The sequence below is a fragment of the Mesorhizobium sp. M1428 genome, assembly GCF_040317515.1.
GTDB lineage: Bacteria > Pseudomonadota > Alphaproteobacteria > Rhizobiales > Rhizobiaceae > Mesorhizobium.
The window spans coordinates 1-54,660 of the sequence record NZ_JAMYKT010000031.1; the positions used below are offsets into that span (position 1 = coordinate 1).

Sequence of the window (54,660 nt, forward strand, 5' to 3'; positions counted from 1 at the left end):
CTCGGCAGTCGACTGCCGAGCGACCGATGCCCAGTTCATATAACGGCTGGAGGCTGGGCCTAGGCCGGAATGCCCTCCCCCGGCGGCTAAGTAGACACCGCGAAGTAGCCGGCGTAACGCTCTGGGTCGGAACGATGACGTCTTGCACCGCAACATCGGTTTCTTCAAGGTAGGGCAACAACGGACATCGATGTCGTTGCTCGCCGATCTGACCGGAAGGTTAACAGCACGATGCTACGCATCACTCGACGATTGGGAGCCAGGGCCCTGGCGCGCCCGGCACGGCGTCTCGGAGACCTGACCGCGATGTTTGCCCTGATTGCCAGACCGCTCGTCTTTGGGATCGCCCTTTTGTTGGCTGCTCAGGCGCAGGCGCCAGCGACCGTCCCGCCTGAAAGGGTCAAACAGCTGTTCGAGCTTCTCGACGATCCGTCAGTGAAGGCCTGGGTGGCCGAACAGCGAAATCAGGATGCCGGGTCAACGGGAGCGCCCGCCAAGGAAGGAGCTTCGCCGACCAACGCATCGTCCGGCGCCGTGGCCGCACCCGGCCAGATGAATACGATGGCATCCTCGACGCTCGATGGGATCAGGCATCATATCGAAAGAATCATGCGAACTTTGCCCTTGCTGCCAGGCCAGTTCGCGCGCGTTCGGGCAGAGACGATGGAGGATATGTCCAGCAAGGGGTCTGCCGCCGTATTTGTGCTGATTGCGATGTTCATCGCCGCCGGCCTGGCGCTCACTTGGGCAACGTACAAGTTCACCCGTCCATTTCGTCTTTGGATTATCGCGCAACCGAAGGATACGCCCGTTGGGCGAGCCAAGAAGATTGGTGGTCGCATGCTTTATTCCAGCATGCTGATCGTCTCTTTCGCACTGGGCAGCGCCGGCGCGTTCATGTTGTTCGACTGGCCAATGCTTATCCGCGAGATTGTGCTGACATTTCTGATGGCGGCAGTCGTTACATGGGGTGTGCGCATGTACGTCATGGCCACGCTCGTCCCTTCCTTCATGAACGTCGAGAACGCCGTCGAGGTTCGTGCTCTGCCGATCACCAACGAAGCGGCTGACCATTGGTCCTATTGGCTACCCCGGATCGTCGGCGTCTTCGCCTTCTTCGGCGCCGCGTTTATCCTCTTGCCAGGTCTCGGCATCGATCAGGACGGAATGATGGTCCTGTCACTGGGCGCCGACTTCGTGCTGTTGGTGCTCCTGCTGCTCGCGATTTGGCGTCGGCCAAGAACGCAGCGAGACGGTGCGCGCCACATCGGTCACACGGAAGCGTCATGGCTATTGACTGCTTATTTTGTCGTCCTGTTCCTGCAGCGTATCGCCGGCCTTTATACATACTTCTGGTTCACCTTCGCCGCATTCTTCCTGCCTTTGGCAATCGTGATGACGCAGCGCGGGGTTAATTTCGTTCTGCGGCCAGGTTCGGAAGATGTCGGCCGGCCCACGATCCCGGCGGTGACGATCGCTGTCATCGATCGCGGAATCCGAATGATTTTCATCCTGGCGGCGGCTTACCTTCTCGCACGTATCTGGGGTCTGGACATGCAATCCATGCGGGACAGCGATACGACGACGACGTTCATATTGCGCGGCTTGATCAATGTCGTGGTCATTGCCCTCGCAGCCGATTTCGGCTGGTCGATCATCAAAGCTTTGATCGAACGAAAGCTGGGCATCGAAACGCCGCACCCTGTGATCAGCGACGAGGACGTCCCGATCCTCGATCCGCAGCAGGCGCGGCTGCACACGCTCTTGCCGATCCTTCAGAATATTCTACTCGCATCGATCATCGTGATGGCGGTGCTTATGATGCTCGCCTCGCTGGGTATCCAGATCGGCCCATTGATCGCCGGCGCTGGCGTCGTCGGCGTCGCCGTGGGCTTTGGGGCACAAACCATTGTCAAGGACGTCATTTCAGGCGTGTTTTTTCTGCTCGATGATGCGTTCCGTGTTGGCGAATACATTTCATCGGGCAATTACAAGGGTACTGTTGAAAGCTTTTCGCTGCGCTCGGTGAAGCTGCGCCACCATCGTGGTCCGCTGTTCACGATACCTTTCGGTGAACTCGGGGCAGTCCAGAACCAGAGCCGTGACTGGGTTATCGATAAATTCAACATCACCGTTGGTTATGACACCGATATCGACTTCGCTCGCAAGCTGATCAAGCGGATCGGGCTCGAACTGGCGGAAGATCCCGAGTTCAAACACTGGGTGCTCGACCCGATCAAGATGCAGGGCGTACAGGAGTTCGGCGAATACGGCATCGTATTGAGGGTCAAGGCCACAACCAAGCCGGGAGGCGCCTTCGGTATGAAACGCAAATTCTATGTACGCCTCCGCCAGGTCTTCAAGGAGCAGGGCATCGAACTGCCATTTCCGACCGTCCAGGTTCAGGGGCTGCAGAACCCACATGGGGCAGAGAATGCACCGTTGGAGATCACGCCCGAATTGAAAATGGCCGTCGCGCAGTCGCACACTATTCGGCGCAGAAAAAAAGCGAGCACAACGGAGTAGGAAAGCTGCGACACCTGCCGGTCACAACCCGGCTTTCCGCGCATCGCCCATGGGAGGGATACTCTTCTGTCTTCGACCGTTAAGACGAAAAAATATCGTCACGAGCCTCACCGACCCTGATGGGCCACAGCCCCGCGAGAAGCGGAGCGTACGCGGCGAGCCTGCGGGATACGAACTCCGTGAAGAGCCGCACGCGCTTCGTCTTGCGTGTCTCCCCCTGTGTGAGAAGCCAGAGCGTTCCGTACATGTGCAGGTCGGTGCCCGGCACCCTCACCAGTAGGGGGTCGGCATCTCCGACAAAGCACGGCAGTGTCGTGATCCCGAGCCCTTGCCGTACAGCAACGATCTGCGCCTCGGCGTCCGTGGTCCTGAATGGAACCCCCGTGGTGCGAACCTCACCCTCGCTGGCCCATTCCGGAATCCCATGAATGCTTATGACGATCCACCGGATGGGATCAGGCGCGCCCGCACGCCACGCGGCAAGTCGATCGCAGGACATGTAGACGCCGCCGAACAGCTCCGGTCCCTTCAGGCCGTGAAGATTGAGCGGCAGGGTTTTTCGGTCGTAGACGACGCGGATCGCGACGTCGGCCTCTCGGTTGGTCAGATTTGCCAGCTCGCCGGACGACAAGATGTCCATCTCGATGTCGGGATGCAGACGCGCGAAATCGGCGAAGTCCGGCATGAGCAGGTGTGTCGCCAGGGTCGGAGCCAGCGTCACCCGCAGAAGCCCGCGCACGCCCTGGTCGCGCCCGAAGACGCGCGTCTCCAGCTGGTGCGACGACGCTTCCATCTGGTTCGCGAGTTCGAGGACCTCCTCGCCCGCAGCCGTCAGGCGGTAGCCCGAAGGCAGCTTTTCGAACATCTGCGCCCCGAGGCGTTCCTCGAGCTGGGCGATGCGTCGCAGCGCGGTCGAGTGATTCACCCCGAGGCGCTCGGCGGCGGCCCGCACGGAGCCTCCGCGCGCGACGGCAAGAAAGTAGCGAACGTCATCCCAGTCGATCATGGTGCAATCCCGCACCGCGCGGTGCGCCTTCCAAAGCCGGTATCTAACACATCGAACGGCAGTACGGGCGGTCATCGTCGCCTATGTCGACGGCGCGGCGTCCCAGAACGGCGGACACCGATCGTCGCGGCTGGCGTCCAGCCGGAGCGATTTTGCACCACCGATGTGCGCGCTTCCGCACTCAACAACTGACGCCGGCGGACCCATTTCGAGGTTCTCGGACGCAGATACCGTCCCGACAACACTAAAGGAGAAGTCATGGGAAAGCTTGAGGGTAAGATTGCAGTTATCACGGGTGGATCGAGCGGCATGGCGCTGGCGAGCGCCAGGCGGTTCGTTGAAGAAGGCGCCTATGTTTTCATCACGGGCCGGAGACAGGAAGTGCTGGACGAGGCCGTCAAGCTGATCGGCCGGAACGTGACCGGCGTGCGTGGCGACGCGGCCAATCTAGACGACCTCGACCGCCTGTTCGATACAGTCAAGCGGGAAAAGGGCAGGATCGACATCCTGTACGCGAGCGCCGGCACAGGCGAGGCCGCCCCACTGGGCGAGATTACCGAGCAGCACTTCGATGTGGCCTTCAACCTGAATGCGCGCGGCACGCTGTTTACGGTCCAGAAGGCGTTGCCGCTGTTCAACGATGGCGGATCGATCTTCATGACCGGGTCAGTTGCTTCGATCAAAGGTTTTCCGGGTTACAGCGTGTATGCGGCGAGCAAGGCGACGTTGCACGCATTCGCACGCGGCTGGCTCAACGAACTCAAGGGCCGGAATATCCGGGTGAACGTGCTGCACCCGGGGCCGATCGCCACACCGATGCAGGACCAAGTCCTCACCGAGGAGGCGAAGCAGATGTTCGAATCCCTGATCCCGCGGGGAAAGATGGGTCGCCCTGAGGAAATTGCGGCGGCCGCGCTGTTTCTTGCTTCAGACGATTCGAGCTTCGTGAATGGGGTGGAGTTGTCTGTCGACGGCGGCTTCTCGGCCATCTGAATTCACGCCGGATCGCCGGAAGCGGCTGACCGTCCGGCCGCGCCGAAGTCGTTCACGACGGGACGTCTACGCAAAGGACGCCGCACAGCAGAACGGATAACCCAGCGCCGTTGAGGGCCGGGCAATCAATATCAACACGGATCGGAGAAGTGTTATGAGCTACGCGATTGTAGGATTCGGTAAGATAGGCCAGGCCCTCGCCCGGGCCTTCGCCCGTAAAAACGTCGACGTGACCGTCGCGAGCCGCCGGCCGCCCGAGGCGTTGGCGCCGCAGGCTCGGGCGATTGGACCCACGGTCGTCGCCAAGTCGCTGCGGGATGCACTCGAGGCCGACACAATCATCTTGGCGGTCCCGTTCGGGGAGCATCGCGAGGTTGCGAAGGTCCTGCCGAGCTGGAAAGGCAAGACGGTCATCGACGCGATGAACGCGTTTCCAGTCCCTGAAGAGCTGGACGGTCTCCCGTCCTCCGCCTTCGTCGCGAAGGCGTTCACCGGCGCCAAGCTCGTGAAAGGGTTCAATCACCTGATTGCGGCCACCCTGGCTGCCGATCCGATCGTCGAGGGCGGGCACCGGGTCGTCTTTCTGTCGAGCGACGACGAGGACGCGATCGCTCCCGTGGCGGCCTTGGCCAAACAACTCGGGTTCGCACCCGTCAAGCTGGGAAAGCTCAACGAGGGTGGCGCGCTGGTGCACGCACGCGGCCGCACTTGGGGCCAGCTCATCTTCCAGGACCTGTTCAAGAAGGAGCAGTAATCGATGTATGACCATGTGATTTGGCCCGGGCGATATGATCCGAAAACGTCGGCCATCTACGCACTCAACGACATTGACGTGAAGGCGCCGCCTGAAGTGGTCTGGAAGCTGCTCGTCGATGCCGAGAATTGGTCGAGCTACTTTCCCGCCGAAGATCAGGTCAAGATCCTGACCGGCAAGCCGGAACTGGCGCTTGAAACCAGATACAGCCGGGTGACGGTTGGCTTTCCGATGAGTCTGGTCGTGACGGAGTGTGAACCCTTCCGCAGGCTCGCGTGGGCGACGACCGTCGATGGCGACGAGACCGGCTCGAGCGCGTACCACGGCTGGGTCATCACTCCTACGGTCGATGGCTGCCATGTGCTGACCGAAGAAACGCAGCAGGGCCCTTGGTTCCTTGAGGAACTCGGGCGTAAGCATCCCGGTGCACTCTACCGCTATCACCAGGAATGGGTCGAAAGCCTCGCCCGCGCTGCGGAGGCGGAAGTGGTAAGCAAGGCAAGTTGATGCGCCTTCGTCCGAATATTGTCGGTACTCAACAGACGACGGGCGCTTCCAGCCTGGATCGGCAGATGATCACCCACCTACCATTGGAGATAAATGATATGAATATTGAACTCAGCGGCCGCAAGGCGATTGTCACCGGATCCACCGCCGGTATCGGCCGCGCGACGGCGGAGGGGTTGGCCCGTGCCGGCGCATCGGTCGTCGTCAACGGCCGTGGGAATACCCGGGTCGACGAGGCGGTGCGGCAGATGCGGCAGGCCTTTCCCGGAAGCGACATCTCGGGCATCGCCGCCGATCTTGCGACAGCGGAGGGTGCCGAGGCCTTGATCGCGCAGGCGCCGGACGCCGATATCCTTGTGAACAATGTTGGTACGGCTCACATCCGGAGCTACGGTGGCGTCGAGGACATCGCGAAGATCCCCGACGAGGACTGGCTTGGCCTCTTCCAGTTGAACGTAATGAGTGGCGTGCGCGTGACCCGTCATTACCTGCCGCGGATGGTGGCGAAAGGCTGGGGCCGCGTCGTGTTTGTGAGTAGCGAGTCCGCAGTCAACATCCCCAAGGAAATGCTCGACTACGGCATGACCAAGACCGCTCAACTCGCGGTCTCGCGCGGTCTCGCCGAGGCGGTCGCGGGCACGGGTGTCACAATCAACGCCGTCCTGCCGGGACCTACCCGCTCTGAGATCCTGGGCGACTTCATGGCGAAGCAGGCTGACGCAAACGGAATCACGCAGCAGGAGGCCGAACAGGGCTTCTTGAAGGCGATGCGTCCGACCACCCTCATCCAACGCTTCGCGACCACCGATGAGGTGGCCAACATGATCATCTACGCATGCTCGGAGCAGGCTTCGGCGACAACCGGCGCGGCTTTGCGGGTGGATGGCGGCGTGGTCCGCTTCGTCGCGTAGCTGCCGAGACGGTTATGGCGCCAATGGCGCCGACCAGCGGACGGTCGACGCCAGCGGCTGAGCGTCCCCTGAGTTTCACCTGCCCGGTGTCTTCAGGCCGAATGCTGGCCGTGACCTTCACCTGTTTCTCGACACACCCTGCAACAGGTCGAGGAAGGCGCGCACAGCGGGATTGGCGCGCCGGCTTTCCGGCCAGACCGCCGTGATATTGTGCCGCTCGACCGCATGGTTGGAAAGCACCGGCACCAATTCGCTGCGCGCGACATGGGGCGCCGCGATGAAGTTTAGCTCTTGATTTCAAAAGGAAATTTCCGCGATTTTCGAACCAACCGGGTTTCCGGCAACTATCGACATCAATCGGTCGATTTTTCGGAATCTCGCGCAATACGGCGCTCACCGGCTCAGCCGCGAAACACCATCACGGTGGATTTCGGCCAAGCGGAGCATCCCATTTCCGGGTCCACCCGACCGCCTCGTATTTGAAGCCTTGACTCATTAATCGCTATACAGCTATATAGCTTCATGGCAATTTACGAACCCACCCCTGACCGGCTGAACAGGGCCTTCTCGGCCCTCGCCGATCCCACGCGACGAGCGATCCTGGCCCGCCTTGCGACGGGCGAAGCCACGGTGTCGGAACTGCTGGCACCGTTCGAACTCAGTCAACCCACGATCTCCAAGCATCTTAAGGTGCTGGAGGATGCGGGTTTCATCGAACGCGGGCGTGATGCGCAGCGGCGACCGCGCAAGCTGGTGACAACGGCTCTCAAGGATGTTGCCGATTGGGTAGAGCCGTTTCGCAAGCAATGGGAAGACAGGCTCAACAATCTGGATCGCCACCTCGCAAAAATGGGCAAGAAGGAGAAGTAGCATGCTGGCAGGGATCGCGAACACCGATGTCATCCTCGACCGGGACACGCACACGATCATTCTGACGCGCGTGCTTGCTGCGCCCTGTGAACAGGTCTTTGAGGCATGGACGCGGCCCGAGCATGTGGCATGCTGGTGGGACCCATCAGGCGAACCGCTGGCACAATGCGAGATCGACCTGCGTCCGGGAGGAGCCTTCAGGTTCGTCAACGGGCATTCCCCTGGCCCCCACCAGTTCGCGGGCGTCTATCGCGAGATCGCACCGCCGCGTCATCTTATCTTCGAAGCAATGGGGGCGATCGGGCGCGTCATTCTTGAGGAAACTGGCGGCAAGACGCTTCTGACGGTGAGGATCGAATGCGGCTCGGCGGAGCGGTTCGAGCAATATCTGAAAATGGGAATCGACACCGGAACGGCCAAGACACTAGACAACCTCGTCGCATACGTCAGCGCAGTGGCGCAACGGACATCCAGTGCGTGGTCAACTGCTCCAAGCAGCGGCCAGTAATGTTACGATGCAACAATCAATCTGGACCGCGGCACATCCGGTTTTCGTGGCATACGGCATCACCTGCGTTGTTCTGTGCCTCAATCTTGTGATGCTCTGGGCTTCCAGCGGGGCGATCCGCGCCAAGGGTGGCCTGGCAATCAATCCGGAGGATGGCGCTCGCTATGGTGTACCTGTGTCAGAAATTGACCCGCCAACTGTCGCGCGGCTCCTGCGCGCACACCGCAATGCCGAGGCCACGATCTATCCATTTCTGCTGCTGGGCCTGCTCTTTGTTTTCACGGGAGGAAAGGCAGCAATTGCAATTCCCATTTTTGCAATTTTTGTAGTTGCCCGGATCGTACATTCGATCGTCTATCTGAAGGCCATGCAGCCTTGGCGCACGATTGCTTTTGCCGTCTCCCTCGTGGCAATCATTGTCTTGATGGGTGCCGTAGTCCACAATTTGCTTTTTGCCTGACCGGATCTGGCTTGGCACTGGCCAGCTCCGAGCGGCCCTCTCACTCCCACTCGATTCTCTCAACCATGGTAACGTGCTGTTTTAGAAGCACAAAGCTTTTCGGCCTTCGCCAAAAGACCGACTCCTCGATCCGTCAGAAATTTGCAGGGGAATTTCGATGGTTCGAAATCTAGTCGGTTCCAGCGACTACCGGCATGAATCGGTCGATTTCTCGTCTCATCGACCCCATAGCGCAGTTTGGCGTTAGTGAGAGAAGTACCGTCGCTACGCGAGATCAGTTGGGCCGAACCTAAGAAAATGCTGCCAGCCTGCGCGATAAGACAATTCAGATAGGTGCACAAATCGGATACGGCCTTGCCGCAGGTTCAGGCCTCAATGAACTTCTGTATGCGATCCGCCACGATCCGCCCTGCGCGGCTGTTCAAGTGCACGCCGTCAGTGTGAAATAGCCAACCATTTCTGCGGGCGACATCGTCCGGACGCTGCCGCAGCACCAGTATGCGAAATGCATCGCGGTAGAATGGAAGAAAGTTGAACGCCGTAAAGGCCCGGCCAGGCGAGGTGCGAACCGCCTCCGTGATCGCCTCATGGAGCGGGATATAGAAGCAGCGTTCCTCGTGCGCGACGGCCGCCACGATCGCAGAATATTCCTCGATTCGCCGGTTGAGCTCGCTCTGGAACGGATCGTCCGAATCAGGTGCTTCTCCTATCGGAGGGAGCGAGCAAAGGCCGATGTCCGCCGCCGTCTCGCGCTTCAGCCTGTGTGCTATCTCGGCCAGATTCTTGTGGAACCAATCGGGCGAAGGCGTGCGAGGGAGGCGCTTCCATAACGTAAAGAACTGCCGCACTTTGCGTGACACGAGCGCGAGAACGTCGTTACCGCCGACCCAGACGATGACCTTGCCGGGACGACAGGCGAGCACGTCCGGCAGCCGCTGCAACGCGTTATAGGCCAGGTCGCCGCCGACGCCGAAATTCCGGAACTCAAATTGCCCGTTGCCCGGCCGCCGGCTGAGTTCCGCGATCCAATCGAATGCCTGGCCCTTGCCCGCCGTGCTGCTCGATCCGATGCAGGCCACGATTTTTCGTTGAGGACTGACCATTGTAGCTCCCGCCAAGCCAGAGCGAAAAATCGTCGCCTTATGCTCTTCCCAGAACGGCTGGCCCAGGCGTGAGCTTCAAGTCGGACTCCGAGGCGCTTCCAACGACCCACGGGCAGGCATAATAGTCTTCGATGCGGTCGATGACGCGACCGGCGACATGGACACGAACCGGCCACGCGACCTGCCACTGGTCGCCTCGCTGGAAAAGCACGAGCACGACAGGCTCTCCGTCGATCGCCCCGACCTCCATGATCCACGTCTCCGGGTTTCGTTCGTACTCGACGAAATAGGGAGAGCTTCTGAGCAAGCCGTCGTAGCAGTCGGCGACCCGCAACCGGGCATCGGCGCTGGTCAGGCCCCGCACGCCATCCCAGTCATGGCGGTTGAAAAGGTCGACATAGCGCTGCAAAAGCCGCGCGGTGTCGGGATCCAGCGGACGGCTCGGTTCACCGGCAGGTTCAGCGGGCAAGCCGGCGAGCTTCGCCCGTCCACGGGAGAGTGCAGATTTGACGCCGCCAATCGTCGAGCCCACGAGTGCTGCGGTCTCTTCCAGCGAATAGTCGAACACATCCTTTAGCAGGATACAGGCGCGCTCCTTGGGCGGCAGGTGGCCAACCAGCCGTTCGATGGCGCGATGTGCATCGGTCGTTGCCGGCTCGGCAGCAACGACGCCTATGTCGTCCGAATAGGTGCTCTCCGCGTGCTCGCGCGCAACCCGCCGCCTCAGAAAGTCGATGCAGCGATTATGAGCGATGCGAAACAACCAGGGTTTTAGCCTGCTGGCATCATCGAGGGTCTCGATCTTCGTATAGGCCTCGAACAGCGTCTCCTGCATGAGATCCTCACCGTCGAGCCGTGAGCCGGTCATGCGCGCGCAATAGCGATGCAGTTGGGCGCGGACGCCTGACACCGTCTCGAGGAAGGCTCGATAACGCGCGTCGAATAGGCCGATCGGTCGCTCGGGCATGTCCTTCACCTGCCACATCTTAGCGTCGTTTCAATTTGCCAGTCATGCGACCTCCTGACCTTTAGCGCGTGTTGCCGCGGTTGCGGTCAGACCGAGCTTGGGGCGAACCCATTGTGCAAACCGCTCGATCGCGTCGTCGGCTTCGGGAGCGCGGCCGGCCATCATCTGGAACGAGTGCAGCATTCCCGGAAATACGTCCAGGCGCACTTCGACGCCGGCGGCCTTCGCCCGGTCGGCGAGCACCCGGCTGTCGTCGACCAGGGTTTCGTCTCCACCCGCTTGCAGATAAATCGGCGGCAGGCCCTTGAGATCGGCAAAGATCGGGCTGGCGAATGGATCTCGAGCATCGACCCCGTCGAGGACTTGCGATGCCAGCATCTCAACGGCCGCCTTCTGGAAAAAGGCGTCCTTCTCGCGGTTGGTTTCGTAGGAGTGCCCACTCGCCGACAGATCATGCCAGCCAGAGATGCTGAGGATGGCGGCCGGCAGCGGCCGTCCGGCATCACGAAGTTTCAGCGCCGCCGCAACGATCAGGCCCGCGCCGGCGGAATCGCCTGCAGCTATGGTGTGCTTCGGCGCGATACCCTGCTCGGCCAGCCACTCGAACGCGGTCACGGCCTGCTCGATCTGGCGCGGGAATTTGCTCTGGAAAAGGTAGTCGTAAGGGGCGAGCAAAGCGTAACAGCCAATCGCCTTGGCAAGGTGTCCGACCATCTTGCGATGGGTCCAGATCGATCCGCCGACATAGCCACCGCCGTGCAGGTAAAGCATGACCCGATCTTTGGCCGCCGTTTTTGGCTGAACCCACAGCGCGGTCTTGTCGCCGAGTTCGGTCTCGATGTAATCGACGCCGCCCGGTTCTGCCGTCAAGGCAGACCACTCGGAGGCTTCTTGCGGCGATTCTCGACCGCTGCGCCAAGCCTCGGCGAGCGTTTCGTAGTGGATCTTGTTGGCCAGGCTCTGCTTGCTGTTCATTGTCACGCTCCAATTCGTTCAGGAGGGCGACGTTCAGGATGACCGCGCCCATCAACAGCTAAGACGGACGATCTGAGCGAAAGGATACGTCGCCGGCAGATGCGTCGATCTGCACCGGCCCGATCCCGGCGGCAATGGCAGCGCTGCCTTTGCCCCTTGCCGTCATTGGCCACAAATGAACATTTACCTTGTCGTTCTCTTCGTGCGGTATCGACAATGTCGGCACGGCAACCAAGGCGAGGCAGTTCGGGTTGCCCGTCCCTCAATTCCTGCGCCTCTCAAGCCGAGGAGTAAACGATGCGCATCTTCTCCATCATAGCCCACCCGCGTGCCAACAGCTTTTGCCACGCAATTTCCGCACGCGTTCGCAACGCGCTGGTCGGCGACGGGCACATTATCGAACATCATGATCTCTATGTGGAAGGCTTCGATCCGTGCCTAACCGCGGAAGAGGCCTACACGGTCGGCGACACACTGGAAAAAGCGCTTTCACGCGCCGAGGATCGCGTCTTGCTCCAGCACCGGACGCAAGTCGCGAATGCGGATGGTCTCCTGGTCGTCCACCCGAACTGGTGGGGGAAGCCGCCTGCAATTCTGGCGGGCTGGCTCGATCGCGTTCTGGTTCCTGGTGTCACCTATCGCCTGAAAACCGCGGACGGGTTGCCCGAAGGCCTGCTATCGATCAAGAAAGCCATTGTTTTCAATACTTCCGATACCGATGCGGCGCGAGAGTTGAACGACCTCGGCGACCCGCTCGGGCTGATCTGGGGACGATGCGTCCTCCCATATTGCGGGGTTCTGGAACACGAACGACATGTGTTCAGGCCGGTTGTCGGCAGTTCCGAGGCGCGACGGGAGAACTGGCTCGAGGAAGCCACTGCCAAATGCCGGACCATGTTCGGGGCAAAGTTGAATGCAAATACGTCCGCTCCGTCGGCAATTCTGTCATGACCGTGCTCGCCCGAATTTCGGCTCCCATCCACTTCGGGCCTATCCAAGCACGCGGCGCAGATCCTAATGCCGGCGACGTATCCTTTCGCTGGATTCGTCCGTCTTAGCTGGTTGATGGGCGATGATCTCCAAGATCAGCCTCCTGAACGAATTGGAACAGGATACACCACGAAAAGCTCGTGGAGGCTTGGCGCAGCTGTCGAGAATTGCCGCCGGAAGTCTCAGAGTGGACGGTTTTGACGGCAGAACCGGGCGGCATCGGGACAGCGAGGACAATCGCATTATGATCACCAGCAGATGACGCACGCACCTATCATGACCGCAACTTGCTCTTGCGGCGGCGTCGAACTCAAAGCGTTTGGCAGGCCGATCGTGAGCAGCGTCTGCTACTGCGACGACTGCCAGAAGGGAGCTGATCAGATCGAATCTTTGCCGGGTGCTGACGCCATACGCGATCCCGATGGCGGCACCGCATACATCCTCTATCGAAAGGACCGCATCGAGTGCTCCAAGGGGGCCGAATTGCTCAGGAGCTACAAGCTTAAGGAGACATCGGTTACGAATAGGGTTGTCGCCACGTGCTGCTATTCGGCGATGTTCATGAACTTCGATAGAGGCCCGCACTGGGTCTCGGCATACAGAGCGCGGTTTCACGGAGAACTCCCGCCACTGCAATTACGGCTTTGCGCGAAGTTCAAGCCGGACAGCGATGTCCTTCCCGACGACGTGCCGAGCCACCGGGGCTATCCCCGGGGGTTAGTCGTTAAGCTTCTGGCATCGCGCGTGGCGATGTTGCTAGGTCGATAGACCGGACTCGCCTGATCAAGAAGGTCGCCGCATTTTCGGCCCCGAGAACTGATCGTGGGTGGGTTTCGAATCTGTCGAAGACGATCGATGACAAACGTTCGCCGTAGTACGCCGCAATATCCCGTGGCATCCAATGTTACTCCCCTTCACTCCCACTCGATGGTGCCCGGCGGTTTGCTCGTCACGTCGTAGACGACGCGGTTGATGCCGCGCACCTCGTTGATACCTTGGTGGCGCTGGCCGGGCGGTTCGAACGTGCCCTCTACTGCGTCAATGCTCCGGCTTGCCACCGCCAAGGCACATCATGGTTTAGAAGCTTGGCTGAGACGCTCGAAAGTGAAGTACCCAACCCATACGTCACTCGTTTCTGGAGTTTGATCGTGGAGGGTAAAGGCCGCCGCTATTCCCGCTTTTTGCGCGCTTGCAACGAGCCTACAATGCCGGTTTGCAACGCCATGTAAGCAAAAGGCGCCCCGAAAGGCGCCTCTTAATCGCTTGATTCCCTTCAAGGAAACTGGAGCGGGTGAAGCGATTCGAACGCTCGACCCCAACCTTGGCAAGGTTGTGCTCTACCCCTGAGCTACACCCGCTCGCGCGGCTTTTTGGGCCGCAAGCCGCGCTTATATGGCTGAAGAGCGCGGCGATTGCAACAGGGAATTCGCAGGCTTTTTGCTTCGCCGGCAATGCGGACAAGCCCTGCCGCGAGACGTCGCAAGGCAATCACCCCCGCCTTGCGCGACGGGCTTGTCTCGGCGGCATCATTGGCCGTAAACGGCGTTAGCCGAACAAGCCGTTGAAAGCGGGCCATCAGAAGAAAGACCGATGCCGAAGACCGAAGCCGAACTTTTCGCCTTTCTCTCAGGACTCGGGATCGAGGTATCGACCCGGCGCCATCCGCCGCTGTTCACGGTCGCCGATTCGCAGGCGCTGCGCGGCGAGATTGCCGGTGGCCACACCAAGAACCTGTTCCTCAAGGACAAGAAGGACAATTTCTTCCTGGTCAGCGTCGACGAGGAGGCGGTGGTCGATCTCAAGCAGATCCACCATCTGATCGGCGCTGCCGGCCGCGTGTCCTTCGGCCGGCCGGAGATGCTGATGGAGCTTCTCGGCGTCGCCCCGGGCGCGGTCACGGTGTTCGGGCTGATCAACGACACCGAGCGAAGGGTCAAGGTCGTTTTGGACGAGGAGCTGATGAGCCATGCGGTGGTCAATGCCCACCCGCTGACCAACGAAGCGACGACTTCCATCGCTGCCGCGGACCTGGTCAAATTCGTCGAGGCAACCGGACATGATGCTGTTATCTTGAAAGTCTCGGCATGATCGCCACATGGGTGACTGAAACCGGGTTCTAAAGAAGGATGTTGCGCCCGTCCCTTGGCCGGCGGCGCGACCGAAAGGCGACGAGATGAGCGATAGCAACCCCTTTGGCGGCCCGTTTGGCAGCAATGGCGGCCAGTATGCCACCACCGTGCAATATGGCGGCACCGATGCCGCGCGTGAGAAGGTCGCACTTGCGGAGGCGCCGGCCGACGTCATCAAGGACACAACGACCGCTGGATTTGCCGCCGACGTCATCCAGGAATCGCGTCGCCAGCCGGTGCTGGTCGATTTCTGGGCGCCGTGGTGCGGCCCCTGCAAGCAATTGACGCCGCTGCTGGAGAAGGCGGTGAAGGCCGCCGGCGGCAAGGTCAAGCTGGTCAAGATGAATATCGACGACCATCCATCGATCGCGGGCCAGCTTGGCATCCAGTCGATACCGGCGGTCATTGCCTTCAAGGACGGCCAGCCGGTCGACGGCTTCATGGGCGCCATTCCCGAGAGCCAGATCACGCAATTCATCCAGAAGGTTGGCGGCAAGAACGGTGGCGCGCCGCAAGTGGCCGAGGCGCTGGCCGCGGCCGCCGAAGCGCGCGACGCCGGTGACGTGCAGACAGCGGCCGACATTTACGATGCCATCCTGGAACAGGCGCCGGAGACGATCGAGGCGATCGCCGGCTTGGGCGACCTGCTGTTCGAGGCCGGCGATGCCGAAGGTGCCGAGGCGGTGCTGGCGCGGGCGCCGGAAGCAAAGAAGGATGCGCCCCAGCTCGCCGCGCTGCGGGCCAAGATGGCGCTCGCCGCGCAAGCCGCGGCACTGGGCAATCCGGCGGAACTGGAACGGCGGCTGGCCGAAAATCCCGGGGATCACCAGGCACGGTTCGAGCTTGCCATGATCCAGAACGCCAAGGGTGATCGCATGGCGGCGGCCGACAATCTGCTGGCGATCATCAAGGCCGACCGCTCGTGGAACGACGACGGCGCCAGAACCCAGTTGCTGCAGCTCTTCGAGGCATGGGGCATGACCGACGAAGCAACGCTGTCGGCACGGCGCAAATTGTCCTCGCTGCTGTTTTCCTGAGCCGGCGCAGACTGTTTTGTCGCGCGGGCTTGCGGTGGGCCGCGGCTGCGCCAGATTAGGTTTTCGGACGGCGTTCGATTTCGGGTTTCCAGTGTTGCGCCTTGTGCCGGCCGGGAGGAGACGGATTTGGTGCGCTTCCTGACAAAGCGATCGGAGGATTGAGGTGCAGGCGGGAAACGCACATTACCGACTCGCTGCGGACTTACCGTCGACCATGCCGATCTTTCCGCTCGAGGGCGCATTGCTGCTGCCTGGAGGCCGCATGCCGCTCAACATCTTCGAGCCGCGCTATCTGCAGATGGTCGACGAAGCGATCGCCGGGCCGCGGCTGATCGGCATGATCCAGCCCAGCCTCGACGGTGCGCTGCGTTCAGACGGCGAGCCGGAGCTCTGCAATGTCGGCTGTGCCGGGCGTATCATTGCGCTGTCCGAGAGCGGCGACGGCCGTTACCTGATTTCGCTGCAGGGCGTGTGCCGGTTCCGCATTGTCCAGGAGCTCACGGTCAAAACACCGTTCCGCCAGTGCCGGCTGACACCTTTTCTCGCCGATCTCGACGAGGAGCAGGCAGACGCCGAGATCGACCGGCCGGCGCTGCTCAAAGCGTTTCGCGCCTATCTGCAGGCCAACGATCTGGAGGCCGACTGGGAAAGCGTCAGCCGCGCCGAAAACGCCATGCTGGTCAACGCACTGTCGATGATGGCGCCCTACGGGCCGGCCGAGAAACAGGCGCTGCTCGAAGCGGCCGATCTGAAGACACGCGCCGAGACGCTGATCGCCATCACCGAAATGGCGCTGGCGCGCGACAATGAGGATTTCGGTTCGAGTTTGCAGTAGGCTCTTGCCTTCTCCCCTTGTGGGAGAAGGTGGATCGGCGCGCAGCGCCGAGACGGTTGGGGGGTGCTGGACGGAGTGCCGCCGGTGCCAAGCTGGAACACCCCTCATCCGACCGAGCTTCGCTCGGTCACCTTCTCCCGCGAGGGGAGAAGGTGGGCCGCGCGCAAAAACCTGAAGCGGTCGCCTTGTGGAAGGATGGATCGGATGGCGGATGGACGTGACGGGAACAGGACTGTCGACCCCAAGCTGCTGGAACTCTTGGCCTGCCCGCTGACCAAGGGGCCGCTTGCCTGGGATCCGGAGCGCGGCGAGCTTATCTCGCGGGTGGCAAAGCTTGCCTATCCGGTGCGGGACGGCATTCCGATCATGCTGCCATCGGAGGCGCGTGTCATCACCATAGACGATGCCATGCCGCCGCCGCCGCGCCTGGGTGGAACGCCCTGAGTGCTGCGGTTCAGAACCGCTCCGTTGCGATCTTTCGCGCCTCTATTGAAAATTGCGCCCTTTGGGCATGACCTTCTCTGCCTTTCCCAATAATTCCGTTTGCGCGATGCTATCGGGCCGAACCTCGTCTGCACGGCTCGACAGTCTGTCCGCAGGCTTTGCCTCTTCCAGCAGAACCGACAGCCACGGCGTCAGATCCTCGACCTTCTCGGCGACGATATGGATGACGTCCGATTCCGATTGCAGTTTGCCGGTGACGCGGATGAGACGCGCGCCCATGACGATGGGGCGGAAGCGGTTGAAGGTCCTTTCCCAGAAAATGATGTTGGCGACCGCATTCTCGTCCTCCAGCGTCAGGAAAATCGCCTTGCCATTGCCCGGCCGCTGCCGCACCAGGACAAGGCCGGCGACCGAAACGCGCCGGCCGTCCCGCACCTGGCCGAGGCGCGCATTGGGCGTAACGCCGGACCGATCCAGCCTTTGACGCAGGAAGGCGACCGGGTGCGCCTTCAGCGACAGGCCGAGCGAGCGGTAATCGTGGACGACGTGCTCGCCGAGCGGCATTGTCGGGAGCCTGGTCTCTGGCTCGAGATCGCGCAAGCGGATCGCCGGCTGGTCGAACAGCGGCAGCTTTTCGGCGGCACTCTTGCCGTCGAGCGCGCGGACCGCCCATAGAGCGTCGCGCCGGTTCAATCCAAGCGAGCGGAAAGCGTCGGCCTGCGCCAGTTTTTCGATCTCGTCGACGTTGAGGCCCGAGCGCAGCCAGACGTCGCGCACGGATGCATAGCCGGCGCCGCGCCTCGACACAAACGCTTCCATGCGCTCCTTCGACAGGCCCTTGACCTGGCGAAAGCCAAGCCGGACGGCATGGCTGGTCCGGATGACGCCGCGCATCTGGGCATGGCGGTCAAGGATACGATCCGGATCGAAAGGCGATTGCTCCAAGGCGCAGTCCCAGCCGGAAAAATTGACGTCGACCTCGCGGATCTCGACGCCGTGGTCATGCGCGTCGCGGACAAGCTGGGCCGGCTGGTAAAACCCCATTGGCTGGGAATTCAGGATCGCGGCGCAGAACACGTCGGGATAGAAGGTCTTGAACCAGCAGGAGGCATAGACCAGCAGGGCGAAGGAGGCGGCGTGGCTTTCGGGAAAGCCGTATTCGCCAAAACCCTCGATCTGCTTGAAGCAGCGCTCGGCGAAGTCTTTTTCGTAGCCCTTGGCGACCATGCCGTCGACCATTCTCTTGCGGTAATTGCCGATCGTGCCGGTGCGCTTGAACGTCGCCATGGCGCGGCGCAGTTCATCGGCCTCGCCCGGCCTGAAGCCGCCGGCGACGATGGCGATCTTCATCGCCTGCTCCTGGAACAGCGGCACGCCCAGCGTCCTGCCGAGTATTTTTTCCAGTTCCGGCTTGGGATATTCGGGTTTTTCCTTGCCTTGCCGCCGGCGCAGATAGGGGTGGACCATGTCGCCCTGGATGGGGCCGGGCCGCACGATCGCCACCTCGATGACGAGGTCGTAGAAGCTTTTCGGCTTGAGCCGCGGCAGCATCGACATCTGCGCGCGCGATTCGATCTGGAAGACGCCGATCGTATCGGCGCGGCAGATCATGTCGTAGACATGTTTGTCCTCGGCCGGCAGAGTGGCCAACACATAGGGCCGGCCGTACGCGTCCCGCGCTTGCGGATAATGCTCCCGGAGCAGGGTGAAGGCGCGCTGCAGGCAGGTCAGCATGCCGAGCGCCAGTACGTCCACTTTAAGGATTTTCACCGCGTCGAGGTCGTCCTTGTCCCACTCGACCATCTTGCGCTCGTCCATCGCCGTCTTGACGATGGGCACGATCTCGTCGAGCCGGTCCCTGGTGATGACGAAACCACCGACATGCTGCGACAAATGACGGGGAAAGCCCATGATCTCGTTGGCGCATTCGATCACATGACTTGTCGATGGATCGGTCTGATCGAGGCCGCCGGCCTTTGTCTCCTTTTCGCCGAGCTCCGAGGTCGACCAGCCCCAGATCGAGCTGGACAGTGCGCCCCGGACGTCGTCCGACAGGCCCATCGCCTTGGCCACTTCGCGCATCGCCGAGCGGCCCCGGTAGCTGACGACGGCGGCGGCCAGCGCGGTACGCTTGGTGCTGTATTTGGAATAGATGTACTGGATGACCTCCTCGCGCTTTTCATGCTCGAAATCGACGTCGATGTCGGGCGGTTCGTTTCTTTCCTCGGAAATGAAGCGCTCGAAAAGCGTGTCGATCTTGTCCGGGCCGACTTCGGTGATGCCAATGCAGAAGCAGACGATCGAGTTGGCGGCGGAGCCGCGCCCCTGGCAGAGAATGTTCTGGCTGCGGGCGAATTTGACGATGTCGTGGACGGTCAGGAAATAGCGCGCGTAGTTCAGGCGTTCGATCAGAGCGAGTTCCTCCTCGATGCGCTGCGTCACAAAAGCGGGTACGCCCGAGGGGTAGCGGATGGCGGCTCCCTCCTTGGCCAGCCTTTCCAGCTCGGCCTGCGGCCCGAGACCCGATTCCGTCGGCTCGTCGGGATAATTGTATTGCAGGTCACTGAGCGAGAAGGTCAGCTCGCCGGCAAAACGCAGCGTTTCCGCCAGCGCTTGCGGATGCCTGCGGAAAAGCCGTGCCATCTCCACCGGCGGCTTTAAGTGACGCTCGGCATTGGCCGCCAACTCCAGCCCCACCTCGGCGACGGGCACATTGAGGCGGATCGCCGTCAGCACGTCCTGCAGCGGGCGCCGTTCCGCCGTATGGTAGAGAACATCGTTGGTCGCCATCAACGGGATGCCGGCCAGCTCGGCCATCGCCGCCGCCTGCTCGATCCGGAAGCGGTCGTTGCCGCGGTAATCCGGCGAAACCGCCAGCCGCAGGTTTTCGCCGAAGCGATCCTTGAGCCGGCTAAGCAGTGCGAGGCTGGTTTCCGCATCCGCCGATAGATCCGGCAGGATGGCCAGCGACAGGAGATCGCCCCATTCGAGAAGATCGCTCTGTTTGAGGAGCGTTGCCCCTTTTTCGTTTTCGTCACGCAGATTGGCCTGCGTCAGCATGCGGCAGAGATGACCCCAGCCCTTGCGGTCTTGCGGATAGGCGAGGATGTCCGGCGTGCCGTCGCAAAAAACCAGGCGGCAGCCGGGATGATAGGAAACACCCTCCACCTTGGCCTGTTGCCAGGCGCGCACCACGCCCGCCACCGTGTTGCGGTCGGCGAGACCGATCGCCGAAAACCCCAGGAATTTTGCCGCGACCACCAGCTCCTCCGGTTTCGAGGCGCCGCGCAAGAACGAGAAGTTCGACTGGATGCCGAATTCGGCATAGGGGATGGCCGTCAGCGCATTCATGCGAAGATCCCATGCATGAACCAGCGCGGCGAAGGCTGCGAGGCGCCGTAGAGGCCCTGGCGATAGAGCCAGTAACGGCGGCCATCGGCATCCTCGATGCGGAAATAATCCCGGGTTGGCTCATCTTCTCGTCCCGCCGCCCCTCGCCACCATTCAGGCGCGATGCGCTCCGGCCCTTCAGCGCGCGCGACCCGGTAGAGCGCGCGCCGCCAGCGGAAGTTCAAAGGCGGGCCTTCCGGCATTTCGGTGGCCGGCACCTCGATCGGCTCGGGCGAACGGAAAAGCCGGATCGGCCGTTCCGGCTGGAAGACGGTCGAGGGAGCGTCCTTCGCCTTGTCGGGCTGCTTCGGCGGCGAGCTTCTCTGCGGCGCCTCCGTAAAGGGAAGGGTGGCGACGGCGCGCTCCGGCAAATGGCTCTCGACGGCGACCGGCTTCAAGACCGCGCCTTCGCCGAGCCGGGCGCGAATGCGGTCGGCAAAAAGCGCGATATCGGCACCGTCGTCGTTCGTCTCGCCGGCAAGGTCGGCCTGCTGCATGTCGAAGGCGGCGACAGTCAGCACCGAAAGGCGCACGAGATCGAAGCCATAGCCGGCGTCGATGTCCTGTTCGAGCGCGGCAAGCCTTTCGTGGAACAATTTCTGGATCAGCCGCGGCTCGCGCAGAGGCCGCGAGGTGCCGACGGCGATGCGGCTGACGCCGCCATCGACGCGGAAGAGCAGCAGCGCCAGCCGCCTTGCGCCCTCGCCGCGACGCTCGAGGTCGCTCTTCAAGGTGGTCGCCAGCATGCCTGTCAGCCGCTCGATGTCCTCGGTCAGCATGATCGGTTCGGCAAGGTGACGCTCGACCGAAAGCGGTGCCACCGGCAGGCGCGGCGACACGGCCTCCTCGAGGCGGCCAAGCGCCTGGTCGAGGCGCAAGAGCAGCGATGCGCCGAAGCGGCGGGCCAGCGGCGCGCGCGGTGCTGCCATGACGGCGCCCGCCGTGCGCAGGCCGACGCTTTCGAGGCTGGCGCGGACCTCCGGGCCGATGCGCAGCGCCGCCAGCGGCAAGGGCGCGAGAAGCGCTTCCTCCTCGCCATCGGGAACGATGCGGTCGCCGGCAAACCGCGCCGCCGCCCAGGCAGCACCAGGCGTGGCGGCAAGCCCGGCGCGGACATCGAAGCCCTGATGGAAAAAACGCGACAGGATATCGTCCAGCATCGAGCGTTCGCCGCCGAAAAGATGGGTGCAGCCGGTGACGTCGAGATAGAGGCCGTCGGTCCCGTCGAGCGCCACCAGCGGGGTATAGCGGTCGCACCAGTCGGCGAGGCCTTCGAGCAGGCGCCGGTCGGCCTCCGGATCGGCCTCCACGATGTCGATCGAGGGATGCATGGCGCGCGCATCGGCTATGCCCATGCCGCGCTTCAGATTAAGCGCCTCGCCCCGCTCGTCGAGGGCGGCGATGCGCTGGGTGTTCCCTTGGCGATGGCTGACCACCAGCGGCAGGTGATCCGACGGCCGGGAACGCCAGGACCGCCCCAGACGCTGCCGCAGGATCCTCTCGGCGGCGAGATGCGGAAACCACAGGGACAGGATTCTTTGGCCGTTCTGGGGTCCATTCCTGAGACCTTCTTTCCTCGCCCCGTCTTTCTTCGAATATGCGTTCATCGGGGTTCCACTCCAGTGTGAATTTTCCGGGCAAGGCAGTGCGGCTCTTGCCGATGGTGACGGTGAAGGCGGGCCGGCCGATCGAGCCGGCGAGCGGGCCGGCAATCGTCTGGCGCGCTGCCGCCGGTGCCGGCGACAGGACGAGGCGGACCGGCGCTGCCGTCGGCTCGGGCTCGCCGGCCTGGCGCAGCAGGAACAGCGGTCGGCCCGCACTCTGCGCCCGGGCGTGCAGCCGCCGCGTCGCGGTGAGGTCAAGCCGCTGCGGGCTGCCGCGGATTTCGAGGATGACAGCGGCCAGCGCCGTCATCCGGGCAGCCTCCTCGGCGATCCACAGCGCATCGAGCAGCCTTGGCGCCTCGGAAAACAGCAATTGCTCCGGCTCGATGCCGAAGAAGGCGTGAAGCCCCCTGGCATAGGGAAAGCCGGCCTCACGGAAAACCTCGGATGTGCCGATCCACAGCACCGGCAGTCGCGGCCCCTGGCTGAGGATCAGGCTGACGAGCGACAAGGCAAAACCGGCGACGGCCCCGGCATCGCGGGTCGCGGCGCCATGAAACTCGCTCAGCGCCGCCTTCGGCAGGCCGCCGCTCAGCGCAGCATCGAGGCGCTCGGCGCCGGTGCGCAAAAACGCATCGGGCGGCGCCACGGCGAGGCCGCGGCGGACAATGGTCAGATTCCGAGCGGGTGCCGGATGCCGAGAGGGTGCCGGACTCTGACGAGGGACATCCGCGTCAAACGACGAACCGGCCGGCGCCTCCAGGCGTTCGGGCAAGGTCCCTTCGATCTTCGCGATCTGGCGGCGCAGGGCAAAAACAGTCTCCCGCGCCACGGCGCTTGTCGCCATGACGGTCAGCTTCCACTCACAATTGTTCCTGTTATGTTCCTATAGATTCCAGAGGCAGCCCGAAGAGTCAAGCGGAGTCATGGGGAATTTATTCCCAATTATATACGTGACAAAGTAAGCGCCACTTGGGATAAATGATTCCAAGGAGTTAGCCCAATGCGCCTCGACAGCCCGATCTTCCAAGACGCCGACGCCGCCCGCATCCATTTGGAAGCGCAGCGCTGGCCGTATGGTCCTAACTGCCCGCATTGCGGCAACGCCAATCCCGATCGCATCACCAAGATGGAAGGCAAGGCGCATCGTCCCGGCCTGTACAATTGCATGGAATGCCGCGAGCAGTTCACGGTCACTGTCGGCACCGTATTCGAGCGTTCCAAGATCGCCTTGAACAAGTGGCTTCTGGCGACGTTCCTCATGGCTTCGTCAAAGAAGGGCATGAGCGCTCACCAACTGCACCGCATGCTTGGCGTTACCTACAAGACCGCCTGGTTCATGGCGCACCGCATTCGCGAGGCAATGAACGAAGACGTTCAGTCATCTGGCCCGCTCGGCGGCGAAGGCAAGACCGTGGAAGCCGACGAAACGTATTATGGACGCCGCGAAGATGGCTACGTTTCGCCGGAGCGCAAAGGCCGTCCGTATCTAAAGCGCAAGAAGCCCATGAAGAACGCCGTCATTGGTCTGGTCGAGCGTGGCGGCAAGGCTCGCATGTTCCATGTCCAGCACGCTACCAAGGTCGCCGTGCGCGATATCCTAGTCCGCAACGCCGACCGTCAATCGACCCTCTACACCGACGAAAGCGCCCTCTATCCAGTTACTGGCCGCGAGTTCTCCAAGCACGATACCGTGAAGCATTCCGCCGGCGAATACGCTCGCGGCGACGTGCATACGAACACTATCGAAAGCGTGTTCTCCGTCTTCAAGCGCGGCATGGTCGGAACGTATCAGCATTGCGGCGAAGCTCATCTTCACCGCTACCTTGCCGAGTTCGATTTCCGGTATAACCGCCGCACTGCATTGAACGTTTCGGATACGGAACGTCATGACCAGCTGCTCGCCAAGATCGAGGGTAAGCGCCTTACCTATCGGCGGATTGGTGAAAGCTCGCACGCTTAAACAAAAAGCCCGCAAGCTACTCCGAAAGCGAAAGAAGAAGCCCCTGTGAAAACGGGGAATGACGGCTTGTAGGAGTCGTCGCGCGTATTCGAATCAACTAATGTCTGATTCGGTCTAACTCCAGACCGGCCACGGGACGCGCCCTGAACGGGCGGGGCGCTATCCCGCGTTCCGGTTAACCGGGGACCATCCCGGCGGAGGACACGAACATGGTCGCATGTTCATGGCCGAAGGCCGTACACGTCACCTTCTACGTGCGTGTACGTTTTGGACGACTTGAGTTCGTCCGCGAGCATTGCAGGAGTTATCCGTCCTACTAAGGCGGAAACCTCCCAAGTGCCAACTGGCCCCGCTTCGGCGGGGTCTTTTTTAGAAGCTGAATCGTGTCTCAATTCGCTAGTTTTTGCAAATCGTTTCGTCCCCGGTCTGTTCTGATTTTGGGGATTTATTTTCGTCTTTGGGCTTGGGACTGGCTTGATGTGGCTTCGGCGGCGTCTTCAGCATCCGCTTTAGCGTCTCGTTGAACTGGGCTTCGTTATCTTTGGAGGTTTTGCCGGGCATGGAACTTGACTCGCTATTCGACAGTCCTAGCGCGCTGATCGACCATGCACGGGACCACATCAAAGATGCCGAGGATCGGTGTCGCGCCTTTTTCGAGGCGACACCATACACCAAAGTCATCGATGTAGATTTTGAAAAAAGGGAGGAGATCCATAAGCTCAGGCTTTCCGCGAAGCTCCCCGCCAAGATCAGCGCAGTCGTCAAAGACGCGACAGGCAACCTTCGCGATGCGCTCGATCATGCCGTCTTCGCGAGCGCCGTCGCGATTTCTGGCAACGTCAATCCCAGTGATACCGGGTTCCCCTTCGCTAAAGACGCTAATGGCGTAACTGGTGAATTGCACGGAAAACGACTGAGGGGAAATCCTCCTGAAATCCGTCCTTTCCTGGCTTCGCTCAACCCACACGAGACTGGCAATGCGCTGCTGTGGTCCCTCAACAAAATACGGAACCCCAATACGCATCGCGTAATCATCCCAGTCGGGGCCGCCACGATAGCGGGAGACGCCTCGATGAATGGCTTCCACATCATTGGAGGCCTTAGGTTTGGCTACAGCCGTTGGCACCCTACGACAAACGAGGTCGAATTCCTCCGTGTTGGCATCGGATCGATAGTGAACTACCAAGTGGATATCACCTCGCATGTAGCTTTCGGCGACATTGAAACTCTGCGCGGCAAAGAGATCATTGGAACACTCCTTGCGATGGCGACCGAAGTCGAGCGCATCGTTAGCGGTATAAAAGCAGAGACCGCCCGCATTCTCCGCGAGCGGGCTCCCTAGCGTGCCGGCCTGTCGGTTCGAATCATAGGGCATATTCCCTTACTTTCTCAAGTATATAATTGGGAATTTATTCCTGTAGTGGCGCATGACACGGGCCCTCCAGTCCGATCATTTGCCGAGTCCGGCCCGAAAGCCTATATGCCGGGATCAAAGGACAAAGCATGGCTCGCATCTACCAAACACGCATCTGGCACGACCAGCTTTCGCCAACGATGGAGGAAATCGAGCTCCTGGCGCTGGAGGCCTATGCCCATCTGCCGGAGGAGTTTCGCAAGCTGACCGGCGAGATCGTCATCCAGATCGCCGAATTCCCGACCGACGAGATCATGGACGACCTTTCGCTGGAAACGCCCTTCGACCTGCTCGGCCTGTTCGAGGGGCGCGGCATCGCCGAGCGCTGGAACCCGCAGACCGGCGAGGGGCCGAACCGCATCACGCTCTATCGCCGCGCCATCCTCGACTACTGGGCCGAGAACGAGGAAACGCTGGGCGACATCGTCACCCACGTGCTGATCCACGAGATCGGCCACCATTTCGGCCTGTCGGATGACGATATGGAGAAGATCGAGGAGGCAGCGGAGTGAGCGACCCCGCTCCTCGTCATCCTAGGGTACTCCGCGACGTCGCTTCGCGACTGCTTCGCCTTAGGATGACGAAGGACGAGCGCTTCAGCGAACCTCCCTACCAGTCGCTGAGCTTGGTGTCGGGGCCGTATTCCTGGCCCTCGATGTCCTTCACCACCGCCTGACCGCAGCGCATGGTCTTGGCCTCCTTGTCATAGGCATAGGTCGGCGAGCCGAACAGGTGCCAGCCCTTGTTCAGCGCCGCCGTCACCTTGTGGCAGAAGCTGGCATCGTCCGGGCCGGACAGAAAGCGGTAGAGTTTCATTCTTCAATCCTGTCGTCAGTTACCATTAGTCATGCGCGAACAACGGCGGCCTTCGCCAGCAGTTTTTCGGCCTGCGCCAGATGCAGCCGCTCGACCATCTTGCCGTTCAGCGCGATCACCGCCTTGCCGGTATTTTCAGCGCGCGCGAAGGCATCCTTGACGGCGCGCGCCTCGGCTATTGCTTCGGGCGACGGTGCAAAGGCGCGGTTCGCGGCCTCGATCTGGGCCGGATGGATCAGCGACTTGCCGTCAAAACCCATGGCGGCCGCTTCCGTGCACTCGCGCGCAAAGCCGTCCATATCGCTAAAATCATTGAAGACGCCATCGAGCAGGTCAAGGCCGCCGGCGCGCGCGGCGAGCACCATCTGCATCAGCCATGGCACGAGATAGCGCCGGTCGGGCGTGGCGAGAATGCCTGTGTCCTTGACCAGATCATTCGTTCCGGCAACGAAACAAACCAGTCTAGAGGCCGGGTCGCGGCCGAGCTCAGCGATCGGCCCGATGTTGAGCAGCGCTTTGGGCGTCTCGATCATCGCCCACAGCTTGACCTCGTCCGGGATAAAATTGTCGTCGAGCACGTCGCCGGCCTCGAGGATGTCGCGCGGCGTATCGACCTTGGGCAGCAAGATGGCGTCGGGCGTGCATTTTGCCGCGGCCAGCAGGTCGGCGCCGCCCCACTCGCTCGACAGCGCGTTGATGCGCACGACCATCTCGCAGCGCCGGTTGGAAAGGCCGGCGAAAATCGCCGCCAGCTTTTCACGCGCGGAAGGCCTGTCGACCGGGGCGACGGCGTCCTCGAGATCGATGACGACGGCATCGCAGGCCAGCGACGGGATTTTTGCCAGCGCCTTGTCGTTCGAGGCCGGGACGTAAAGCACCGAGCGGCGCGGGCGATAGCTTTCGGTGGTCATCTCCGATCTATGCCGCCTGCAGCTGGCCGAGGCAAGCCGTGCATAAAAACTGCACGCAATTTCGGAAAATCTCCTCGTCTCCGCCCCGCTTGCCACCCGACAGAATGCGACAAGGGCGGCATGCAAGAGCAAACGAACTCCCGTTGGTCCCTGCCGTACCGGCTTCGCCGCGAAAGCTGGTGGCTCGTCGATCCGCCCCAGACTTTGGCAGCCCTCCTCCCTTTCGTCCGCAAATCCCTGCCCACCGGCCGCATCAAAGCCGCCGAGAAAGCCCGATCATGACAGTATTCCTCTCGGCGGCGCCGAGCTATTGCAGCCGCTTCGGCGTTGCCGTCCTGCTCGTCGCGCTGGCCGATTTTTTCTTCTATGGCCAGCCGGCCGGCATCACGCTTTTCCTGTTCGGCGTTGCGATTGCAGCGGCGAGCATGGCTCTCCATCCTCTCAGCGTCTTCAACGATGGCAGGTTCTGGTTCAAGCCGGTTGCGCTGCTTATGGCGCTGCTGCCGCTTGTGGAAAATGTCAGCGCACTGTCCGTCTCTATCGCGCTGGCGGCGACGGCCATCTTCGCGCTGTCACTGGCCGGACGGTTGCGGCGCGGCCTAGCCCGCGTCGCCCGCCAACTCTCGCTGTTCCTGCTTGCAACGCCATTTCGGCTCGTCCTGGATTTCCTCCGCTGGCGCAAGGCGACGCGGCGGCTTGGCCGGCGGCGCGTGCGGCTTGCGACGATCGCCGTCTGGGTCATGCCGCTGAGCCTCGGCGCGGTGTTCCTCGCGCTGTTCGGCGCCGCCAATCCGGTCATCGAATACTGGTTCTCGCTGATTGATCTCTTCGCTTTGCTTAACCTCATCCAGCTGCCACGTCTCGCCTTCTGGCTGTTCGTGCTTGCCGGCATCTGGGCCTTTCTGCGGCCGCGGCTGCCGCGCTTTTTCCGCCGCCGCAAAGTGTCGCCAGCCAGCGTACCGGCGACGCCGGCCACCAGGACCACCATCGAAGACATCGTCTTCGGCAAGGCCGCTATCCTCCGCGCGCTCGTCGTCTTCAACGTCCTGTTCGCGGTGCAGAGCGCACTCGACGCCACCTATCTGTGGGGCGGTATCGCGCTTCCCGACGGGCTGACCTATGCCGCCTACGCGCATCGCGGCGCCTACCCGCTGATCGTCACGGCCCTATTGGCCGCCGGCTTCGTGCTGGCAGCGCTGAGGCCGGGAAGTGCGACCTCCGGCGATCCGCTCATCCGCCGGCTGGTTTATGTCTGGGTGGCGCAGAACATCCTCCTGGTGATCTCGTCGATCCTGCGGCTTGATCTCTATGTCGGCATTTATGCGCTGACCTATTGGCGTGTCGCCGCCTTCGTCTGGATGGGGCTGGTGGCGGCGGGCCTTGTCCTGATCATCGCCCGCACCGCGCGCGAAAAGTCCAACGAATGGCTGCTTTCCGCCAATCTTCTGACGCTATCGGCGACGCTCTATGCCTGCTCGTTCATCAACTTTGCCGCGCTGATCGCCAACTACAATGTCGACCATTCCTTCGAAATGACCGGTCAAGGCACCCAGCTCGACGTTTGGTACCTGCGCTCGCTCGGGCCCGGCGCCTTGCCGGCGCTCGATCGCTTCGTCCAGCACCAGAGCAGGACGGTTTCTACGGAGGATGCCTCCATCGGCGAACTCGCCCGCTGGTATGCACAGGACGAAGCACGCTTCCGCGCCAGCCAGGAAAACTGGCGCGGCTGGAGCTTTCGTGACTGGCGGCTCAACCGCGTCCTCGACAGGCGTGGCCCGTTTGTGGTTCCTCCGATGTCCGAACCCTTCATGCCGGGCCGCTGATTTGATGCCGCACCACATACTGGTCGCCGACGACGATCCGCACATTCGCGAAATCATCTGCTTCGCACTGGAAAAGGCCGGCATGAAAACGCTGGCGGTGCCGGACGGCGCGGCTGCCTTGCAGGCGATCGAACGCCGTGCGCCCGATCTCGTCGTGCTCGACATCGGCATGCCGGAAATGGATGGGCTGGAAGTGTGCCGGCGGCTGCGCCACACATCCGATGTGCCGGTGCTGTTCCTGTCCGCGCGGGATGAAGAGATCGACCGCGTCCTGGGGCTGGAGATGGGCGGCGACGATTATGTCACCAAGCCGTTCAGCCCGCGCGAGCTGGTCGCCCGCGTCAACGTCATCCTGCGCCGCGCCCGGCTCGCGCCGGAACCAGCTGACGACCGGCAATTCTCGCATGGCAGACTGTTGCTGGTTCCGGCAAGCCATACAGCCAGCTTCGACGGCAAGCGACTGGCGCTGACCTCGATCGAATTCGCGATCCTGAAAAGATTTCTGTCGCGGCCGGCGCATGTGCTCGGCCGCGACATGGTGATGGCCAACGCCTATGCCGCCAACATCCATGTCGCAGACCGCACCGTCGATAGCCATATCCGCAACATCCGCGCCAAGCTGGCGGCAGTCGGCTGCCTTGATGCAATCGAGACCGTGCACGGCGTCGGCTTCCGGCTGGGTAAATGCGGGAGTTGAGCGCCCAAAAATGGGTTGACAGCAAATGGCGGCCTCGGCTCGCCACGGTCGTCATTGCCATCCTGATCATGGTGATGGCGTTGCCGCTGGCCGGGCTGTTCTTCTTCCGGCTCTACGAGAACCAGCTGATCCGCCAGACCGAGGCCGAGCTGATCGCACAAGGTGCCGCCCTTGCCGCGATCTATGCGCAAGAGGTCCGTGAGGCCGGCCTTGCCCCGGAAAAGCTCGGCACACCCATGCCTCCACCCGATACCGGCGATCGGGCTTCTCGCTACCTGCCGATCGAACCGCGCCTCGATCTCGCGTCGGACAGGATCCTGCCGACCCGGCCCGCGGCCACCGCGGCCAGCGTCGATCCTGCCTTCGTGGCGATCGGCGCGCGGCTGTCGGGCATTCTTGCCGAGACGCAGAAGACCACGCTTGCCGGCTTCCGGCTGCTCGATCCCAGAGGCGTGGTCATCGCCGGCCGTGAAGAGGCCGGCCTGTCGCTCGCGGCTGTCGAAGAAGTTCGCGCAGCGCTTGCCGGCCGCTACGCCAGCGCGCTCAGGCTGCGGGTTCCCGACCAACCGTCGCCGCCGCTCTATTCGGTCAGCCGCGGCACCAAGGTTCGCGTCTTCGTCGCCATGCCGGTTGCCGTCGAAGGCAAGATCGCCGGCGTCGTCTATCTGTCGCGGACGCCGAACAACATCGTCAAGCATCTCTATGGCGAGCGCGGCAAGGTGGCGCTGGCCGCAATCGCCATCATCGGCGGCACGCTGCTGATCGGGCTGGTCTTCCTGCGCACCGTCAGCCGGCCGATTTATGCGCTGATGGAACGCACGAAACGCATCGCCGCCGGCGACCGCGAGGCGATCAGGCCGCTCGATCACCACGGCACGCGCGAAATGGCTGCGCTCTCCGCTGCTTTCCTCGACATGGCCGAAAAGCTGCACGCTCGCTCCGACGGCATCCAGACCTTTGCCACCCACGTCTCGCACGAGCTCAAATCGCCGCTGACGGCGATCCAGGGGGCCGCCGAACTGCTGCGCGATTCGGGCGGCGCGATGGATGAGGCCGAGCGGCAGCGGTTTTCGGACAATATTGTCACCGATGCCGGCCGGCTCAACCTTCTGGTGCGCCGCCTGCTCGACCTGGCGCGCGCCGAAAATCTCGAGCCGAGCGGCGAAAACACGTCGCTCGGTGCGGCACTGGCGCTGCTGCCGGCCGACGACAGGCTGGCGGTGCGCCTCGAGGCGGGCACCGAGATCGGCCTGCGCATCTCGGCCGAAAACGCTGCGATCGTGCTCGCCAACCTCATCGACAATTCGGCGCGGCACGGCGCGACGCTGGTTTCGGTCACGGCAGCAAGCGCGGACGGCAAGGCCACCATTGTGGTGGACGATGACGGCGCCGGCATTTCGCCCAGCAACCGAGGCCGCATCTTCGAGCCGTTCTTCACCACGCGCCGCGATTCCGGTGGCACCGGCATCGGCCTCGGCATCGTGCTGGCCCTCCTGAAACCGCATGATGGCACGATCCGGCTGGTTGACTCGGCGAGCGGCACGCGCTTCGAGATCATCCTGCCGGCGGCGTGACTCGGCGGTTCAGATCGGAAGGGCGAAAAGGTGCATTACGACATCGTCATCATCGGCGGAGCCATCGTCGGCTCCTCGGTCGCCTATTATCTGCGCGAGGAAGGATTTTCGGGCTCGATCGCGCTTGTCGAGCGCGACCCGCAATTTTCCCATGCGGCGACCACGCTGTCCTGCGCCTCCATTCGCCAGCAGTTCTCGATCCCGGAAAACATCCGGCTGTCGCAGTTCACGCTGAAACTATTCCGGCGGTTGAAGGACGAGTTTGGCGCGGACGCCGATATCGGCTTTCGCGAAGGCGGCTATCTCATCCTTGCCGGCGAGAACAGCCTGTCGATCCTGCGGGCCAATCACGAGGCGCAGATGGCCGAGGGCGCCGACATCGTGCTCGAGGATGCCGAGGCGCTCGTCCGCCGCTTTCCGTGGCTGTCGGTCGAGGGCATCTCCGCTGGCGCCTATGGCCGCAGCGGCGAAGGCTGGTTCGACGCGCATGCGATGCTGATGCTGTTCCGCAAGGCACTGCGAACGAAGAACATCGACTTTATCACGGCGTCGGTGACCGGTATCGAGCGGCAGGGCGAGCGCGTCACCGGCGTGATCCTCGACAATGGCGAACGGCTCGGGGCCGGCACCGTCGTCAACGCCGCCGGGCCGAATGCCGGCAAGGTGGCGGCAATGGCCGGGCTGGCGCTGCCGGTGGAGCCGCGCAAGCGCAACGTCTTCGTCTTCGAGGCGCGCGAAAAATATGACGACATGCCGCTGCTGGTCGACCCGAGCGGCATCTATGTCCGGCCGGAAGGCTCGGTCTACATCACCGGCGGCGCCGAGCCGGAAGATGGCGAAGGACCAGCCGATCCCGCCGACTTCGACCCCGACTGGCCGCTGTTCGAAGAGGTGATCTGGCCGGTATTGGCGACCCGCATTCCAGCCTTCGAGGCGATCAAGCCGACGCGCGCCTGGGTCGGCCATTACGACTACAACACACTCGACCAGAACGCGGTGATCGGCCCGCACCCCGAGGTCGGTAATTTCCTCTTCGCCAACGGTTTTTCCGGTCACGGCCTGCAGCAGGCGCCGGCGGTCGGCAAGGCGCTGGCCGAGTTTCTGGTGCATGGCGGCTATCGCACGGTGGATTGCTCGGCGTTCGGGTATAGCCGTGTCGCTGAGGGGCGGGCGTTCAGGGAGTTGAATGTGATTTAAAGCTGGCGCGAAGGTCTGTTGCTTGGTGGATTAAGCCGCCACCAAGCCGCCCGCACCAAGATACGCCTGAAGCCAGCCCAGCACCCTGCCCCACCCTTCCGCATGCTCGGTTGCGGCGTGACGCGCGTGCCGCCGGCGATTGGCTCCAGCAACCAGGCGACTTTGGTTTCGCGGCGGCCAAGCGTCGGATGATCCCAGTCGTATCTGCGCGTCTGCACGATCCGGCGCGGCTCCTCGATCTCCAGGAATTCACCGCTGGCGGGCAGGTGGCTGCCGGCCGCCGTCTCGACGGTGACGCTCCAGCGGCCGCCGACGCTGAGGTCGGCCGCCCATCCGGTCATCCGGTAGGTCTTGGCGGAGCCCCACCAGCGCTCGACCTCGCGTGTAACGAGCGCGTCAAAGATCCGCTCGGGCGGCGCGCAAACATCGGCGCTCGCCATCACGGTCTCGCCATTTGTCATGCTGTGCACCGCGGAACCGTGCATCACCTGTCCTCCGGAAACGTTTCGCCGCCGAAATGACTTCAAGCCTTCGACGCCGGGCGCGACAGCCCTTTGCCGGTTTCGAGCAGGCTCTTCAGACTGGACAGGATGAGCGGCCAGCCGTTCGCCACATGGCCGAGCAGCTTGTGCGGCCCATCGGCTTCGTGTGTGACGGCGAGTTTCATCATCTCGCCCTCCTGCTCGATGGCGAAGGTGCAGCGTGTGTAGCCGTCCGCCTTGACCTCGGGCATGAACTCGTTGCGCCATTTGAGCACGATGCGCCTGGGTGGATCGATCTCGAGCACCTCGCCGCTGTCGGTGATGCGGCCGTCGGTGTAAACCATCTTCCACGCCGAACCTTGTTTCCAGTCGCTCAGCATCTGGGCGCCGAGGAAATATTGCCGCTGGAACTCCGGCTCGGTCAGTGCTTGCCAGAGTTTTTCGGGCGAAGTGCGGATGTAGGTGACATAAACGAAAATGTTGCTCATCAGTCTTCCCTTTCGAGACGTTTCTTCAAATCGCTGAGGGCGCCCAGTCGCCCCCGCTCGAATTTGCCGATCCAGCGTTCGGCGATCTCGTTGATGGGAACGGGATTCAGATAATGTTGCTTCTCGCGTCCCTTGCGGATGGTGGTGACGAGGTTTGCTTCTTCCAGGATCGCCAGATGCTTGGTCACCGCCTGGCGCGTCATGTCCATCTCACCGCACAGCGCGTTCAGCGTCTGTCCGTTCCTGGCATGAAGGCTGTCCAGCAATCGCCGGCGTGTCGGGTCGGCCAAGGCGCGAAAGACGGCATCCATGCTCATGGCTCTAATATGCAACCATTTGGTTGCATGTCAAGAGGCAGAACCCTAGCCAAGAATGCGCGGGTTGAGGTCGCTGGGAGTGGATTTCAGCGCTTGCGGCCGAACCAGAATGCGTTGGGCATGCGCTCCATGCCGATACGCTCATAGAAGCCGACGGCGTCGGGCATGGAGATCAGGCTGATGGCAACGGAAGGTCCGAGTTGCCGGCGTGCCTCATCCATCAGGCCCTTGCCGATACCCAGCCCTTGCGCCGATGCAGAAACCGCGAGCTCGGAGATATAGCAGACCCAGGAAAAGTCGGTGATGCCGCGAGCGACACCAACCAGCGGCTTGCCCGGTGCATCGATGCGCGCGGTGAGCACCAGGTCGGCACTCGTGAGCATCGCCTTCAAACGGGCATGATCATCGACGGGCCGTGTCTCGCCGAGGCCGGATTCCACCAGCACGCGGCGGAACTCGGCGGTGCCGAGGCCCGGTTCGCTGGCGTAGAGGACCTTGGATCGCGTTGTCATGTCGATAAAAGTGCACCATGGGCCGGTGATTTTGAAGCTGTTTTGTACCGATCTTGTGTTTTCGATCGACGACGGAAGTCCAAAAACAGCCGTCTTTTATTTGCCCGCGGCATTGTGTAAACCGGGCGCCAGCAATTCCCCGCAATGAGAAGAAGACGGGCAAGAACCATGGAAAAATTCACCAAGCTCACCGGTGTCGCCGCGCCGATGCCGATCGTCAATGTCGACACCGACATGATCATCCCCAAGGATTATCTCAAGACGATCAAGCGCACCGGGCTCGGCACCGGCTTGTTCGCCGAAATGCGCTACAAGGACGACGGTTCGGAAAACCCGGACTTCGTGCTCAACAAGCCAGCCTACCGCAAGGCGCAGGTCCTGGTCGCCGGCGACAATTTCGGCTGCGGTTCGAGCCGGGAACACGCGCCGTGGGCGCTGCTCGATTTCGGCATCCGCTGCGTCATCTCGACCTCGTTCGCCGACATTTTCTACAACAACTGCTTCAAGAACGGCATCTTGCCGATCACCGTCAGCCCGGAAGATCTGGAGAAGCTGATGGACGACGCCTCGCGCGGTTCCAACGCGACGCTGTCGGTCGATCTCGAGGCCAAGGAAATCCGCGGGCCGGACGGCGGCGTGGTCAAGTTCGATCTCGACGAGTTCAAGCGCCACTGCCTCTTGAACGGCCTCGACGATATCGGCCTGACCATGGAGAAGGCCGGCGCCATCGCTTCGTTCGAGAAGAAGAACGCCGAGCTGCGGCCCTGGGCCTGAGCGGTACGATGACCCGGCCGCGACAGGCCGGGTTCGTGGAGGCTGAACGGAGGGACAGTCATGACACGTTCGCTTCTTGCCGGCGCCTGCGCGCTGGCGTGGATTCTGATGACGATGGCTGGCGCGCATGCACAGACCGACACGGTGCTCGTGCCGGCTGACGATGCGCCCGGCACGGCCGCCGACCAGGCCGCGTTGAGCAATGCGGCCCTAGCCGACGATGACAAGCAGGCGCCGATCCCGTTCGAGGGCGGCCAGCTGACCATCACCCAGGAGGAAGAGTACGGGGAACGCGTGCTCGCCTTCGACGGCAGGGAACTGGCGCGCAATTACGACGTCTTCTTCGACAAGATCGTCGAGGTCGGCGGCGCCAAGGTGGCGCTGGTCGATGTCGGCGACGGCGGCAACCAGTGCGGTCCGGCCAAGGTGATCGTGTGGAAGCCGGAAGGCGGCACGATCCAGACGGTCACGGTCGAGCAGGACGAATGCGGCGCGCCGCCGGCCGCGATCTCCGACAGCGCCATCTATTTCGTGCCCTATCTGCTGCCGGGTGATTCCAAGCCGGCGCTGCAATGGTCGCCGACGGACGGACTGACGATGTCCGGTAATCTGACCTACATGCCGGAGCCGGGCACCGACTGGAAAGACGTCGATCCGTCGAAATACGACAACATCATCGACGCCTTCCACAATGAAGCGGTCTACAAACTAGCCGAGACGCTGCTCGGCAAGGACATGCCCGACATGGCGACCAGCCTTCTGGTCGGCGGCGGCACCGAGAAAACCGCCTCGGGCGCCTTCTTTGCCAGCGGCTGCGTGCCGCATGATTGCGGCGGCAATGACGGCTTCATGGCCGTCGACCCGGTCAACCATAAGCTCTATTTCGCCAGGCGCGGCGACAAGCCCGAGCCGGACGCGTGGCCAGCGGTGAGTACATGGCCGGCCGACGTCAAGGAAGCGCTGGACAAGGCGCTGGGGTCGCCGAATTAGAAATCGTTCTGCCGCGATCCTTCGCGCCCCCCTCTGTCCTGCCGGACATCTCCCCCACTTGGGGGGAGATCGGCCGTCATCGCCGCTTTCACCAAACGGCCCACGCTGAAAAAAGGAGGACACCATGCGAAAACTGATCTCCACCGGTTCGCCCTTCGAGAAGACCGCCGGCTATTCGCGCGCCGTGGTGCAGGGCGACTGGTGTTTCGTGTCCGGAACGACCGGCTACGATTATGCGACCATGTCGATGCCGGAGACCGTCGAGGCACAAACGCGCAATTGCCTGGCGACGATCGCCAAGGCGTTGCGAGATGGCGGCTTCGAAATGGCTGACGTGGTGCGGGCACATTACTATATCACCGATGCGGCTTTCGTGGATGTGGTGTTCCCGATCCTCGGCGAGGCGTTTGGCGAGATCCGGCCGGCGGCAACGATGATCGTGTGCCAGCTCAACAAGCCGGAAATGAAGATCGAGATCGAGGTGACGGCGCTGCGGCGCACAGCCTGATGCCTGTCACGGTTGCGACAACGACACGGTTAGAACGAGGATCGGCCCATGGTGAAGGTCAGACGCATCGTTGCAAACATAGACACGCAGGATATCGCGGCGGCAAAACCCTTCTATCAGGATGTGCTCGGTCTTGACGTGCTGATGGATCAAGGCTGGATTACGACCTACGGCTCGCAAGAAACAATGACCGTACAGGTCAGCTTCATGGCCCAAGGTGGCTCCGGCACGCCGGTGCCTGACCTGTCGATCGAGGTCGACGATGTCGATGCGGCGCTGGAAGCGATGAAGGCCACCGGCTTCGTCATCGAATACGGGCCGGCGGACGAACCCTGGGGTGTGCGGCGCTTCTTCGTACGCGACCCGTTCGGCAGGCTGGTCAATATCCTCTCGCATCTGTAGGCGATTTGTCTTGAGCACCGGATTTTCCCAAAACCGGTTTCCGCTTTTGGGTCCGATGCTCTGAACCGCAGGCTTGCGCGCCGGCCGCTTGGCGTTTAGCAAGGCCGCGTTCATGCGCTAAAACAATCGGGACGGTTCTCATGGCTTCGAAAAATCTTCTCCTGCTTGCCGGCGACGGCATCGGCCCCGAGGCGATGGCCGAGGTGAAGAAATTGATCGCCGCCATGAACGACAGGTTCGGCAGCGATTTCGTCACCGACGACGGGCTGGTCGGCGGCTGCGCCTATGACGCGCACGGCGCGGCGATCTCCGATGCCGACATGGCCAAGGCGATGGCCGCGGACGCGGTGCTGTTCGGCGCCGTCGGCGGGCCGAAATGGGATGCGGTGCCTTACGAGGTGCGCCCGGAGGCGGGTCTGCTGCGGCTGCGCAAGGACATGGAACTGTTCGCCAATCTTCGACCCGCCATTTGCTACCCGGCGCTGGCGGCGTCCTCCTCGCTCAAGCAGGAGGTGGTCGAGGGGCTCGATATCCTGATCGTGCGCGAGCTCACCGGCGGCGTCTATTTCGGCGAGCCGAAGCAGATCATCGACCTCGGCAACGGCCAGAAGCGCGGCATCGACACCCAAGTCTACGATACGTTCGAGATCGAGCGCATTTCGGGCGTTGCCTTCGAATTGGCGCGCACGCGCAAGAACCATGTCACCTCGATGGAAAAGCGCAATGTGATGAAATCAGGCGTGCTGTGGAATGAGGTCGTCACCCAGACGCACAAGGCCAGGTATGCCGACGTCAAGCTCGATCACATGTTGGCCGATGCCGGCGGCATGCAGCTGGTGCGCTGGCCGAAGCAGTTCGACGTCATCGTCACCGACAATCTGTTCGGCGACATGCTGTCCGACATCGCCGCCATGCTGACCGGCTCGATCGGCATGCTACCGTCGGCCTCGCTCGGCGCGCCGGATGCGAAGACAAAAAAGCGCAAGGCGCTCTACGAGCCGGTGCACGGCTCGGCGCCCGACATTGCCGGCAAGGGCATCGCCAATCCGATCGCCATGATCGCCTCCTTCGCCATGTGCATGCGCTATTCCTTCGGCATGGTCGAAGAGGCCGACCGGCTGGAAGGCGCGATCGCCGCGGTGCTCGACCAGGGCTTGCGCACCAGGGATATTCATTCGCCGGGGATGACCGAGGTCGGCACCACCGAGATGGGCGACGCGATCATCGCCAAGTTCCTGGGCTGATCCTGTGGCGGTCGACGTCCGCTGGGCGGCGACCGGGGATGCCGCGGCACTCGCCGCCATGCTTTGCGAAATGGCGGTGCATTACCGGCAGCCGCCACTCGACGCCAGCCAGGCTTTGTCGGCGGCGCAGAAATGGCTTGGCGACGAAAGCCCGGCCTATCCGCATTTTGCGCTCGCCTTGGTCGATGGTGAAGTTTGCGGGCTGGCCTCAGTTGCGATTGCGCATCCCGGCATCGATCTCGAACGGCTGCTGTTCCTCAAGGACCTATTCGTACGCGATGATGCCCGCAATGGCGGTGTCGGTCGAGCGCTGATGGCATTCCTCGCCGGCCATTGCCTGCGCGCTGGCATCGGCCGCATCGACCTGACCACCGAGGACTGGAACGAGCGTGCGCTGCGCTTCTACGACGGACTCGGCGCCGAGCGGCATGGCCAGAAAGTCTTCCTCAGGCTTTCGAGCGAGGCGCTGAAGGCGGTCGCGGCTGGTTCCTCGACACGATCTTGGAAGCCCTAAATTTGGAGATTGGCCGAAACATCTCCCTCTTCGTCATCCTAGGGCGAAGCAAAGAGCGAAGCGACGCGGCGCAGACCCCAGGATCCATGCCGTTACCCGGCGGCAAGTGCTCGGCCGACCAGACCGAGTGCTTCTTCGTGGTGGATATGAGCGCCATTCTGAACCGCTGCGTTCCTCGGCTTATGTCGCGGCATGGATCCCAGGGTCTGCGCTCCGCTTCGCGTCGCTCCGCCCTAGGATGACGAAGGCGTGGCGGCTGGCGACCCAATCGCGGAGGTACTAAGTCCCGACACCCGCCGGCACCGGACCACACTGGTTTTCGCGCGGCTGGGTCGGGATCAACGCAAAGATCAGGATGATCACGGTGCCGAAGGTCGGGATCAGGAAAAGCAGGAAGAGCCAGCCGGTCAGGCCGATATCGTGCAGGCGACGCACGTTGAGCCCGAACCACGGCAGGGCTGTCGCCAGCAGGAAGAGGCCGGAGAGGCCGACCGTCACCGCCGGCAGTTCAGCGGTATTGCCCATGGCGTCGTCGATAAAGACACCGATGCCTATGACCACGAGCAGCGCGATCGTCCAGAACAGGCAATAGCCCCAATATTCCTTGCGGCGGGCACGGCCGGCGAAGTTGAAGTAATTCTCGGTCAGACCCAGCCAGAAATAGTTCCACAGGCCGGCGGATTCGGCCGGACCGGTTTCAGCGGAACGGCCGAAATGTTGCGGCTGACCTGCCGCTTGCGTATTGCCGGCCTGAGATGGCGCGGCGGCTGCAGGGGAGGCGTCGGCGGGCGCACTGGCAGGTTGGGCGCGGATCGAAAAAACATTGCGCGCCCGTCCGCCAGCCGGCTGGAATTCGACGGTCGTGCCTCCGGCAACCGATGCTTCGCGGCGCAAATCTTCGCGCGCCAAAATGTAGCGGTTGCCGTCCGCTCCGGTGATGAAACCGAAACCCTGGTCTTCGTCGTAATGAAGAACTTCGCCGCGCATGCCTTGCCCCCGATTGCCCCGACCCAGACTGTGCAAAGTTCCGGCAGACCGCAAGGGGGGCGTGCGGACATGGAGAGTGCCGGCTATCTACCCCGGCCGTTTCTTCGATTTCTTGTGTTTCGCCGGTCCGCCTTCGAACTTCGCCTTGGCCGGTTTCCCGGCCCAGGGCTTTGCCTCGAATGCCGGGCGCTGGTCGGCCGGTGCGCGCTTCTCGAATTTGGGCGCGTTCTGATCGAAGGTGCGCTTGCCGCGGTGCGGCTTCTTGTCGGGCCGTGGTTCCTGATAGCCGGCCCGCGACAGATCCGGTGTGCCGTCCAGCCGCTTGACCGCAATGTTGCCCTGCAGCTTGTGGTCGGGACCGATCGCAGCGAGGAAGCGCTCGGCCCAGTCCGCCGCGATCTGCACGAAGGTTTCCTCCGGCTGCATCTTGATGGCGCCGATCTCGCGCTTGGAAATGCCGGCTGTCCGGCACAGCATCGGGATCAGCCAGCGCGGCTCGGCATTCTGCCGGCGTCCGACCGACAGCGAGAACCAGACGCTGTCGCCGAAATCGTCGCGGCGGCTCGGTGCCTCGTCCCGGCGCGCAAATTTTTCGCCCGACGGCGTGAACGGCGCCACGTCGAGAAGGTCCTCCGGCGCCGAGCGGCTGGAGCGGCACATCCGCACGAAGGCGGCGGCGACCTGTTCGGGTCCGTGCTGATCGAGAAGCGCCTCAACGAAGCCGCGCTCCTCATCCTTCACAGGCTCGCTGAAGACTGGATCAGCGAGAATGCGCTCGTCGTCGCGCCGTATCACGTCGTCGGCCGAGGGCGGGCTTGCCCAGGTCGCCGCAAGGCCGGCACTTTGCAGTAGCCGCTCGGTTCGCTTGCGGGCATTATTGGGCACGATCAGCGCGCTGACGCCCTTGCGTCCCGCCCGTCCCGTTCGTCCGCTTCGGTGCAGGAGCGTCTCCGGGTTGGTCGGCAGGTCAGCGTGGATGACCAGCTCGAGGTTGGGCAGGTCGATGCCGCGCGCCGCGACGTCGGTGGCGATGCAGACCTTGGCGCGGCCGTCACGCATCGCCTGCAGCGCGTGGCTGCGCTCGTTCTGGCTAAGCTCGCCGGACAGCGCCACGACGGAAAAGTTGCGGTTGTTGAAGCGCGCCGTCAAATGGTTGACGGCGGCGCGCGTGTTGCAGAACACCAGCGCGTTCTTGGCTTCGTAAAAGCGCAGCACGTTGATGATGGCGTTTTCGCGGTCCGCCTGAGCGACGCTCAGCGCCCGGTATTCGATGTCGAGATGCTGCTTTTCCTCGCCGGAGGCCGAGATGCGCACAGCATCGTGCTGGTAGCCCTTGGCCAGCGTGGCGATGGAGCGCGGCACAGTGGCGGAAAACATCAGCGTGCGGCGATCGGCGGGTGCCGCGTCGAGGATGAATTCCAGATCCTCGCGAAAGCCGAGATCGAGCATCTCGTCGGCCTCGTCGAGCACCACTGCCTTGAGCGCCGACATGTCGAGCGAATTGCGGGTGATGTGGTCGCGCAGGCGGCCGGGCGTGCCGACGACGATATGGGCGCCACGCTCCAGCGCGCGCCGTTCGGTGCGCATGTCCATGCCGCCGACGCAGGACGCCACCGTGGCGCCGGTCAGTTCGTAGAGCCATTCCAGCTCGCGCGTTACCTGCAGGGCCAGCTCCCGCGTCGGCGCCACGGCCAGCGCCAAAGGTGCCGCGGCATGGGAAAAGCGCTCCGCGCCATCGAGAAGGGTCGGCGCCAAGGCCAGACCGAAGGCGACGGTCTTGCCGGAGCCGGTCTGGGCCGAAACCAGCGCATCGGCCTGGCCAAGCTCGAGAACCGCCTTCTGCACCGGCGTCAGCTCGACATAGCCGCGTTTTTCCAGCGCCTTTGCCAGCGCGGGAACAATAGCTTCGAAATTGGACATCTTGCTCTTTCGAAATTCGGATTCTGAATACCCGGCGACGGGTCAAATGTCGGCAAGCGCCACGGACGGGCGCCACGAGCCAGACGATGCTCGTTCGTACTTCGTTCCGCCGCCATTGTACAGGGCGGGCGGGTCGGCCTGGTTGCGATTGACTCTGGACGCAAACCGCGTAAAAGCCGGCACCGAACGGGATAGTTTTCGATGCGCGGCCTTCTGATGGCGCTCCTTGCATTCGACATCTCCGGCCCCAATGCGAACCATTGGGCCGGGCGCGTCGCTGCGTCTCCTCGTTCCAGCAAAATCACGTTGTTGCTCAAAAAAACCGGCAAAACGACCACCAAAACGGTCTGATTCCCTTGGCCTAACCACCCTCTCCCGGGTCCGGCCCGGGGGTTGAAACCCGCATCGGCCGGCGGGTTTTCTCCAGAAAACGAGCGGAGAGGGACAGGAGATTTCGATGAGTTTCAAGGTTGCGATCGTCGGCGCCACGGGCAATGTGGGCCGGGAAATGCTCAACATACTGGAAGAGCGCGGCTTTCCGGTGAGCGAGGTGGTGGCGCTGGCCTCGCGGCGCAGCCAGGGCACGGAAGTGTCGTTCGGCGACCGCACGCTGAAGGTCAGGGCGCTCGACCAATATGATTTTTCCGACACCGACATCTGCATCATGTCGGCCGGCGGCAACGTCTCCAAGGAATGGTCGCCGAAGATCGGCAAGCAGGGCTGCGTCGTCATCGATAATTCGTCGGCCTTCCGTTACGACCAGGATGTGCCGCTGATCGTTCCGGAAGTGAACCCGGATGCGATCTCGCTGTTCACGCGCAAGAACATCATTGCCAACCCGAACTGCTCGACGGCGCAGCTGGTCGTGGCGCTGAAGCCGCTGCATGACGCGGCCACCATCAAGCGCGTCGTCGTCGCCACCTACCAGTCCGTCTCCGGCGCCGGCAAGGAAGGCATGGACGAATTGTTCACGCAGACGCGCGCGGTGTTCGTCGCCGACCAGGTCGACGTCAAGAAGTTCACCAAGCGTATCGCCTTCAACGTCATCCCGCATATCGACGTCTTCCTCGACGACGGCTTCACCAAGGAAGAGTGGAAGATGGTGGCCGAGACCAAGAAAATGCTCGACCCCAAGATCAAGCTGACGGCGACCTGCGTGCGCGTGCCGGTGTTCATCGGCCATTCGGAAGCGGTCAACATCGAGTTCGAAAAGCCGATCACCGCCGATGAGGCGCGTGAGATCCTGCGCGAGGCGCCGGGCTGCCAGGTCATCGACAAGCGCGAGGACGGCGGCTACATCACGCCGCTGGAATCGGCCGGCGAGGACGCCACCTTCATCTCGCGCATCCGCGAGGACTCGACCATCGACAACGGCCTGTCGATGTGGATCGTCTCCGACAATCTGCGCAAGGGCGCGGCACTCAATGCGGTTCAGATCGCCGAGCTGCTGGTCGAGCGCGGGCTGATCCAGCCGAAGAAGAAGGCGGCATAACTTTTCGCTCACGGGCCGCATCGCCGCTTCGCGGCTGGCCCTCCGCGGGGCGCCGGATAACCGGCGGCCCGCGGTCGCGGGCTCGGCTTTCGGCCGTTCGCGCCCTTCTCCCCGTTCGCGGGGAGAAGGTGCCGGCAGGCGGATGAGGGGCAGCGCCGGCGTCTCAAATAGGCAGCAAGGCGCCGGCGTCACAGCCGGTTCTCCTCCACCAGGTCCAGCAGCAACCCCAGCGCCTCCTCCGCCCGGTCGGCGTGCACGAACAGGTGATCGTGGTAGAAGGCCGAGACCGGATTGACGCCGATGCCGGCCGCGGCCAGTCGCGCGGTGATGGCGGCGAGGAAGCCGACCGCTTCCAGCGACGAATGGACGTTCAGCGTCAGCATCCGGCAGCGGAACACGGTTTTCAGGCCAGCGGCCTTAGCCTGCTCTTCAAGCACGATCAGCGTCATGCCCTCGCGCTCGCGAAATAGCATCACCGGGTGGAGCCTGTCGGGAACGGGCGCATCGGGTGGCAACGTGGTGAAGACATGAACGCCGGCAAGCAATTCCGGCGTCATCGCCGCCAGCAACTGTTTCAGGTCGGTCTCTCCGGCCATCGGTTGCTTTCGTTGTACGATCAGGCGGCGGCTGCCGTCGAGCGCTCGGAAGATTCCCTTGCGGATTTCCAATAACGCTCTCCACCTCACGCCGCAAGGTGGACTTGGCCAGGTTCGTTGCCGGCGGAACTTGCATTTCCGAGGTCGCCGTCCCCCGGAGTGAAAAAGAACTGGAGGCATGTCGGATCGCCGTTATGGGCCGCGTCCTTGGTTCGAGCTGGCGAAGGACCCAGTGCTCACAACGACCGGAGGGAACATCAATGACCATGTCTCAGGCAGCACCCGTCTCACCGCGTGCCCTGTGGGCCGGCCGCGTGCTCAGCGCCGTCATCGTGCTGTTCATGATCTTCGACGGCGTCATCAAGCTGCCGCCGCTCGAAATCGTCACCCAGACCATGATGCAGCTCGGCTGGCCAGCCGATGCCAATGTCTCGCGCATGCTCGGCGTCATTGGATTGGTCTCGACCGTGCTTTACGCGCTGCCGCGCACCTCGGTGCTCGGCGCCATCCTGCTCACCGCCTATCTCGGCGGCGCCGTCGCCACGCATGTGCGTATCGGCAGCCCTTTGTTCTCGCACATACTGTTCGGCGTCTATCTCGGCGCCATCCTCTGGGGTGGCCTGTATCTGCGCGATCCAAGGGTGCGCGCGTTATTCCCGTTCAGCCAATAGCGGCGATTTCGAAAGCCGTTCGATGGTGGCCACGCCGCCAGAGCGGGCGCGATCCGCAGCCGATCTTCTTCTTTGGATCAAATCGCCCGGTTGTGAGTTAGGGGGTGCAGCGGCGAGGACGGCACCCTGTTGGAGAGGACAATGAAAAAGCTGATGATCTTGATGGCCTTGCTGGTGCCGCTCGGTGCCTGCTCCCGTACTGAGCAAGGCGCGGCAGTTGGTGGCCTGGGCGGTGCGGCGATCGGCGCTGCGGTGGCCGGCAACCCAACCAAGGGCGCGGTGATCGGCGGTGCGGCCGGCGCTTTGGCCGGTGCGCTGATCGGCCGTGCCAGCGAAAGCGGCCAGTGCCGTTATCGCGATCGTAATGGTCGTGTGTACGTTGCGAGCTGCCCAGAGGGCTATTGATCGGGCCGCAATCATGCGGATGAACAGCAAAACGGCGGGCAAGGCCCGCCGTTTCGTGTTGTGGAGATGCTTTATTCGGCGCTGGCGGCTTCCGCCTCGGCCGGCGCGGCTGCAGCGGCGGCAACGGCCGCAGCGGCATCTTCCTGCGCCTTCTTCAGCAAGGCTGCGCGCTCCTGCGCCTTCTTGCCGGGCTCGGCCTTCTTCGGGTTGGAGCGGGCGTCGCGCTTGGCGATGCCGGCTTCATCGAGGAAGCGCAGCACGCGGTCGGTCGGCTGAGCGCCATGCGCCAGCCAATGCTTGACGCGCGCGGCGTCGACCTTGACGCGTTCGCCGTCCTTGGGCAGCAGCGGATTCCACGAGCCGAGCGACTCGATGAAACGGCCGTCGCGCGGCGAACGCGCGTCGGCGACGACGACATGGTAATAGGGACGCTTCTTCGAGCCCGCACGGGCCAATCGGATCTTCAGTGGCATTTCTTTTCTCCTAAAAGGTCTAACTTGGTTGATCGGTTGGTGGCTGGTCCTCAGCCGGTTTTTGTCACGCCGTTGGATGCGGCGATCTGCTCGTGATGGCGGATCACTTCGCGGACGACGAAGTTCAGGAATTTCTCCGCGAAATCCGGGTCGAGATGGGCGTCCTTGGCCAGTTGGCGAAGACGGGCGATCTGCTGCTGCTCGCGCGCCGGGTCGGCAGGCGGCAGGCCATGTTCCGCCTTCAGCACGCCGACTGCCTTGGTGCAGCGGAAGCGCTCGGCCAGCATGTGGATCAGCGCAGCGTCGATATTGTCGATCGAGGCGCGATAATTGGCCAGCGCCGCACGCGCATCCGCCATGTCCTTCTCTTCGTTCATGGCGCCCTCACTTCTTCTTGCCGAGGCCAGGCAGCCCGCCACCGCCCGGCAGGCCGGGAAGTTTCATGCCGCCGGGCAGCCCAGGCAGGCCACCGCCACCGGGAAGACCACCGGGCAGGCCCTTCATGCCGCCGAGCCCGGCCGCCTGCGCCTGCTTCTGCAAGGCTTCGAGCTGCTTGGGGTCCATCTTGGAGAGATCCGGCATGCCGCCGCCCATCATGCCGCCTCCGGGACCGCCTGGGCCGCCAGGCATCATGCCGCCGAGCCCCATCTTGGAAGCGAGCCCGCCCATCATGCCGCGCATCAGGCCGCCGCCTTTGCCCTTGCCGCCCATCGCCTTCATCATGTCGGCCATGCCGCGATGCATCTTCAACAGTTTGTTGATTTCGGCAGCGTCGGTGCCCGAGCCGGCGGCGATGCGCTTCTTGCGCGAGTGCTTCAGAATATCGGGGTTGGCGCGCTCGGCCTTGGTCATCGACGAGATGATGGCGAGCTGGCGGCCGAACATCTTGTCGTCGAGACCGGCGGCGGCCATCTGGTCCTTCATCTTGCCCATACCGGGCATCATGCCCATGATGCCGCCCATGCCGCCCATTTTCGACATTTGCTGAAGCTGGCCGGCGAGGTCGTTCAGGTCGAACTTGCCCGATTGCATCTTCCTGGCCATCGCCGCCGCCTGTTCGGCGTCGATGTTCTCGGCTGCTTTTTCGACGAGGCTGACGATGTCGCCCATGCCGAGGATGCGGTCGGCGATGCGCTTGGGGTGGAATTCCTCCAGCGCGTCCATTTTTTCGCCGGTGCCGATCAGCTTGATCGGCTTGCCGGTGACGGCGCGCATCGAGAGCGCCGCACCACCGCGGCCGTCGCCGTCCATGCGGGTCAGCACGAGGCCGGTGATGCCGACGCGCTCGTCGAAGCTTTTTGCCAGATTGACGGCGTCCTGGCCGGTCAGCGAATCGGCGACCAGCAGGATCTCGTGCGGCGACGACATCTTCTTGATGTCGGCCATCTCGACCATCAAGGGCTCGTCGATATGAGTGCGGCCGGCGGTGTCGAGGATGACGACGTCATGGCCGCCAAGCTTGGCCGCCTGCACGGCGCGGCGGGCGATATCGACCGGCGTCTGGCCGGCGACGATCGGCAATGTCGCGACCTTGACCTGCTCGCCGAGCTGGCGGAGCTGCTCTTGCGCGGCGGGACGCCGCGTGTCGAGCGAGGCCATCAAAACCTTCTTGTTTTGACGATCGGTGAGGCGCCTGGCGATCTTGGCCGAGGTCGTCGTCTTGCCGGAACCTTGCAGGCCGACCATCATGATGACGACCGGCGCCGGTGCATTGAGGTCGATGGCGACGCCCTCGGCGCCGAGCATCTCGACCAGCTCGTCATGGACGATCTTGACGACCATCTGGCCGGGCTTGATCGACTTGACCACGGCGGCGCCGACGGCCTTCTCGCGCACCTTGTCGGTGAACGAACGCACCACTTCCAGCGCCACGTCGGCCTCGAGCAACGCACGGCGGACCTCGCGCAGCGCCGCCGAGACATCAGCCTCCGACAAGGCGCCGCGGCCGGTGAGGCCGTTCAGGATGGAGCCAAGGCGCTCTTGTAGGGACTCAAACATTGGTCAACCCGCCGCGCGACAGCGCCTTGGATTCATTTTGATCCCTGTCGGGCCGATGGCCCTCCACGCCTCTTGTGCGTTCCTGTAGCGATTCAAACATTCTTTTTCCTTTTCCCTGGCACCCGGATGATGCCCGAGAGGTAATGCGTTCGCGCCGACTGTCCAAGCAAAAGCCGGTCCGGGCAAAGCCCAAAGCCAAAAAGCACCCGGGGGCGCACAGCGCTGCCGGGTGTTGGCCTCCGGGATCGATTTACAGCACTTCACCTCAAAGAGGTTTCGGCGTCCCGGTCGGTTTGCTCGGAGGAATACTCGTCGCGGAATTCGCGGCGTGTAGACAGGAAATCGGCCGCAGAGTCAAGCTTTGGTCAGCTTTGCGCCAAATATGCCCAGGACGACCAGGCAAGACGCATCAGCGCACGCCGCCGCCGCGCGCCATATCCGGCTCGACCTTCAGTGGTGAACGCGGATGCAAAAGCAGCAGAACGGTCAACAGGCTGCTGACGATCCCTATCGCAGCGATGAGGGCGGCATCTAAAGTCGTCCAGCCGGCGGCTTCCAGCGGCTTGGCGTTGAACAGGGCGAAGGAATTATAGCTTTGCTGGTGCGAAATCAGCAGGAAGCCGGTCAGATTGTTGCCGAGATGGGCCCCGAAGCCGGCACCGAGATTGCCGGTTGCATAGACCAGAAGCGTCAGCAACAGCGCAAAGGCGGCGATCGAGGCCAGCACGCAGGCATTGATCGCAGCGCTCGAACCTGGGCTCCAGTGCAGGGAGGTGAACAGCAATCCCGGCAGCAGCGCCCAGATGAAAGGGTTCTGGAACCGGCTGGCCAAGCCCCTGAGTAGATAACCGCGAAACAGCATCTCCTCCGACGAGGTCTGAAGAAAGGTCAGGGCGGCGATCGGGATCAGGAACAAAAGCCACGAAGACAAGCCGATCGCGCCGCGCGCGATGTCGGGCTGCAAACCATAAAGCAGGATCTCGGAAAGCAGCGAGGTGATCAGCACCGCGGCCAGCCCTTTCAGGAACCCCGACCACGAAATGCGCCGGCTGACGCCAATCAGGGCGGTCAGCTTCTCGCGATGGATCCAGCGCATGGCAGCCCAAAGACCGAGCCAGATTCCGGCAAATGAAGCCAACGCCGCGAGGATGCCCGCCGGAGAGGCCATGAAATCCTGCACCGCTCCTCCACCTGGCGGGGCGGTGCCAGATGATGCCTGCCAAACGGCAAAGGCATAGGTGCCGCCGAACAGCACGGCGGCAGTGGTTCCGAGCCAGAACAAGATGACGACCGCCGTTCCAAGCAGAAGCCGCGGCAAAGTGGTCTTGTTGTTGGCGGTGTGCCGGTACTGTTGGAAGGCGGTTGGGTCGATCGTCACGCGGGCTCGCTGGCGGGTGCTTCGGCTCGCAAGGTCTAGAACATCGGTCCCAATGTGGAAACCGGTATTGCAGCGGCAACACCGGTCTGTGGCAATGTCGGGAGTGCGAGCGGCCGCCATTACAGGGCGACCGCCCTGTTTGTATCGTCAGCGCACGACGTACACGATACGCCGGCTGCCCGGATCGACCAGTGCCGGCTGGCCGTTCACATAGACGTAGCGGTAATCATAGTCCGGAATCTCGCGCAGCTCGACGGTGTCAGGCAAGGTCGCGCCCGTCACCACCTCGCCCTCGAGATAGACCGGATCGAGCCGATGCGTACGGACATAGGTACGGATCTCGGCCGGCGGTCTCCGGATAGGCTCGATCGCCTCGCCGGCGACGATCGCTCCGGTATAGCTGTCGGAATATTCGACGCTATCGGCGGGCGGCGTCACGATGGCAATGTCGGCGCTGGCCGGACGCTGTGTCAGGACCACACGGCTGCCGCCGAAATCGGCCGTCACATAGTCGGAATAGACCCAGCCCTGGCCGTTGGCCTCGGCGATGGTGCACCATTTGCTGTTGGCGATGCAGCCGTCGAGCGTCGCCGACTGGCCGGCCGCGAGCACGCCGATCACCGGATATTGCGGGCCGGGGCCGGCGCGTACATTGAGATCAGTGATGGCCGAGACGGCGGTGTCGGCCAAAGCAGAGCCCGACATCGCCATGAGCGCTCCGGCCACCGCCGGAAACAATTTGCGTTTCATGGTCTTCTCTCCGTTTCACAGTCCCTTGGGACGGAAAACGAAGCAAAGCCGCATGCGTTCCGGCTAAAAGGCTTCCGCCGGCTCACGATTTGTTCCAGTCGTTTTCGGCAGGTCGGTCAAAAGCTGGTGAACAAAAGCAAGTTTTTGCGCCGCCACGTCCGAGATGACGAAGGGATAGAGATCGGGCAGGCCCATGCAGCGGTTGATCGAGTTGGACGCCTCCGACAGCACCAGCCAGCGGTCGAGAATCCTTTCGAAAGGCTCCGGCCTGGCGGCGGGTTCCGATGGTGCCGGCTGCAGCTTGCCGCCGGTATCGGTGCGCGGCAGCTCGTTGGTTTCAACGGTTTCCAGCCGGCCGAGCGGGAAATTCAGGGCATGCACCATCTCCAGCGTGTCGGTGATGTGCATGTGATGCGCCCATGTCTCGGCCCAGTCCTCCCATGGGTGCGACGTCGCATAGGCCGAGATATGGCGCTGCTGCCAGTCGGGCGGCGCGCCATCGGCATAATAGGTCTTGAGCGCCTGTTCGTAGTCGGCGCGCTCGTCGCCGAACAAGGCGCGAAAACCGGCAAGCTTTTGCGGATCGCCGCGTATCAGGCGGTCCCAATAGTAATGGCCGAGCTCGTGGCGGAAATGGCCGAGCAGCGTGCGGTAGTTCTCGCCCATCTCGACGCGCCGCCGCTCGCGCTCAGCCGAATCCGCCTCGGCGACGTTGAGCGTGATCCGGCCGTTGTCGTGGCCGGTCAGGATACGCTCGCCGCCGGGACCGCCGCCGATCGGATCGGCAAGAAAATCGAAAGCGAGGCCGATCTCGTCGCCAACGTCCTGCTTAGGTGCGATCGGCAGGCCGAAGGCGAGCAGCGAATACACGGCACGCTTCTTTGCCGCCTCGACACGGATCCAGCGGCGGCGGTTGCCGTCGACCGACAGATCCGGGATCAGTTGGTTCAGCGCACAGGCGCGGCAGAAGGCGTGGCCGGGCTCCGCCATCCAGTTGCAGGCGCATTCGTCGGCATTGGTGCAATGGAAGACGTCTGCGCCGGACAGCGCGAAGCGCGCATGCTCGGGATCGTAGAGCACGAGGCTGGCGCAGTTCAGGCATTGCGCGTTCTCGAAATAGAGACGGTGGCCGCAATGCGGGCAGTCGAAAAGCTTCATTGGCGTCTCAAATCATTCGAAATGCGGAGGACGATACGAGCAGGAGAAGGCCAAACGCCTGTCAGCTGCCCACGTTCCTGCCGGCAGATGCTATTTTGCCGCAAGGTGGGCGACGACCTCCTTGGCCACTGCCTCGCCCGACAATCTGGCGCCGCCGCAGGTCTGCATCAGCGGACCGGCCAAATGCTCGCCGGCGAAGAAGATCTTTTCCGCCACCGGCTGCATCAAAGTGGCGCGCGCTTGCGAGCGGCCGGGACGCGCCGCCGCATAGGCGCCGCGCACGAACCGCTCAGCGCCCCAATTGGTCATCATTGCGCGTCCGACATGCTTTCGTATGTCGCCGCCAAAGATGCCGCAGAGCCGGTCGACGACGAAGTCGATGCCGGCCGCCTCGCCCGCCGCCGATATCTCCCAAGCGAAATCGCCGCCGACGAAACCGACCATCAGATCGAGGTCGAAAGGAAAGCAGAGGAAGTAGATGTCGTGCCGGGCCAACCGCTCGATCAGCAAATCGTCGAACGGCTCCAGGCCGAGCCTGGTACCGGATATTTCCACCGGCAGCTTGGTCAGCATGCCCATCGGCAGGTCGAAGAAGGCAGCGAAATGCGCATCGGGGAGTGCAGGCGAGAACGCGATCTCCTCGAAGGCGAGCACTGCCGGCGAGGCGGTGACGATGGCCGCATTGGCGCGGATGGTACCGCGATCGGTGACGCAGGCCACGCCCGGCTCATCCCAGACGATCTTGCGCACAGGCGTCGACAGTTCCACCGGCACATCGGCACCGAAGCGGGCAACCAGCGTACCGAAGCCTTCCCTGGTGAAATAGTTCGGATCGAGATCGGCGGCGGCCTGAAAGTCGCGGATCGATATCTCGTCTTCGTCGGCGCCGAAATCCATCGGCCCGGCGAAGGTTGCGGCGGCGCGCGGCGCCTGTCCCTTGGCGAGCAATGCCGAAAGACGGTCGTCGTCGCCTTCCCTCACCTGATGTGCCGCCACGGGCTCGAACAGCCTTGCGTCGGCCACCTTCATCGCGGCCTCTTCGGCTTCGCTTGCCTTTCGCTCGCGGTAATAGAGATGATCGACATTCATGTCGTGGTGATGAAGTGTCCAGGCGGCGGCCTTCGCCTCGGGAAAGTAGGGATTGCGGTCCGCGGCATGCAGCCAGGCGCAGCCGATGTCGAACGGCACGCCGAAATGCTGGTCGCTGGTCCAGGCGCGGCCGCCAATGCGGTTCATCGCTTCCAACAATTTGAAGGAAAAACCGGCGGCGCGCAGGGTCTTGGCAGCCGAAAGCCCGGCTGAACCGGCGCCGATGATCACGACATCAACGTCTTCCATGCTTATTCTGTCCCCGCCACAATAATTACTTGATCGTAGGCAAATTCCCGGGCGTCCGCCAGTGTGGTGGATTTGAAGTTCCTGCTGTATTGAGTGCATCGGCGCAGCGCCGGGACAGTGACAAGCAGGTGTTTCGCTGGCAAATTCGCAATTGGGAACATGATTCAGGCAACCAGGAGAGCAGCATGGCATTTCTTGCCAAGGGGAAGATGTTTGTAGTGGCCACGGTGGTGGCGGTGCTTGCGCTGGCGACGAGCGCGCAGGCGGCGGCCAGTTGCGGCAAAAACGGCGCCGGCTTCGAGGCGTGGAAACCGGAGTTTGCCGCGGAGGCGAAGGCCGACGGTGTCGGCTCGAAGGGTCTGGCCGCTCTGGCTCGCGCAACCTACGCGACAAAGACGATCTCCGTCGACCGCGCCATCCATAAGGCTTTCAGCGGCTCGGTGGAAGCTTTCATGAAGCGCCGTGGCGCGTCCGCGATCATTGCCAGGGGCCGTGCGCTGAAGAAGGCCAATGCCGCGCTGTTCGACAAGATCGAACAGAATTACGGCGTGTCGCCGGGTGTGTTGCTCGCCATCTGGGGCATGGAGACCGGCTTCGGTTCCGCCATGGGCAACCAGAATACGGTCTCCGCCATTTTAACGCTGGCCTATGACTGCCGCCGTCCGGAATTCTTCTACCCTCATGCCATTGCAGCCCTGAAGCTGGTTGATCGCGGAGCGCTGAGCGCCTCGTCGGTCGGTGCCGCGCATGGCGAGATTGGCCACACGCAGTTCCTGCCCGGAAATGTTTTGACATATGGCGTAGGCAACAAAAATCTGCGCGACAAGGCCACTGCGTTGGCTTCTACCGCCAACTTCCTCAAGGGTCATGGTTGGCGGCCGGGTGCCAGCGCGCAGGCGAATATCGGCGCAATTGCCGGCTGGAATTCGGCGAGCGTCTATCAACAGGCCATCGCCCGCATGGCCACGGCGATCGATGCCGACTGACAGGGACCTCCAGAGCTTTGTCTTAACGCAATTCCGGACGGAAAACCGTTTCACACTTTTCCTGGAATTGCTCTATTCGACAGAAAGCCCGGCCAAGCGCCGGGCTTTCTATTTCACGTGGAGCGCGTAGGAGCAGCCGGCGAGCACCTTGCCGGGACGTGAATCAACGGTTGAGACATTGAGCGTGACGCGCGTGCGCCGCGTCGCTTCGCTCCTTGCTCCGCCCTGGGATGACGAAGTGAGAGGTGGCCTGTGGCTAATCGCCAGCGTGGAGAGGGCGGATGCCAGTCAAAGAGCCAAATCCCTCGGTGCGGAGGAACAGGCTAGCCTTTACGACTACGCGCCGCCAGCGTGCGCAGCCTGAGCGCGTTGAGGCGGATGAAGCCTTCGGCGTCCTTCTGATCGTAGGCGCCGCGGTCGTCCTCGAAAGTGACCAGCGCATCGGAATAGAGCGTCTTCCTCGACTTGCGGCCGGTGACAATTACGTTGCCCTTGTAGAGCTTCAGCCGCACGGTGCCTTCGACGTCTTCCTGGCTCTTGTCGATCATCGCCTGCAGCATCAGCCGCTCGGGCGCGAACCAGAAGCCGTTATAGATCAGCTCGGCGTAGCGCGGCATGAACTCGTCCTTGAGATGGGCGGCTCCGCGGTCGAGCGTGATCGATTCGATCGCCCGGTGGGCTGATATCAGGATGGTGCCGCCGGGGGTCTCGTAGACGCCGCGCGATTTCATGCCGACGAAACGGTTCTCGACCAGATCGAGCCTGCCAATGCCGTTGTCGCGGCCGAGATCGTTCAGCGCCGCCAGCATCGTTGCAGGCGACAGTTTCTTGCCGTTGAGCGCAACCGGGTCGCCCTTGAGGAATTCGATCTCGATCTCGGTGACCTCATCGGGCGCATCCATCGGCGAGATGGTGCGCTGGTGGACGAATTCGGGCGGCTCGCTCCACGGGTCTTCCAGCACCTTGCCCTCGGAGGAGGAGTGCAGCAGGTTGGCATCGACCGAGAAAGGCGCATCGCCCTTCTTGTCCTTCGGCACCGGGATCTGGTGCTGCTCGGCGAAATTGATGAGATCGGTGCGCGACTTGAACGACCAATCGCGCCAGGGCGCGATGACCTTGATGTCGGGATTGAGTGCATAGGCCGACAGCTCGAAACGCACCTGGTCGTTGCCCTTGCCGGTGGCGCCATGGGCGATCGCATCGGCGCCGGTCTCCCTGGCGATCTCGACAAGATGTTTCGAGATCAGTGGCCGGGCGATCGAGGTGCCGAGCAGATACGTGCCTTCATAGACAGCGTTGGCGCGGAACATCGGGAAGACGAAATCGGATACGAACTCCTCGCGGACATCGACGATGCGGATATCCTTGATGCCCATCATCTCGGCCTTGCGCCTGGCCGGCTCCAGTTCGCCACCCTGGCCGAGATCGGCGGTGAAGGTGACGACCTCGGCGCCGAGCTCGGTCTGCAGCCATTTCAGGATGATCGAGGTATCAAGGCCGCCGGAATAGGCGAGCACGACTTTCTTGACGGCTTTTGCTTTCGACATGGTGGGCGGTTCCGCGACAGGGGTTCTTCGCGGGCGAGGTATCACGGCGTTTTAGGCCAGCGCAAGGGACGAACGATGCCTGGACCAGATGCTGTATCGCCCAGAGGCTGGCGAGAATACGGCTCTTGCGGTATGGCTGCGCCGTCTTTTTGCCGCACCGAGACGAGCCATGTCCTTCATCCCCGACAGTACGACGCTTATCCAGTTCTCCATCGCCACCTTCATCCTGGCGATCACGCCTGGGCCTGATATGACGCTGTTCGTGTCGCGCACGCTGAGCCAGGGCCGCGCCACCGGCTTTGCCTCAATGGCCGGCGCCTTGTGCG

58 protein-coding genes, 1 tRNA gene and 2 pseudogenes (1 of these 61 only partly in view) are annotated in these 54,660 nt (G+C 62.8%); 33 read left to right on the forward strand and 28 right to left on the reverse strand.

Features of this window, described 5'->3' with window-relative positions; translation table 11 throughout:
- The first annotated feature begins 306 nt into the window (after positions 1-306).
- On the forward strand, positions 307-2,526 hold the full coding sequence (locus NKG60_RS27990) for a mechanosensitive ion channel family protein (RefSeq protein WP_352976118.1): 2,220 nt from the start codon (positions 307-309) through the stop codon (positions 2,524-2,526).
- 79 nt (positions 2,527-2,605) lie between these two features.
- On the opposite strand, the gene NKG60_RS27995 is transcribed toward NKG60_RS27990, so the two are convergent.
- The gene (locus tag NKG60_RS27995) at positions 2,606-3,532 is read right to left on the reverse strand and encodes a LysR family transcriptional regulator (RefSeq protein ID WP_352976120.1); all 927 of its coding nucleotides are present in this window, start codon (positions 3,530-3,532) and stop codon (positions 2,606-2,608) included.
- Between the two features lie 258 nt (positions 3,533-3,790).
- On the opposite strand from NKG60_RS27995, the gene NKG60_RS28000 reads away from it, so the two are divergent.
- The 4 genes from NKG60_RS28000 (at position 3,791) to NKG60_RS28015 (ending at position 6,697) form a co-directional block, all read left to right on the forward strand.
- Positions 3,791-4,525 carry an SDR family NAD(P)-dependent oxidoreductase gene (locus NKG60_RS28000; RefSeq protein WP_352669110.1) on the forward strand — a complete coding sequence of 245 codons (735 nt, stop codon included), beginning with the start codon at positions 3,791-3,793 and terminating at the stop codon, positions 4,523-4,525.
- A gap of 154 nt (positions 4,526-4,679) precedes the next feature.
- Positions 4,680-5,279: an NADPH-dependent F420 reductase gene (locus NKG60_RS28005; protein WP_352669108.1), complete on the forward strand. Its 600-nt coding sequence runs from the start codon at positions 4,680-4,682 to the stop codon at positions 5,277-5,279.
- 3 nt (positions 5,280-5,282) lie between these two features.
- Positions 5,283-5,786: an SRPBCC domain-containing protein gene (locus tag NKG60_RS28010; protein WP_352669106.1), complete on the forward strand. Its 504-nt coding sequence runs from the start codon at positions 5,283-5,285 to the stop codon at positions 5,784-5,786.
- 98 nt (positions 5,787-5,884) lie between these two features.
- The gene (locus tag NKG60_RS28015; RefSeq protein ID WP_352669103.1) at positions 5,885-6,697 is read left to right on the forward strand and encodes an SDR family NAD(P)-dependent oxidoreductase; all 813 of its coding nucleotides are present in this window, start codon (positions 5,885-5,887) and stop codon (positions 6,695-6,697) included.
- A gap of 117 nt (positions 6,698-6,814) precedes the next feature.
- On the opposite strand, the pseudogene NKG60_RS28020 reads toward NKG60_RS28015, so the two are convergent.
- Positions 6,815-6,979, reverse strand: a pseudogene (locus NKG60_RS28020) (LysR substrate-binding domain-containing protein); the annotation flags it as partial.
- Between the two features lie 240 nt (positions 6,980-7,219).
- Between NKG60_RS28020 and NKG60_RS28025 the strand changes: the two are divergent.
- The 3 genes from NKG60_RS28025 to NKG60_RS28035 are packed head-to-tail and all read left to right on the forward strand — an operon-like array spanning position 7,220 to position 8,535.
- Positions 7,220-7,567 (forward strand): ArsR/SmtB family transcription factor, encoded by a 348-nt coding sequence (locus NKG60_RS28025; RefSeq protein WP_352669099.1) that lies wholly within the window; start codon positions 7,220-7,222, stop codon positions 7,565-7,567.
- A gap of 1 nt (position 7,568) precedes the next feature.
- Positions 7,569-8,075: an SRPBCC family protein gene (locus tag NKG60_RS28030; protein ID WP_352669097.1), complete on the forward strand. Its 507-nt coding sequence runs from the start codon at positions 7,569-7,571 to the stop codon at positions 8,073-8,075.
- Positions 8,076-8,082: 7 nt separating this feature from the next.
- Positions 8,083-8,535, forward strand: a complete 453-nt coding sequence (locus NKG60_RS28035; RefSeq protein WP_352669094.1) for an MAPEG family protein — start codon at positions 8,083-8,085, stop codon at positions 8,533-8,535.
- Positions 8,536-8,900: 365 nt separating this feature from the next.
- Here NKG60_RS28035 and NKG60_RS28040 read toward each other — a convergent pair whose 3' ends face one another.
- The 3 genes from NKG60_RS28040 to NKG60_RS28050 are packed head-to-tail and all read right to left on the reverse strand — an operon-like array spanning position 8,901 to position 11,580.
- Positions 8,901-9,638, reverse strand: coding sequence for an SGNH/GDSL hydrolase family protein (locus tag NKG60_RS28040; protein ID WP_352669092.1), 738 nt, complete (start codon positions 9,636-9,638; stop codon positions 8,901-8,903).
- 37 nt (positions 9,639-9,675) lie between these two features.
- Positions 9,676-10,605, reverse strand: coding sequence for an RNA polymerase sigma factor (locus NKG60_RS28045; RefSeq protein ID WP_352669090.1), 930 nt, complete (start codon positions 10,603-10,605; stop codon positions 9,676-9,678).
- 42 nt (positions 10,606-10,647) lie between these two features.
- Positions 10,648-11,580, reverse strand: a complete 933-nt coding sequence (locus tag NKG60_RS28050) for an alpha/beta hydrolase (protein ID WP_352669088.1) — start codon at positions 11,578-11,580, stop codon at positions 10,648-10,650.
- Between the two features lie 297 nt (positions 11,581-11,877).
- Here NKG60_RS28050 and NKG60_RS28055 point away from each other — a divergent pair, with 297 nt between their 5' ends.
- Entirely contained in the window at positions 11,878-12,531 is a 654-nt protein-coding gene (locus NKG60_RS28055; protein WP_352669086.1) for an NAD(P)H-dependent oxidoreductase, read from the forward strand.
- Between the two features lie 315 nt (positions 12,532-12,846).
- Positions 12,847-13,338 carry a GFA family protein gene (locus NKG60_RS32330; RefSeq protein WP_502912340.1) on the forward strand — a complete coding sequence of 164 codons (492 nt, stop codon included), beginning with the start codon at positions 12,847-12,849 and terminating at the stop codon, positions 13,336-13,338.
- Between the two features lie 146 nt (positions 13,339-13,484).
- Here the strand turns inward: NKG60_RS32330 and NKG60_RS32335 are convergent.
- Both NKG60_RS32335 and NKG60_RS28065 read right to left on the reverse strand, forming a co-directional pair.
- Positions 13,485-13,640, reverse strand: a pseudogene (locus tag NKG60_RS32335) (GMP synthase (glutamine-hydrolyzing)); the annotation flags it as partial.
- Between the two features lie 213 nt (positions 13,641-13,853).
- Positions 13,854-13,928 (reverse strand) — tRNA-Gly (locus tag NKG60_RS28065).
- A gap of 232 nt (positions 13,929-14,160) precedes the next feature.
- Here NKG60_RS28065 and NKG60_RS28070 point away from each other — a divergent pair.
- The 4 genes from NKG60_RS28070 to NKG60_RS28085 all read left to right on the forward strand — a co-directional run bounded on the left by NKG60_RS28070 (position 14,161) and on the right by NKG60_RS28085 (position 17,015).
- On the forward strand, positions 14,161-14,658 hold the full coding sequence (locus NKG60_RS28070) for a prolyl-tRNA synthetase associated domain-containing protein (protein ID WP_352669083.1): 498 nt from the start codon (positions 14,161-14,163) through the stop codon (positions 14,656-14,658).
- 85 nt (positions 14,659-14,743) lie between these two features.
- On the forward strand, positions 14,744-15,736 hold the full coding sequence (gene trxA, locus NKG60_RS28075; RefSeq protein ID WP_352669081.1) for a thioredoxin: 993 nt from the start codon (positions 14,744-14,746) through the stop codon (positions 15,734-15,736).
- 163 nt (positions 15,737-15,899) lie between these two features.
- Positions 15,900-16,571 carry an LON peptidase substrate-binding domain-containing protein gene (locus NKG60_RS28080; RefSeq protein ID WP_352669079.1) on the forward strand — a complete coding sequence of 224 codons (672 nt, stop codon included), beginning with the start codon at positions 15,900-15,902 and terminating at the stop codon, positions 16,569-16,571.
- 204 nt (positions 16,572-16,775) lie between these two features.
- Positions 16,776-17,015 (forward strand): Trm112 family protein, encoded by a 240-nt coding sequence (locus tag NKG60_RS28085; protein ID WP_023675986.1) that lies wholly within the window; start codon positions 16,776-16,778, stop codon positions 17,013-17,015.
- 42 nt (positions 17,016-17,057) lie between these two features.
- On the opposite strand, the gene NKG60_RS28090 is transcribed toward NKG60_RS28085, so the two are convergent.
- Genes NKG60_RS28090 through NKG60_RS28100 form a run of 3 tightly spaced genes read right to left on the reverse strand, consistent with a single transcriptional unit; the run spans position 17,058 to position 22,856 of the window.
- A complete protein-coding gene (locus tag NKG60_RS28090; RefSeq protein WP_352669077.1) occupies positions 17,058-20,366 on the reverse strand; it encodes an error-prone DNA polymerase in 3,309 nt (1,102 codons plus the stop codon).
- Positions 20,363-21,841, reverse strand: a complete 1,479-nt coding sequence (locus NKG60_RS28095) for a DUF6504 family protein (protein WP_352669074.1) — start codon at positions 21,839-21,841, stop codon at positions 20,363-20,365. Before NKG60_RS28095 ends, NKG60_RS28090 begins: the two co-directional genes overlap by 4 nt.
- The gene (locus NKG60_RS28100) at positions 21,774-22,856 is read right to left on the reverse strand and encodes an ImuA family protein (RefSeq protein WP_352669072.1); all 1,083 of its coding nucleotides are present in this window, start codon (positions 22,854-22,856) and stop codon (positions 21,774-21,776) included. The genes NKG60_RS28095 and NKG60_RS28100 overlap by 68 nt, the downstream gene beginning before the upstream one ends.
- 156 nt (positions 22,857-23,012) lie before the next feature.
- Between NKG60_RS28100 and NKG60_RS28105 the strand changes: the two genes are divergently transcribed.
- Positions 23,013-23,972, forward strand: coding sequence for an IS1595 family transposase (locus tag NKG60_RS28105; protein ID WP_352976126.1), 960 nt, complete (start codon positions 23,013-23,015; stop codon positions 23,970-23,972).
- 396 nt (positions 23,973-24,368) lie between these two features.
- On the opposite strand, the gene NKG60_RS28110 is transcribed toward NKG60_RS28105, so the two are convergent.
- A complete protein-coding gene (locus NKG60_RS28110; RefSeq protein WP_352976127.1) occupies positions 24,369-24,533 on the reverse strand; it encodes a hypothetical protein in 165 nt (54 codons plus the stop codon).
- Between NKG60_RS28110 and NKG60_RS28115 the strand changes: the two genes are divergently transcribed.
- Together NKG60_RS28115 and NKG60_RS28120 are read left to right on the forward strand one after the other, a co-directional pair.
- Positions 24,532-25,314: a hypothetical protein gene (locus tag NKG60_RS28115; protein ID WP_352976129.1), complete on the forward strand. Its 783-nt coding sequence runs from the start codon at positions 24,532-24,534 to the stop codon at positions 25,312-25,314. The genes NKG60_RS28110 and NKG60_RS28115 overlap by 2 nt on opposite strands.
- Positions 25,315-25,475: 161 nt before the next feature.
- A complete protein-coding gene (locus tag NKG60_RS28120) occupies positions 25,476-25,898 on the forward strand; it encodes a metallopeptidase family protein (RefSeq protein ID WP_023721935.1) in 423 nt (140 codons plus the stop codon).
- 97 nt (positions 25,899-25,995) lie between these two features.
- Here NKG60_RS28120 and NKG60_RS28125 read toward each other — a convergent pair whose 3' ends face one another.
- Both NKG60_RS28125 and NKG60_RS28130 read right to left on the reverse strand, forming a co-directional pair.
- The gene (locus tag NKG60_RS28125) at positions 25,996-26,202 is read right to left on the reverse strand and encodes a DUF1737 domain-containing protein (RefSeq protein ID WP_352458330.1); all 207 of its coding nucleotides are present in this window, start codon (positions 26,200-26,202) and stop codon (positions 25,996-25,998) included.
- Positions 26,203-26,231: 29 nt separating this feature from the next.
- Positions 26,232-27,113 carry an HpcH/HpaI aldolase/citrate lyase family protein gene (locus NKG60_RS28130; RefSeq protein WP_352869442.1) on the reverse strand — a complete coding sequence of 294 codons (882 nt, stop codon included), beginning with the start codon at positions 27,111-27,113 and terminating at the stop codon, positions 26,232-26,234.
- Between the two features lie 278 nt (positions 27,114-27,391).
- On the opposite strand from NKG60_RS28130, the gene NKG60_RS28135 reads away from it, so the two are divergent.
- Genes NKG60_RS28135 through NKG60_RS28150 form a run of 4 tightly spaced genes read left to right on the forward strand, consistent with a single transcriptional unit; the run spans position 27,392 to position 32,404 of the window.
- A complete protein-coding gene (locus NKG60_RS28135; RefSeq protein ID WP_352869444.1) occupies positions 27,392-28,936 on the forward strand; it encodes a DUF4153 domain-containing protein in 1,545 nt (514 codons plus the stop codon).
- Between the two features lie 4 nt (positions 28,937-28,940).
- Positions 28,941-29,633: a response regulator transcription factor gene (locus tag NKG60_RS28140; protein WP_352976132.1), complete on the forward strand. Its 693-nt coding sequence runs from the start codon at positions 28,941-28,943 to the stop codon at positions 29,631-29,633.
- On the forward strand, positions 29,621-31,207 hold the full coding sequence (locus tag NKG60_RS28145; protein WP_352869446.1) for an ATP-binding protein: 1,587 nt from the start codon (positions 29,621-29,623) through the stop codon (positions 31,205-31,207). Before NKG60_RS28140 ends, NKG60_RS28145 begins: the two co-directional genes overlap by 13 nt.
- A gap of 30 nt (positions 31,208-31,237) precedes the next feature.
- Positions 31,238-32,404 carry an NAD(P)/FAD-dependent oxidoreductase gene (locus tag NKG60_RS28150; RefSeq protein ID WP_352669060.1) on the forward strand — a complete coding sequence of 389 codons (1,167 nt, stop codon included), beginning with the start codon at positions 31,238-31,240 and terminating at the stop codon, positions 32,402-32,404.
- Here NKG60_RS28150 and NKG60_RS28155 read toward each other — a convergent pair.
- From NKG60_RS28155 to NKG60_RS28170, 4 genes are all read right to left on the reverse strand, one after another.
- A complete protein-coding gene (locus NKG60_RS28155) occupies positions 32,401-32,889 on the reverse strand; it encodes an SRPBCC family protein (RefSeq protein ID WP_352669058.1) in 489 nt (162 codons plus the stop codon). The genes NKG60_RS28150 and NKG60_RS28155 overlap by 4 nt on opposite strands.
- 38 nt (positions 32,890-32,927) lie before the next feature.
- Positions 32,928-33,374 (reverse strand): SRPBCC family protein, encoded by a 447-nt coding sequence (locus NKG60_RS28160; protein WP_352669055.1) that lies wholly within the window; start codon positions 33,372-33,374, stop codon positions 32,928-32,930.
- Positions 33,374-33,685, reverse strand: coding sequence for an ArsR/SmtB family transcription factor (locus tag NKG60_RS28165; RefSeq protein ID WP_031213186.1), 312 nt, complete (start codon positions 33,683-33,685; stop codon positions 33,374-33,376). The genes NKG60_RS28160 and NKG60_RS28165 overlap by 1 nt, the downstream gene beginning before the upstream one ends.
- A 92-nt stretch (positions 33,686-33,777) precedes the next feature.
- Positions 33,778-34,203, reverse strand: a complete 426-nt coding sequence (locus NKG60_RS28170) for a GNAT family N-acetyltransferase (RefSeq protein ID WP_352869449.1) — start codon at positions 34,201-34,203, stop codon at positions 33,778-33,780.
- Between the two features lie 168 nt (positions 34,204-34,371).
- Between NKG60_RS28170 and leuD the strand changes: the two genes are divergently transcribed.
- The 6 genes from leuD to NKG60_RS28200 all read left to right on the forward strand — a co-directional run bounded on the left by leuD (position 34,372) and on the right by NKG60_RS28200 (position 38,635).
- Entirely contained in the window at positions 34,372-34,977 is a 606-nt protein-coding gene (leuD, locus tag NKG60_RS28175) for a 3-isopropylmalate dehydratase small subunit (RefSeq protein WP_352669051.1), read from the forward strand.
- A 60-nt stretch (positions 34,978-35,037) separates the two neighbouring features.
- Positions 35,038-35,967, forward strand: coding sequence for an Ivy family c-type lysozyme inhibitor (locus tag NKG60_RS28180; RefSeq protein WP_352976134.1), 930 nt, complete (start codon positions 35,038-35,040; stop codon positions 35,965-35,967).
- A gap of 124 nt (positions 35,968-36,091) precedes the next feature.
- The gene (locus NKG60_RS28185; protein ID WP_352669047.1) at positions 36,092-36,475 is read left to right on the forward strand and encodes a RidA family protein; all 384 of its coding nucleotides are present in this window, start codon (positions 36,092-36,094) and stop codon (positions 36,473-36,475) included.
- Positions 36,476-36,526: 51 nt separating this feature from the next.
- Positions 36,527-36,877, forward strand: a complete 351-nt coding sequence (locus NKG60_RS28190) for a VOC family protein (protein WP_352669121.1) — start codon at positions 36,527-36,529, stop codon at positions 36,875-36,877.
- 140 nt (positions 36,878-37,017) lie between these two features.
- Positions 37,018-38,121, forward strand: a complete 1,104-nt coding sequence (leuB, locus tag NKG60_RS28195) for a 3-isopropylmalate dehydrogenase (protein ID WP_352669045.1) — start codon at positions 37,018-37,020, stop codon at positions 38,119-38,121.
- A 4-nt stretch (positions 38,122-38,125) separates the two neighbouring features.
- Positions 38,126-38,635: a GNAT family N-acetyltransferase gene (locus NKG60_RS28200; RefSeq protein ID WP_352669042.1), complete on the forward strand. Its 510-nt coding sequence runs from the start codon at positions 38,126-38,128 to the stop codon at positions 38,633-38,635.
- A gap of 279 nt (positions 38,636-38,914) precedes the next feature.
- Here NKG60_RS28200 and NKG60_RS28205 read toward each other — a convergent pair whose 3' ends face one another.
- Both NKG60_RS28205 and NKG60_RS28210 read right to left on the reverse strand, forming a co-directional pair.
- Entirely contained in the window at positions 38,915-39,622 is a 708-nt protein-coding gene (locus NKG60_RS28205) for a DUF805 domain-containing protein (protein ID WP_352976136.1), read from the reverse strand.
- Positions 39,623-39,709: 87 nt separating this feature from the next.
- Positions 39,710-41,542: a DEAD/DEAH box helicase gene (locus NKG60_RS28210; RefSeq protein ID WP_352669038.1), complete on the reverse strand. Its 1,833-nt coding sequence runs from the start codon at positions 41,540-41,542 to the stop codon at positions 39,710-39,712.
- Positions 41,543-41,743: 201 nt separating this feature from the next.
- On the opposite strand from NKG60_RS28210, the gene NKG60_RS28215 reads away from it, so the two are divergent.
- Positions 41,744-41,893 (forward strand): hypothetical protein, encoded by a 150-nt coding sequence (locus tag NKG60_RS28215; RefSeq protein WP_352669036.1) that lies wholly within the window; start codon positions 41,744-41,746, stop codon positions 41,891-41,893.
- Positions 41,894-41,999: 106 nt separating this feature from the next.
- Positions 42,000-43,034 carry an aspartate-semialdehyde dehydrogenase gene (locus NKG60_RS28220; RefSeq protein WP_023680535.1) on the forward strand — a complete coding sequence of 345 codons (1,035 nt, stop codon included), beginning with the start codon at positions 42,000-42,002 and terminating at the stop codon, positions 43,032-43,034.
- Positions 43,035-43,222: 188 nt separating this feature from the next.
- Here the strand turns inward: NKG60_RS28220 and NKG60_RS28225 are convergent, their stop codons facing one another.
- Entirely contained in the window at positions 43,223-43,630 is a 408-nt protein-coding gene (locus NKG60_RS28225; protein ID WP_352976142.1) for an ACT domain-containing protein, read from the reverse strand.
- Positions 43,631-43,890: 260 nt separating this feature from the next.
- On the opposite strand from NKG60_RS28225, the gene NKG60_RS28230 reads away from it, so the two are divergent.
- On the forward strand, positions 43,891-44,301 hold the full coding sequence (locus NKG60_RS28230; protein WP_352669033.1) for a DoxX family protein: 411 nt from the start codon (positions 43,891-43,893) through the stop codon (positions 44,299-44,301).
- Positions 44,302-44,442: 141 nt separating this feature from the next.
- Positions 44,443-44,706, forward strand: a complete 264-nt coding sequence (locus tag NKG60_RS28235; protein ID WP_352669031.1) for a YMGG-like glycine zipper-containing protein — start codon at positions 44,443-44,445, stop codon at positions 44,704-44,706.
- A 71-nt stretch (positions 44,707-44,777) separates the two neighbouring features.
- Here the strand turns inward: NKG60_RS28235 and rpsP are convergent, their stop codons facing one another.
- The 7 genes from rpsP to NKG60_RS28270 form a co-directional block, all read right to left on the reverse strand.
- Complete coding sequence (gene rpsP / locus NKG60_RS28240; protein ID WP_352669029.1) at positions 44,778-45,179, reverse strand: 30S ribosomal protein S16; 402 nt, start codon at positions 45,177-45,179, stop codon at positions 44,778-44,780.
- A 50-nt stretch (positions 45,180-45,229) separates the two neighbouring features.
- Positions 45,230-45,556 carry a chorismate mutase gene (locus tag NKG60_RS28245; RefSeq protein ID WP_352491671.1) on the reverse strand — a complete coding sequence of 109 codons (327 nt, stop codon included), beginning with the start codon at positions 45,554-45,556 and terminating at the stop codon, positions 45,230-45,232.
- Positions 45,557-45,563: 7 nt separating this feature from the next.
- A complete protein-coding gene (gene ffh, locus NKG60_RS28250; RefSeq protein ID WP_352867800.1) occupies positions 45,564-47,177 on the reverse strand; it encodes a signal recognition particle protein in 1,614 nt (537 codons plus the stop codon).
- Positions 47,178-47,586: 409 nt separating this feature from the next.
- On the reverse strand, positions 47,587-48,555 hold the full coding sequence (locus tag NKG60_RS28255; RefSeq protein ID WP_352669025.1) for a CPBP family intramembrane glutamic endopeptidase: 969 nt from the start codon (positions 48,553-48,555) through the stop codon (positions 47,587-47,589).
- A gap of 147 nt (positions 48,556-48,702) precedes the next feature.
- Positions 48,703-49,305, reverse strand: a complete 603-nt coding sequence (locus tag NKG60_RS28260; protein WP_352669022.1) for a DUF1236 domain-containing protein — start codon at positions 49,303-49,305, stop codon at positions 48,703-48,705.
- Positions 49,306-49,368: 63 nt separating this feature from the next.
- Positions 49,369-50,463, reverse strand: coding sequence for a zinc-binding metallopeptidase family protein (locus NKG60_RS28265; RefSeq protein ID WP_352669020.1), 1,095 nt, complete (start codon positions 50,461-50,463; stop codon positions 49,369-49,371).
- Positions 50,464-50,553: 90 nt separating this feature from the next.
- On the reverse strand, positions 50,554-51,801 hold the full coding sequence (locus NKG60_RS28270; RefSeq protein ID WP_352976138.1) for a flavin monoamine oxidase family protein: 1,248 nt from the start codon (positions 51,799-51,801) through the stop codon (positions 50,554-50,556).
- A 185-nt stretch (positions 51,802-51,986) separates the two neighbouring features.
- Between NKG60_RS28270 and NKG60_RS28275 the strand changes: the two genes are divergently transcribed.
- A complete protein-coding gene (locus NKG60_RS28275) occupies positions 51,987-52,787 on the forward strand; it encodes a lytic murein transglycosylase (RefSeq protein ID WP_352669117.1) in 801 nt (266 codons plus the stop codon).
- 323 nt (positions 52,788-53,110) lie between these two features.
- On the opposite strand, the gene NKG60_RS28280 is transcribed toward NKG60_RS28275, so the two are convergent.
- Entirely contained in the window at positions 53,111-54,334 is a 1,224-nt protein-coding gene (locus tag NKG60_RS28280) for an argininosuccinate synthase (RefSeq protein WP_352669015.1), read from the reverse strand.
- A gap of 169 nt (positions 54,335-54,503) precedes the next feature.
- On the opposite strand from NKG60_RS28280, the gene NKG60_RS28285 reads away from it, so the two are divergent.
- Positions 54,504-54,660: the start of a LysE family translocator gene (locus NKG60_RS28285; RefSeq protein WP_352669013.1), read on the forward strand. 485 nt of this gene lie beyond the right edge of the window; 157 of the gene's 642 nt are visible here — the first part of the coding sequence; it begins with the start codon at positions 54,504-54,506; its stop codon lies off the right edge, out of view.

Bases quoted from the DNA above. Each gene is read 5' to 3' on its own strand.
- NKG60_RS27990 (WP_352976118.1), top strand. From the start codon at position 307: ATGTTTGCCCTGATTGCCAGACCGCTCGTCTTTGGGATCGCCCTTTTG.
- NKG60_RS27995 (WP_352976120.1), bottom strand. From the start codon at position 3,532: ATGATCGACTGGGATGACGTTCGCTACTTTCTTGCCGTCGCGCGCGGA.
- NKG60_RS28000 (WP_352669110.1), top strand. From the start codon at position 3,791: ATGGGAAAGCTTGAGGGTAAGATTGCAGTTATCACGGGTGGATCGAGC.
- NKG60_RS28005 (WP_352669108.1), top strand. From the start codon at position 4,680: ATGAGCTACGCGATTGTAGGATTCGGTAAGATAGGCCAGGCCCTCGCC.
- NKG60_RS28010 (WP_352669106.1), top strand. From the start codon at position 5,283: ATGTATGACCATGTGATTTGGCCCGGGCGATATGATCCGAAAACGTCG.
- NKG60_RS28015 (WP_352669103.1), top strand. From the start codon at position 5,885: ATGAATATTGAACTCAGCGGCCGCAAGGCGATTGTCACCGGATCCACC.
- NKG60_RS28025 (WP_352669099.1), top strand. From the start codon at position 7,220: ATGGCAATTTACGAACCCACCCCTGACCGGCTGAACAGGGCCTTCTCG.
- NKG60_RS28030 (WP_352669097.1), top strand. From the start codon at position 7,569: ATGCTGGCAGGGATCGCGAACACCGATGTCATCCTCGACCGGGACACG.
- NKG60_RS28035 (WP_352669094.1), top strand. From the start codon at position 8,083: ATGCAACAATCAATCTGGACCGCGGCACATCCGGTTTTCGTGGCATAC.
- NKG60_RS28040 (WP_352669092.1), bottom strand. From the start codon at position 9,638: ATGGTCAGTCCTCAACGAAAAATCGTGGCCTGCATCGGATCGAGCAGC.
- NKG60_RS28045 (WP_352669090.1), bottom strand. From the start codon at position 10,605: ATGCCCGAGCGACCGATCGGCCTATTCGACGCGCGTTATCGAGCCTTC.
- NKG60_RS28050 (WP_352669088.1), bottom strand. From the start codon at position 11,580: ATGAACAGCAAGCAGAGCCTGGCCAACAAGATCCACTACGAAACGCTC.
- NKG60_RS28055 (WP_352669086.1), top strand. From the start codon at position 11,878: ATGCGCATCTTCTCCATCATAGCCCACCCGCGTGCCAACAGCTTTTGC.
- NKG60_RS32330 (WP_502912340.1), top strand. From the start codon at position 12,847: ATGACCGCAACTTGCTCTTGCGGCGGCGTCGAACTCAAAGCGTTTGGC.
- NKG60_RS28070 (WP_352669083.1), top strand. From the start codon at position 14,161: ATGCCGAAGACCGAAGCCGAACTTTTCGCCTTTCTCTCAGGACTCGGG.
- trxA (WP_352669081.1), top strand. From the start codon at position 14,744: ATGAGCGATAGCAACCCCTTTGGCGGCCCGTTTGGCAGCAATGGCGGC.
- NKG60_RS28085 (WP_023675986.1), top strand. From the start codon at position 16,776: ATGGCGGATGGACGTGACGGGAACAGGACTGTCGACCCCAAGCTGCTG.
- NKG60_RS28090 (WP_352669077.1), bottom strand. From the start codon at position 20,366: ATGAATGCGCTGACGGCCATCCCCTATGCCGAATTCGGCATCCAGTCG.
- NKG60_RS28100 (WP_352669072.1), bottom strand. From the start codon at position 22,856: ATGGCGACAAGCGCCGTGGCGCGGGAGACTGTTTTTGCCCTGCGCCGC.
- NKG60_RS28105 (WP_352976126.1), top strand. From the start codon at position 23,013: ATGCGCCTCGACAGCCCGATCTTCCAAGACGCCGACGCCGCCCGCATC.
- NKG60_RS28115 (WP_352976129.1), top strand. From the start codon at position 24,532: ATGGAACTTGACTCGCTATTCGACAGTCCTAGCGCGCTGATCGACCAT.
- NKG60_RS28110 (WP_352976127.1), bottom strand. From the start codon at position 24,533: ATGCCCGGCAAAACCTCCAAAGATAACGAAGCCCAGTTCAACGAGACG.
- NKG60_RS28120 (WP_023721935.1), top strand. From the start codon at position 25,476: ATGGCTCGCATCTACCAAACACGCATCTGGCACGACCAGCTTTCGCCA.
- NKG60_RS28125 (WP_352458330.1), bottom strand. From the start codon at position 26,202: ATGAAACTCTACCGCTTTCTGTCCGGCCCGGACGATGCCAGCTTCTGC.
- NKG60_RS28130 (WP_352869442.1), bottom strand. From the start codon at position 27,113: ATGACCACCGAAAGCTATCGCCCGCGCCGCTCGGTGCTTTACGTCCCG.
- NKG60_RS28135 (WP_352869444.1), top strand. From the start codon at position 27,392: ATGACAGTATTCCTCTCGGCGGCGCCGAGCTATTGCAGCCGCTTCGGC.
- NKG60_RS28140 (WP_352976132.1), top strand. From the start codon at position 28,941: ATGCCGCACCACATACTGGTCGCCGACGACGATCCGCACATTCGCGAA.
- NKG60_RS28145 (WP_352869446.1), top strand. From the start codon at position 29,621: ATGCGGGAGTTGAGCGCCCAAAAATGGGTTGACAGCAAATGGCGGCCT.
- NKG60_RS28155 (WP_352669058.1), bottom strand. From the start codon at position 32,889: ATGCACGGTTCCGCGGTGCACAGCATGACAAATGGCGAGACCGTGATG.
- NKG60_RS28160 (WP_352669055.1), bottom strand. From the start codon at position 33,374: ATGAGCAACATTTTCGTTTATGTCACCTACATCCGCACTTCGCCCGAA.
- NKG60_RS28165 (WP_031213186.1), bottom strand. From the start codon at position 33,685: ATGGATGCCGTCTTTCGCGCCTTGGCCGACCCGACACGCCGGCGATTG.
- NKG60_RS28170 (WP_352869449.1), bottom strand. From the start codon at position 34,203: ATGACAACGCGATCCAAGGTCCTCTACGCCAGCGAACCGGGCCTCGGC.
- leuD (WP_352669051.1), top strand. From the start codon at position 34,372: ATGGAAAAATTCACCAAGCTCACCGGTGTCGCCGCGCCGATGCCGATC.
- NKG60_RS28180 (WP_352976134.1), top strand. From the start codon at position 35,038: ATGACACGTTCGCTTCTTGCCGGCGCCTGCGCGCTGGCGTGGATTCTG.
- NKG60_RS28185 (WP_352669047.1), top strand. From the start codon at position 36,092: ATGCGAAAACTGATCTCCACCGGTTCGCCCTTCGAGAAGACCGCCGGC.
- leuB (WP_352669045.1), top strand. From the start codon at position 37,018: ATGGCTTCGAAAAATCTTCTCCTGCTTGCCGGCGACGGCATCGGCCCC.
- NKG60_RS28205 (WP_352976136.1), bottom strand. From the start codon at position 39,622: ATGCGCGGCGAAGTTCTTCATTACGACGAAGACCAGGGTTTCGGTTTC.
- NKG60_RS28210 (WP_352669038.1), bottom strand. From the start codon at position 41,542: ATGTCCAATTTCGAAGCTATTGTTCCCGCGCTGGCAAAGGCGCTGGAA.
- NKG60_RS28215 (WP_352669036.1), top strand. From the start codon at position 41,744: ATGCGCGGCCTTCTGATGGCGCTCCTTGCATTCGACATCTCCGGCCCC.
- NKG60_RS28220 (WP_023680535.1), top strand. From the start codon at position 42,000: ATGAGTTTCAAGGTTGCGATCGTCGGCGCCACGGGCAATGTGGGCCGG.
- NKG60_RS28225 (WP_352976142.1), bottom strand. From the start codon at position 43,630: ATGGCCGGAGAGACCGACCTGAAACAGTTGCTGGCGGCGATGACGCCG.
- NKG60_RS28230 (WP_352669033.1), top strand. From the start codon at position 43,891: ATGACCATGTCTCAGGCAGCACCCGTCTCACCGCGTGCCCTGTGGGCC.
- NKG60_RS28235 (WP_352669031.1), top strand. From the start codon at position 44,443: ATGAAAAAGCTGATGATCTTGATGGCCTTGCTGGTGCCGCTCGGTGCC.
- rpsP (WP_352669029.1), bottom strand. From the start codon at position 45,179: ATGCCACTGAAGATCCGATTGGCCCGTGCGGGCTCGAAGAAGCGTCCC.
- NKG60_RS28245 (WP_352491671.1), bottom strand. From the start codon at position 45,556: ATGAACGAAGAGAAGGACATGGCGGATGCGCGTGCGGCGCTGGCCAAT.
- ffh (WP_352867800.1), bottom strand. From the start codon at position 47,177: ATGTTTGAGTCCCTACAAGAGCGCCTTGGCTCCATCCTGAACGGCCTC.
- NKG60_RS28260 (WP_352669022.1), bottom strand. From the start codon at position 49,305: ATGAAACGCAAATTGTTTCCGGCGGTGGCCGGAGCGCTCATGGCGATG.
- NKG60_RS28265 (WP_352669020.1), bottom strand. From the start codon at position 50,463: ATGAAGCTTTTCGACTGCCCGCATTGCGGCCACCGTCTCTATTTCGAG.
- NKG60_RS28270 (WP_352976138.1), bottom strand. From the start codon at position 51,801: ATGGAAGACGTTGATGTCGTGATCATCGGCGCCGGTTCAGCCGGGCTT.
- NKG60_RS28275 (WP_352669117.1), top strand. From the start codon at position 51,987: ATGGCATTTCTTGCCAAGGGGAAGATGTTTGTAGTGGCCACGGTGGTG.
- NKG60_RS28280 (WP_352669015.1), bottom strand. From the start codon at position 54,334: ATGTCGAAAGCAAAAGCCGTCAAGAAAGTCGTGCTCGCCTATTCCGGC.